51 protein-coding genes and 1 pseudogene (2 of these 52 cut by a window edge) are annotated in these 56,805 nt (G+C 71.4%); 8 read left to right on the top strand and 44 right to left on the bottom strand.

Going from position 1 to position 56,805, the window contains the following annotated elements:
• Positions 1–215 carry the 3' portion of a DUF2637 domain-containing protein gene (locus tag J2Z30_RS37715; protein WP_372453372.1) on the top strand. 448 nt of this gene lie to the left of the window's left edge, so only the last 215 of its 663 coding nucleotides appear in the window; its start codon lies off the left edge, out of view; the stop codon is at positions 213–215.
• A 197-nt stretch (positions 216–412) separates the two neighbouring features.
• Here J2Z30_RS37715 and J2Z30_RS37710 read toward each other — a convergent pair whose 3' ends face one another.
• The 7 genes from J2Z30_RS37710 to J2Z30_RS37680 form a co-directional block, all read right to left on the bottom strand.
• Complete coding sequence (locus J2Z30_RS37710) at positions 413–1,876, bottom strand: GuaB1 family IMP dehydrogenase-related protein (RefSeq protein ID WP_044568500.1); 1,464 nt, start codon at positions 1,874–1,876, stop codon at positions 413–415.
• Positions 1,877–2,004: 128 nt separating this feature from the next.
• Complete coding sequence (locus tag J2Z30_RS37705; protein ID WP_052701277.1) at positions 2,005–3,204, bottom strand: enolase C-terminal domain-like protein; 1,200 nt, start codon at positions 3,202–3,204, stop codon at positions 2,005–2,007.
• A 55-nt stretch (positions 3,205–3,259) separates the two neighbouring features.
• Positions 3,260–4,909, bottom strand: a complete 1,650-nt coding sequence (locus J2Z30_RS37700; protein WP_044568502.1) for an L-lactate permease — start codon at positions 4,907–4,909, stop codon at positions 3,260–3,262.
• Between the two features lie 306 nt (positions 4,910–5,215).
• Positions 5,216–6,148, bottom strand: a complete 933-nt coding sequence (locus J2Z30_RS37695) for a 2-hydroxyacid dehydrogenase (RefSeq protein ID WP_044568504.1) — start codon at positions 6,146–6,148, stop codon at positions 5,216–5,218.
• Positions 6,149–6,191: 43 nt separating this feature from the next.
• Positions 6,192–7,412, bottom strand: coding sequence for a fumarylacetoacetate hydrolase family protein (locus J2Z30_RS37690; RefSeq protein ID WP_063790874.1), 1,221 nt, complete (start codon positions 7,410–7,412; stop codon positions 6,192–6,194).
• A gap of 233 nt (positions 7,413–7,645) precedes the next feature.
• Positions 7,646–8,401 (bottom strand): IclR family transcriptional regulator, encoded by a 756-nt coding sequence (locus J2Z30_RS37685; RefSeq protein WP_044568506.1) that lies wholly within the window; start codon positions 8,399–8,401, stop codon positions 7,646–7,648.
• Positions 8,402–8,743: 342 nt separating this feature from the next.
• A complete protein-coding gene (locus J2Z30_RS37680) occupies positions 8,744–9,484 on the bottom strand; it encodes an SDR family NAD(P)-dependent oxidoreductase (RefSeq protein ID WP_044568507.1) in 741 nt (246 codons plus the stop codon).
• Positions 9,485–9,575: 91 nt separating this feature from the next.
• On the opposite strand from J2Z30_RS37680, the gene J2Z30_RS37675 reads away from it, so the two are divergent.
• Positions 9,576–10,193, top strand: a complete 618-nt coding sequence (locus tag J2Z30_RS37675) for a TetR/AcrR family transcriptional regulator (RefSeq protein ID WP_245388879.1) — start codon at positions 9,576–9,578, stop codon at positions 10,191–10,193.
• Positions 10,194–10,205: 12 nt separating this feature from the next.
• On the opposite strand, the gene J2Z30_RS37670 is transcribed toward J2Z30_RS37675, so the two are convergent.
• Positions 10,206–11,195 (bottom strand): sugar-binding transcriptional regulator, encoded by a 990-nt coding sequence (locus J2Z30_RS37670; protein WP_020867038.1) that lies wholly within the window; start codon positions 11,193–11,195, stop codon positions 10,206–10,208.
• Between the two features lie 135 nt (positions 11,196–11,330).
• Entirely contained in the window at positions 11,331–12,005 is a 675-nt protein-coding gene (gene rpe, locus J2Z30_RS37665) for a ribulose-phosphate 3-epimerase (protein WP_044568512.1), read from the bottom strand.
• A gap of 147 nt (positions 12,006–12,152) precedes the next feature.
• On the opposite strand from rpe, the gene J2Z30_RS37660 reads away from it, so the two are divergent.
• Positions 12,153–13,085, top strand: a complete 933-nt coding sequence (locus tag J2Z30_RS37660; RefSeq protein WP_044568515.1) for a serine hydrolase — start codon at positions 12,153–12,155, stop codon at positions 13,083–13,085.
• Between the two features lie 32 nt (positions 13,086–13,117).
• Here J2Z30_RS37660 and J2Z30_RS37655 read toward each other — a convergent pair whose 3' ends face one another.
• The 3 genes from J2Z30_RS37655 to fmt form a co-directional block, all read right to left on the bottom strand.
• On the bottom strand, positions 13,118–14,590 hold the full coding sequence (locus tag J2Z30_RS37655) for an RsmB/NOP family class I SAM-dependent RNA methyltransferase (protein ID WP_044568517.1): 1,473 nt from the start codon (positions 14,588–14,590) through the stop codon (positions 13,118–13,120).
• Between the two features lie 43 nt (positions 14,591–14,633).
• Positions 14,634–16,604, bottom strand: coding sequence for an ABC transporter ATP-binding protein (locus tag J2Z30_RS37650; protein ID WP_044568519.1), 1,971 nt, complete (start codon positions 16,602–16,604; stop codon positions 14,634–14,636).
• Between the two features lie 112 nt (positions 16,605–16,716).
• Positions 16,717–17,649 (bottom strand): methionyl-tRNA formyltransferase, encoded by a 933-nt coding sequence (gene fmt, locus J2Z30_RS37645; RefSeq protein ID WP_044568520.1) that lies wholly within the window; start codon positions 17,647–17,649, stop codon positions 16,717–16,719.
• Between the two features lie 311 nt (positions 17,650–17,960).
• On the opposite strand from fmt, the gene J2Z30_RS37640 reads away from it, so the two are divergent.
• A complete protein-coding gene (locus J2Z30_RS37640) occupies positions 17,961–18,476 on the top strand; it encodes a hypothetical protein (protein WP_044568522.1) in 516 nt (171 codons plus the stop codon).
• A 132-nt stretch (positions 18,477–18,608) separates the two neighbouring features.
• Here the strand turns inward: J2Z30_RS37640 and J2Z30_RS37635 are convergent, their stop codons facing one another.
• From J2Z30_RS37635 to pyrR, 14 genes are all read right to left on the bottom strand, one after another.
• Positions 18,609–20,774 carry a primosomal protein N' gene (locus tag J2Z30_RS37635; protein WP_044568524.1) on the bottom strand — a complete coding sequence of 722 codons (2,166 nt, stop codon included), beginning with the start codon at positions 20,772–20,774 and terminating at the stop codon, positions 18,609–18,611.
• A 103-nt stretch (positions 20,775–20,877) separates the two neighbouring features.
• On the bottom strand, positions 20,878–22,086 hold the full coding sequence (gene metK / locus J2Z30_RS37630) for a methionine adenosyltransferase (protein WP_044568526.1): 1,209 nt from the start codon (positions 22,084–22,086) through the stop codon (positions 20,878–20,880).
• 277 nt (positions 22,087–22,363) lie between these two features.
• Positions 22,364–23,572 carry a bifunctional phosphopantothenoylcysteine decarboxylase/phosphopantothenate--cysteine ligase CoaBC gene (coaBC, locus tag J2Z30_RS37625; protein ID WP_044568528.1) on the bottom strand — a complete coding sequence of 403 codons (1,209 nt, stop codon included), beginning with the start codon at positions 23,570–23,572 and terminating at the stop codon, positions 22,364–22,366.
• A gap of 141 nt (positions 23,573–23,713) precedes the next feature.
• Positions 23,714–23,974 (bottom strand): DNA-directed RNA polymerase subunit omega, encoded by a 261-nt coding sequence (rpoZ, locus tag J2Z30_RS37620; RefSeq protein WP_020867048.1) that lies wholly within the window; start codon positions 23,972–23,974, stop codon positions 23,714–23,716.
• A gap of 58 nt (positions 23,975–24,032) precedes the next feature.
• Positions 24,033–24,599 carry a guanylate kinase gene (gene gmk, locus J2Z30_RS37615; protein WP_044568530.1) on the bottom strand — a complete coding sequence of 189 codons (567 nt, stop codon included), beginning with the start codon at positions 24,597–24,599 and terminating at the stop codon, positions 24,033–24,035.
• A gap of 48 nt (positions 24,600–24,647) precedes the next feature.
• Complete coding sequence (locus tag J2Z30_RS37610) at positions 24,648–24,971, bottom strand: integration host factor (protein WP_009713618.1); 324 nt, start codon at positions 24,969–24,971, stop codon at positions 24,648–24,650.
• A gap of 203 nt (positions 24,972–25,174) precedes the next feature.
• The gene (gene pyrF / locus J2Z30_RS37605; protein WP_044568531.1) at positions 25,175–26,038 is read right to left on the bottom strand and encodes an orotidine-5'-phosphate decarboxylase; all 864 of its coding nucleotides are present in this window, start codon (positions 26,036–26,038) and stop codon (positions 25,175–25,177) included.
• 103 nt (positions 26,039–26,141) lie between these two features.
• Complete coding sequence (locus J2Z30_RS37600; RefSeq protein ID WP_044568532.1) at positions 26,142–27,257, bottom strand: quinone-dependent dihydroorotate dehydrogenase; 1,116 nt, start codon at positions 27,255–27,257, stop codon at positions 26,142–26,144.
• A gap of 80 nt (positions 27,258–27,337) precedes the next feature.
• Entirely contained in the window at positions 27,338–30,649 is a 3,312-nt protein-coding gene (carB, locus tag J2Z30_RS37595) for a carbamoyl-phosphate synthase large subunit (protein ID WP_044568533.1), read from the bottom strand.
• On the bottom strand, positions 30,642–31,781 hold the full coding sequence (carA, locus tag J2Z30_RS37590; RefSeq protein ID WP_044568534.1) for a glutamine-hydrolyzing carbamoyl-phosphate synthase small subunit: 1,140 nt from the start codon (positions 31,779–31,781) through the stop codon (positions 30,642–30,644). Before carA ends, carB begins: the two co-directional genes overlap by 8 nt.
• A complete protein-coding gene (locus J2Z30_RS37585; protein WP_044568535.1) occupies positions 31,778–32,458 on the bottom strand; it encodes a PH-like domain-containing protein in 681 nt (226 codons plus the stop codon). Before J2Z30_RS37585 ends, carA begins: the two co-directional genes overlap by 4 nt.
• Positions 32,455–33,750 carry a dihydroorotase gene (locus J2Z30_RS37580; protein ID WP_044568537.1) on the bottom strand — a complete coding sequence of 432 codons (1,296 nt, stop codon included), beginning with the start codon at positions 33,748–33,750 and terminating at the stop codon, positions 32,455–32,457. The genes J2Z30_RS37585 and J2Z30_RS37580 overlap by 4 nt, the downstream gene beginning before the upstream one ends.
• A 2-nt stretch (positions 33,751–33,752) precedes the next feature.
• A complete protein-coding gene (locus J2Z30_RS37575; RefSeq protein WP_044568538.1) occupies positions 33,753–34,733 on the bottom strand; it encodes an aspartate carbamoyltransferase catalytic subunit in 981 nt (326 codons plus the stop codon).
• A gap of 139 nt (positions 34,734–34,872) precedes the next feature.
• Positions 34,873–35,454 (bottom strand): bifunctional pyr operon transcriptional regulator/uracil phosphoribosyltransferase PyrR, encoded by a 582-nt coding sequence (gene pyrR, locus J2Z30_RS37570; protein WP_044568540.1) that lies wholly within the window; start codon positions 35,452–35,454, stop codon positions 34,873–34,875.
• A 222-nt stretch (positions 35,455–35,676) separates the two neighbouring features.
• Between pyrR and bldD the strand changes: the two genes are divergently transcribed.
• Entirely contained in the window at positions 35,677–36,177 is a 501-nt protein-coding gene (bldD, locus tag J2Z30_RS37565; RefSeq protein WP_014056259.1) for a transcriptional regulator BldD, read from the top strand.
• Positions 36,178–36,280: 103 nt separating this feature from the next.
• Here the strand turns inward: bldD and nusB are convergent, their stop codons facing one another.
• The 14 genes from nusB to rpsD all read right to left on the bottom strand — a co-directional run bounded on the left by nusB (position 36,281) and on the right by rpsD (position 50,331).
• Positions 36,281–36,733 (bottom strand): transcription antitermination factor NusB, encoded by a 453-nt coding sequence (gene nusB, locus J2Z30_RS37560; protein ID WP_044568541.1) that lies wholly within the window; start codon positions 36,731–36,733, stop codon positions 36,281–36,283.
• A gap of 2 nt (positions 36,734–36,735) precedes the next feature.
• Positions 36,736–37,302 carry an elongation factor P gene (gene efp / locus J2Z30_RS37555; RefSeq protein ID WP_020867059.1) on the bottom strand — a complete coding sequence of 189 codons (567 nt, stop codon included), beginning with the start codon at positions 37,300–37,302 and terminating at the stop codon, positions 36,736–36,738.
• Positions 37,303–37,366: 64 nt separating this feature from the next.
• Positions 37,367–38,479 (bottom strand): aminopeptidase P family protein, encoded by a 1,113-nt coding sequence (locus J2Z30_RS37550; protein ID WP_044568542.1) that lies wholly within the window; start codon positions 38,477–38,479, stop codon positions 37,367–37,369.
• 59 nt (positions 38,480–38,538) lie between these two features.
• Positions 38,539–39,420, bottom strand: coding sequence for a Pro-rich N-terminal domain-containing protein (locus J2Z30_RS37545; RefSeq protein WP_044581119.1), 882 nt, complete (start codon positions 39,418–39,420; stop codon positions 38,539–38,541).
• A gap of 280 nt (positions 39,421–39,700) precedes the next feature.
• Positions 39,701–40,804 carry a 3-dehydroquinate synthase gene (gene aroB, locus J2Z30_RS37540; RefSeq protein WP_078956521.1) on the bottom strand — a complete coding sequence of 368 codons (1,104 nt, stop codon included), beginning with the start codon at positions 40,802–40,804 and terminating at the stop codon, positions 39,701–39,703.
• Complete coding sequence (locus tag J2Z30_RS37535) at positions 40,801–41,283, bottom strand: shikimate kinase (RefSeq protein ID WP_044581121.1); 483 nt, start codon at positions 41,281–41,283, stop codon at positions 40,801–40,803. Before J2Z30_RS37535 ends, aroB begins: the two co-directional genes overlap by 4 nt.
• A gap of 44 nt (positions 41,284–41,327) precedes the next feature.
• Entirely contained in the window at positions 41,328–42,512 is a 1,185-nt protein-coding gene (gene aroC, locus J2Z30_RS37530) for a chorismate synthase (protein WP_044568544.1), read from the bottom strand.
• 236 nt (positions 42,513–42,748) lie between these two features.
• A complete protein-coding gene (locus tag J2Z30_RS37525) occupies positions 42,749–43,576 on the bottom strand; it encodes a shikimate dehydrogenase (RefSeq protein WP_044568545.1) in 828 nt (275 codons plus the stop codon).
• A 6-nt stretch (positions 43,577–43,582) separates the two neighbouring features.
• Entirely contained in the window at positions 43,583–45,391 is a 1,809-nt protein-coding gene (gene mltG, locus J2Z30_RS37520) for an endolytic transglycosylase MltG (protein ID WP_044568547.1), read from the bottom strand.
• Positions 45,392–45,482: 91 nt separating this feature from the next.
• Positions 45,483–45,947: a Holliday junction resolvase RuvX gene (gene ruvX / locus J2Z30_RS37515; protein WP_044568548.1), complete on the bottom strand. Its 465-nt coding sequence runs from the start codon at positions 45,945–45,947 to the stop codon at positions 45,483–45,485.
• 2 nt (positions 45,948–45,949) lie between these two features.
• Positions 45,950–48,637 carry an alanine--tRNA ligase gene (alaS, locus tag J2Z30_RS37510; protein WP_044568549.1) on the bottom strand — a complete coding sequence of 896 codons (2,688 nt, stop codon included), beginning with the start codon at positions 48,635–48,637 and terminating at the stop codon, positions 45,950–45,952.
• Positions 48,637–48,966, bottom strand: a complete 330-nt coding sequence (locus J2Z30_RS37505) for a DUF6167 family protein (RefSeq protein WP_020867069.1) — start codon at positions 48,964–48,966, stop codon at positions 48,637–48,639. The genes alaS and J2Z30_RS37505 overlap by 1 nt, the downstream gene beginning before the upstream one ends.
• An 8-nt stretch (positions 48,967–48,974) precedes the next feature.
• The gene (locus J2Z30_RS37500; RefSeq protein ID WP_078956522.1) at positions 48,975–49,421 is read right to left on the bottom strand and encodes a DUF948 domain-containing protein; all 447 of its coding nucleotides are present in this window, start codon (positions 49,419–49,421) and stop codon (positions 48,975–48,977) included.
• A 298-nt stretch (positions 49,422–49,719) separates the two neighbouring features.
• On the bottom strand, positions 49,720–50,331 hold the full coding sequence (gene rpsD, locus J2Z30_RS37495) for a 30S ribosomal protein S4 (protein WP_044568552.1): 612 nt from the start codon (positions 50,329–50,331) through the stop codon (positions 49,720–49,722).
• Positions 50,332–50,524: 193 nt separating this feature from the next.
• Between rpsD and J2Z30_RS37490 the strand changes: the two genes are divergently transcribed.
• Entirely contained in the window at positions 50,525–51,289 is a 765-nt protein-coding gene (locus J2Z30_RS37490; RefSeq protein ID WP_044568554.1) for a DUF2470 domain-containing protein, read from the top strand.
• A gap of 54 nt (positions 51,290–51,343) precedes the next feature.
• Here the strand turns inward: J2Z30_RS37490 and J2Z30_RS37485 are convergent, their stop codons facing one another.
• Positions 51,344–52,729 carry a replication-associated recombination protein A gene (locus J2Z30_RS37485; RefSeq protein ID WP_044568555.1) on the bottom strand — a complete coding sequence of 462 codons (1,386 nt, stop codon included), beginning with the start codon at positions 52,727–52,729 and terminating at the stop codon, positions 51,344–51,346.
• A gap of 62 nt (positions 52,730–52,791) precedes the next feature.
• Entirely contained in the window at positions 52,792–53,433 is a 642-nt protein-coding gene (locus J2Z30_RS37480) for a vitamin K epoxide reductase family protein (protein WP_044568556.1), read from the bottom strand.
• Between the two features lie 176 nt (positions 53,434–53,609).
• Here J2Z30_RS37480 and J2Z30_RS50210 point away from each other — a divergent pair.
• Positions 53,610–53,766 (top strand): annotated as a pseudogene (locus J2Z30_RS50210) (ABC transporter ATP-binding protein); the annotation flags it as partial.
• Between the two features lie 103 nt (positions 53,767–53,869).
• Here J2Z30_RS50210 and hisS read toward each other — a convergent pair.
• Together hisS and J2Z30_RS37470 are read right to left on the bottom strand one after the other, a co-directional pair.
• Positions 53,870–55,132, bottom strand: a complete 1,263-nt coding sequence (gene hisS / locus J2Z30_RS37475; protein WP_044568557.1) for a histidine--tRNA ligase — start codon at positions 55,130–55,132, stop codon at positions 53,870–53,872.
• A 13-nt stretch (positions 55,133–55,145) separates the two neighbouring features.
• A complete protein-coding gene (locus tag J2Z30_RS37470; RefSeq protein ID WP_044568558.1) occupies positions 55,146–55,862 on the bottom strand; it encodes an MBL fold metallo-hydrolase in 717 nt (238 codons plus the stop codon).
• A gap of 152 nt (positions 55,863–56,014) precedes the next feature.
• Here J2Z30_RS37470 and J2Z30_RS37465 point away from each other — a divergent pair, with 152 nt between their 5' ends.
• Positions 56,015–56,805 carry the 5' portion of a peptidylprolyl isomerase gene (locus J2Z30_RS37465; RefSeq protein WP_044568560.1) on the top strand. 76 nt of this gene lie beyond the right edge of the window, so only the first 791 of its 867 coding nucleotides appear in the window; it begins with the start codon at positions 56,015–56,017; its stop codon lies beyond the right edge, outside the window.

Below are 56,805 nucleotides of genomic sequence, written 5' to 3'. Positions count from 1 at the left end.
ACTCATGGGCCGTGGTGGTGCTCTTCTCCACCATCGCGGTGTTCCTGTGCGTGGCCCACGCCCCGAGGAACGCGCCCAGCATGGCCGTGGCCGGCCTTCCCCCGGTCGCCGCGCTGGTCTCGTTCCACCAGCTGGTGCGGCAGATCACCCTCACCAGCCCGCCACGCCACGCACTGCCCCGCACCCGGGGTGAGCAGCGTGGAATGGCGAGATGAGGCACCGTCGCACCACAACCACCACAGCCCCACTCACCCGAGCCGAGTGGGGCTGTGGCGCCCCTTTTTTGAGGGCTCGGTTCTCCCCCAGCTACCGCTGGGAGGTGCCCCCTCCGGGGCGCATAAGTCTCCCCCAGCTACCGCTGGGAGGTGCCCCCTGCCGGAAGACCCAAGCCCCCGGATCGAACCGCTGAGGGTTAGTCCCAGGAGGCGTGGAGGGGCTTGCCCTCGGCGTACCCCGCGGCGCTCTGGACGCCGACAACGGCCCGCTCGTGGAACTCCTCCAGCGACCCCGCGCCCGCGTAGGTGCAGGAGCTGCGCACGCCCGCGACGATCGAGTCGATCAGGTCCTCGACGCCCGGCCGGGCCGGGTCCAGGAACATCCGCGAGGTGGAGATGCCCTCCTCGAAGAGCCCCTTGCGGGCCCGCTCGTACGCCGACTCCTCGCTGGTGCGATTGCGCACCGCGCGCGCCGAGGCCATGCCGAAGCTCTCCTTGTACGGACGGCCGTCGGCGGTGTGCTGGAGGTCGCCGGGCGACTCGTACGTGCCCGCGAACCAGGAGCCGACCATGACGTTGGACGCCCCGGCGGCCAGCGCCATGGCGACGTCGCGGGGGTGCCGGATACCGCCGTCCGCCCAGATGTGCTTGCCGAACTTCCGCGCCTCGGCGGCGCATTCCATCACCGCGGAGAACTGCGGCCGGCCCACGCCGGTCATCATGCGGGTGGTGCACATGGCGCCCGGCCCGACGCCGACCTTGACGATGTCGGCACCGGCCCCGATGAGATCACGCACCCCCTCTGCGGCGACCACGTTGCCCGCCACCACCGGCACCCGCGGGCCCAGGCCTCGGACCGCCTTGAGCGCGCTGATCATCGACTCCTGGTGGCCGTGGGCGGTGTCCACGACGAGGGTGTCCACCCCGGCGTCGAGGAGCGCCTTCGTACGGCCCTCCACATCGCCGTTGACCCCGACGGCGGCCGCGATCCGCAGCCGGCCCGCCGCGTCCACCGCGGGCGTGTAGAGCGTCGCGCGCAGCGCTCCCTTGCGGCTCAGGATGCCGACCAGCTTTCCGTCCGCGTCCACGGCGGGGGCCAGCTTGCGGTGGGCGGCGTCGAGGCGGCTGAACGCCTCCTGGGGGTCGATGTCGGCGTCGAGCACCATCAGCTCCCGCGACATCACCTCGGACAGCTGGGTGAAGCGGTCCACCCCGGTCAGGTCGGACTCGGTCACCACGCCCACCGGACGCCCGTCCTCGACCACCACGCCCGCGCCGTGTGCCCGCTTGGGCAGCAGCGACAGCGCGTCGGCGACGGTGCCGGTCGGGGCGAGGACGATCGGGGTGTCCAGCACCAGATGGCGGCTCTTGACCCAGCGGACCACGTCGGTGACGACGTCGATCGGGATGTCCTGCGGGATGACGACGAGGCCACCGCGCCGGGCGACCGTCTCGGCCATGCGGCGGCCGGCGATCGCGGTCATGTTGGCGACGACGAGCGGGATGGTGGTGCCGGTGCCGTCGGGGGCCGACAGGTCCACTCCCTGGCGGGAGCCGACCGCGGAACGGCTCGGCACCATGAACACATCGTCGTACGTCAGGTCGTAGGGAGCCGGAGATGACTTTACGTAGCGTCCGGTACCGGGCTCAAGGAATTGCATACTTCCACATTTTCACACGAAGGGAGGCAGGTCACCCCCATGAAGACACAGCGAACGAGCCTCGTGATCATGTAATCCTACAAGGAGCGTGACGCTGCCGCAGCGCCTCGTCCACGGCAGCGGTCGGCTCAGGAAAACGCGAAGAGTTCCTTGTCCGCCTCCACTCGATCTTCGTCGATTTCGATTCCGAATCCCGGGCGGGTGGGCAGCGGGATCGCTCCGCCCTTCGGAACGGGAGCTTCGACCTCGAAATAGTGCTTCTCGGGAGTGAAGCGGTAGAGGTACTCGACAGACGGACAGAGCTGCGGCGATTGGCTTGCCACGATATGCAGCGCGGCGTGGATACCGTGCCCGTGCGGGAAGACCTGAACGCCGAACGGCTCGGCCATGGCACACATGCGCATTACTTCGGTAACCCCACCGCACCATTCCGGATCGACTTGCACCACGCTCAGCAGCCCCTTCTGCAGGAAGGGCAGGAGATCGTACCGGTCGTACAGGTGCTCACCGGCCGCCAGCGGAATGGTGGTCGAGGAACGGAGCTGCGCGAACGACGGGACCGCCGCCGCCGGGAATGGCTCCTCCAGCCAATCCGGCCGGAGGTGCTCCACCCGGGAGCACCAGGACCGGGCATAGGGAAGGTCCCAGCTCATAAACGCATCGAACATCAGGGCGGATCGAAAACCGACGGCCGCTCGGGTACGTTCGACCAGCGCGATATTGCGTTCCATTCCTTCGGGGCCTTGCGCGGGCCCGTCGCCGAAGAACCACTTCTGGGCGGTGTAGCCCTCGTCCAGCAGTTCCTCCGCCGTGCGCTCGACTTCGCCCTCGGAATGAAACGTGCCGTGTGTGCTGGCATAGGCCGGGATCTGCGTGCGACCGGCCCCTCCGAGCAGCTGCCAGACGGGAACGCCCGTCAAGCGGCCGCGCAGATCCCACAGCGCGTTGTCCACGGCGCTCATTGCGATCTTGCGGGTTCCGTGACGTGAGTGCCGGTCGGTGCGTTGCAGCACATCCCAGATGTAGCCGTTCGCCATCGGGTTCAGCCCGAGCAATCCACTCGCCATGCCCTCTGCCAATGGGGCGACCACATCCTGGTCGAGCGGCCCGTACCTGCCGGTCACACCGGCCGTGGTCGCGATCTCGAGGTACCTGGCAGTTCTGTGATGAGGATCGGACAGCAGCACCTGGCCTGCGGATCCGGTGTGGAACGACGGGTAGATGCTGAGCGGGCGGGACTGGGGCGGGGCCGCACGGTGCGGTGAACCGGCGGCGAGCACGGCGCTGACTTCCCGCATCCGTACCGATGAGATCCGCGCGTCGATCATGGGATTGCCTCCAATGCTGGTGTCCATACGGATGGGTGGGTGTATCGGGTCCCGGTCAAGGCACGAGCCACCCGAGGACCGGGGTCGACTGCAGATAGACGAGCAGACAGAGAGCGGGCACGAGCACCGCGGACGCGAGGAGGACCCGCCGGAGGATTTCGCCCTCGCGCCCTGCCAGGCCGACGGCCGCCGCTCCGATGGCCAGGTTCTGCGGGCTCATCATCTTCCCCAGGACCCCGCCGGCGGTGTTGGCGGCCGCGGCGAGGGTGGGCGACATCCCCGTCCCCTGGGCGGCGCTGACCTGCAGCGCGCCGAACAGCGAGTTCGACGACGTATCCGAGCCGGTGACGGCGGTACCGAACCAGCCGAGCAACGGTGACAGGACGACGAAGAAGCTTCCGGCAGTGGCCAGGAACAGGCCGAGTGTCGTGGTCTGCCCGGACAGGTTCATCACGTAGGCGAGCGCCAGCACCGCCATGACGGTGCCCGCGGCCTCGCGCAGCTGCGACAGCGTTTGGCCGTAGGCCCGCAGCGCCGAGCGGGCGCTGATCCGCAGCATCATCGCGATGACGACGCCCGCGATGAGCAGCACCGTCCCGGGGGTGGCGAGCCAGTCGAACTTGTAGGTCGCGAGCGCCACCGGCTCGCCCTCTGGTGTCCGTACCTCGAGTCCGGGCCATTCGAAGGTCAGCGTCGAAGCCTTCAGCGCGCCCTTGACACTCGGGATCACGGACAGGGTGAACAACACGATGATCACCAGGTAGGGCGCGAAGGCGCGGAAGACGTCGACGCGGGACGGAGCGGTGAGAACGCCGGTCGCGCCGGTGCCAGTTGGCGTCAGGGCTCCACCACCGGGCGCCTCGACGTCGGCTCGCACCGAGTCTTCCGAGCGGCGCGGTTGCCAGAACCGCGTCAACAGCAGCACGGATCCGGCCGAGGCCAGTGCGGCGACTATGTCCACGAGTTGGATCGGGCCGAAGGTCGCGACCGCGTACTGCGGGACGGCGAACGCCACCCCGGCCACCGCCGCCGCGGGCCACACCTCGCGCACACCCCGGGCGCCGTCGAGCACCACGAGCAGCAACATCGGGACGAAGAGCGCGAGCACCGGAACGAGGTGGGCGGTGGCCTCGCTCAGCGTGTCCACCGGAATCCCGGTGACCTGACCGAGCGTAATGATCGGCAGCCCGACACCGCCCCACGCCACCGGCACGGTGTTCGCGATCATCGACACCGTCACCGCCCGCATGGCCGACAACCCGAGCGCCACCAACATCACCGAACAGATCGCCACCGGCGCCCCGAAGCCGGCCAGCGCCTCCAGCAGCGCGCCGAAGGAGAACGCGATGATCAGACCCTGGATCCGGCGGTCGTCGCTGACCCGTGAGAACGCCTCGCGCAACCGGTCGAAATCCCCGCTGTCGCGGGTCATCCGGTAGACCCAGATCGCGTTGGCCACGATCCACATGACCGGGAACAGCCCGAAGACGGCCCCCTCCGCCACGCCGGACACCGCGGTCGCGAACGGCATCCCGTACACACCGATCGCCACGGCGGTCGCGACGAGCAACCCGATGACGGACGCGATCCACGCCCGGACCCGGAACACGCCCAGGAGCAGGAACAGCAGCAGCAGAGGGATGGCGGCGGTCAGGGCCGACCACCCTAGGGATCCGCCCAGAGGGGCAGTGGGCTGGTGATACATGACGGGCCTCCGGCGGCGTTGGTGGAGGAGGAAATGGAGTAATCGGTAAGGGCGTTCGGGGCCCGCGTCAGAAGGCGGACCTCTCGGTGCATGGGCCGACGACCTCGCCCGGCGAGCCGTTCGGCGCAACAAATTCCGCTTGCGACGTCTTATATTTAAGACGTTGTCTGTTATGTAAGTCGGATTGTGTACGCGGAGGCGAATCACGTCAAGGCAGTTGACGTTGTTCTTGAGAGCGCCGACGACTGCCACCTGGTGGTCCGGCCGTGGGCGTCCTCGGCGCTGCCGCGCCCAGGAGGCACCGGGTCAGTAGGTTCCGTGCACCACGTTCGGCGGTTCCTCGCCCCGTACGAAGTGGCGCAGCTGCTCCGCCACGACGTCGTAGGCCCGGGGCATCGTCAGCGGCACGCTGGCGGCCACATGCGGGGTGAGCAGCAGACCGGGCACCTTCCACAAGGGGTGTCCCTCGGGCAGCGGCTCCGGGTCGGTGACGTCGACCGCGGCCCGCAGCCGCTCGGAGTCCAGCTCGGCGACGAGCGCGTCGGTGTCACAGACCGGGCCACGCGCCCCGTTGACCAGCACCGCGCCGTCCGGCATCGCGGCCAGGAACTCCGCGTCGGCCATGCCGCGGGTCTCCTCGGTGAGCGGGACGACCAGCACCGTGGCGTCGTGCTCGGGCAGCAGGCCCGGCAGCTCGTCCATTCCGTGCACGCCGTCCCGGGCGTGCCGGCCGACCAGCGTGGTGCTCACCTCGAACCCCGCCAGCCGGCGGACCGTGTTCTCCGCCACGTCACCGGCCCCCACGATGAGGATCTTCTTGCCGGCCAGCTCTTCGGTCCGGTGGTAGTCCCAGCGCCCCTCGTCCTGGGCCCGGCCGAACCGCGGCAGATGCCGGTACACCGCGAGCAGCGCCGACACCACCCACTCCGCGGTGGCGCCGCCGTGAGCGCCCCGGCAGTCCGAGAGCGCGACCCCCTCGGGCAGCCGGCCGATCCACGCCTCGGCCCCGGCGGTGAGGAGCTGCACCAGCTCCAGGTCCGGCATTCCGTCGGTGAGCGCGGTCATTCCCGGGGCCATCTGAAACGGGGCCACCAGCACCCGCGCCGTGCGCGCCTCGGCGGGCAGCGCGGACCGCGGATCGTAGACGACCGGGCGCAGACCGGGCACTTCGGCGAGGACCGAGGCACAGTCGGCGTCGGGGACGAGGACCACGGCAGGGTCACTGATAGTCGGCACCATATGCGGGCTCTCCTGTCTCGGAAGGAAGTCAGTGTCGGAAAAGTCAGGGGTGGAGAGTCCGCGCAGGTCCGAGCCCCGCCAGATACTTGGACATGGCGAGGAGGCCGAGTTCCCAGGGCGGCAGCTCCTCCGTGGGCGCGGTCGTGTTCATGAGCGTGCCGAGGTGCGGGCTGCTGATGGTGACCCGGTCGCCGGGTCGGTGGGTGAACCCCATGCCCGCCTTCCCCCGGTCCTGGGTGGGAGCGAAGAGCGTTCCGGTGAAGAGGGCGAAACCGTCCGGATACTGGTGGTGGACGCCGTACGTCGCGCCGACGAGCTCCTCGAATGTCCGGCTGATGCGGGAGAGACTGTTGTGGCCCTCCAAGTGGAAGCCGTCCCGTCCGTCTATCTGGAGGGTGATCTCCTCGTCGCGGAGGACATCGAGGGTGAAATCGCCGTCGAGAAGACGGATGAACGGGCCGACGGCGCAAGAGGCGTTGTTGTCCTTGGCCATGCCCAGCAGGAGTGCGCTGCGGCCTTCGACATCGCGCAGGTTCACGTCATTGCCGAGCGTCGCTCCCTTGACGCGCCCGCCGGAGTCGACGACGAGTACCAACTCCGGCTCCGGGTTGTTCCATTCGGAGAAGGACGGGATGCCGATGGCGCTGCCGTGGCCAACGGACGACAGGACGGGGGCCTTGGTGAACACCTCCGGGTAGGGGCCCAGGCCTACCTCGAGATACTGGGACCACATGCCTTGTGCGGTCAGCACCTCGATCACCCTGAGCGCCTCCGGGGACCCCGGCGCCACTGCGATGCTTCCGCCGAGAGCGTCCATGACCAGGCCGCGGACGGCCGAGGCGCGGGTGAAGTCGCCGCGGCAGCGCTCCTCGATGACCCGCTCGATCAGGCTCTCGGTGAAGGTGATGCCGCATGCCTTGATCACCTGCAGATCGATGGGCGCGAGCAGCCGCGGGACGTCCGGGTCCGCACCCGCCGACGAGGCGACGACGTCCCTGAGGGACCAACGGACCGGTGCCGCGGCCCGCGCGACGGCAGGCCCGGGTGCGGCATGCTCGAGGAGCTCGGCGACGGTCGAGAACTCGTCGGTGAGGTCCAGGAGTTGGTCGTCGCGGACGGTCACGATCCGAGGGCCTCCGGTATCGGGGTCCCAGACCCGTCCGACAAGAACGGAACGCGCGGAGTCCGCGGGCAGCAACTGAGCCGTCGCGGCTTCCCCGTCGATCGCGTCGGAATTGGTGACGCTGGTGCGTATGACGTTCATTGCTGCTCCTTCGCGTGCCCGCTGCCTGCCGTCCACGGCGGTCCACTATGGAGCTGGCCAGGCACCCCGCCACGATGTGTTCCGTTCACCGGAACGGGAGGCTGGTGCGGCGTTTGCGGAGCAACGATTACGGCCCGGCCACCCCACCAGAGCGGGGTCGGCCGGGCCGTATGGAGGTTCCGGACTGTCTCAGTCCGTGGGGTGCGGGTTTCGTCGTGAGGTGCCGCCGCGCTTCACCAGCCGGGCCCGCGCCTGTCCACGTTGCGCGACAGGCCCAGCGCCGTGGCCCGCAGCGTCGGCCAGACCCGCCCTGCGTCGATCTTCGCCGGATCCCCGGCGACCGAGATCGCTCCGACCACCACGCCGCTCGAGTTCCGGACCGGGGCGGCTACGCACGCGACCCCGACAACAGCTTCCTCCCGCTCCTCCGCGAAGCCGCACGCCCGCACCCGCTCGATTTCGGCGCGGAGGGCGACCAGGTCGCGCACGGTGTGTGAGGTCTGCCCGACCAGGCCGCCCGATACCAGGGCATCGAGCCGGCCAGGGAGGCCATGGGCGAGGATGGCCTTGCCGAGCGCCGTGCAGTGCATCGGCAGCCGGCCACCCACGCGTGGGGGCTTCCGAGGCCCGTCGAGGGCATTGATCTTCTGGATGTACACCACGTCGGGCCCCTCCGGCACCGCGAGGTTCACCGTGGCACGCGTCGCCTCGGAGAGGCAGGCGAGGAACGGCGCCGCGGCATCGCAGAGCGAACGCTGGACGGAGACGAGCTGGCCCCACTCGAACATCCGCATCCCAAGGCGGTACCCCCGGCGGGTCCGCTCGAGCACCTTCCACTCGCCCAGCTCGCCGAGCAGCCGGTGCAAGGTGGTCTTGGGGATACCGGTCCTTCGGTGCAGTTCGGCGAGGCTCAGCGAATCATCACCGGGCTCGTAGGCGTTCAGGAGCGCCACGGCCTTCCCGAGGACCGAGTTCGGCACGGCTGTCATGGTCGGGTCCCCTCTCACCCAGCAGGTGGGCAGGGTGCTGACATTTCACCCAGCAGGTGGGCAGGGTGCTGACATTAACCCTGCTCACAGGCCCGCTCAAGCCCTCGGCACTACGGGGTGTCCGGCGGACCACGCGGCGGAGCCGCATATCGACGCTTCCCCCTCCCCGCCCCTTCCCGCACCCTTTCGATATGCCGCTCCGCCGCGTGGCAGGGGCTTCGCCCCTGGACCCCGGGGTCCGGGGCGAGCCCCACACGCGGCGGAGCCGCATATCGTCAGGTGCCGGGAAGGGGCGGGGAGGGGAGCAGCCCGCCGCAGGCGCGAAGATCCGCCGGACACCCCCTAGGCGGCGAAGCCGCCGTCCACCAGGATCGAGTTGCCGGTGACATGGCGGCCGCCGGGACCGGCCAGGTAGGCCACCATGCCGGCGACGTCCCGTGCGTGCCCGTAATGGCCGACGGCGATGAATCCGCGGAGGAAGTCGGCGGCGGGTCCCTCAGCCGGGTTCATATCGGTGTCCGTCGGGCCGGGATCCACCACGACCGCGGTGATTCCGCGCGGGCCCAGGTCCCGGGCCAGCCCCTTGGTGAGGCCTTGCAACGCCGACTTGCTCATCGCGTACAGCGTCATTCCCGGGCCGGGCAGCCGCTCGGTCAGGCAGCTGCCGATGTTGATGATCCGGCCGCCGTCGGTCATGTGCCGGGACGCGGTCTGTGCGGCGGTGAACACCGTTCGGACGTGGGTCGCCAGGGTGTGGTCGAGCTCCTCCGACGTCACCTCTTCCAGGGGCCCGGACGGGAACACCCCAGCGTTGTTGACCAGGATGTCGAAGCCGCCGAACTCGGCGGCGGTCGTCTCGATCGCCGCCCGCACCGCCTCGGGGTCCGCGTTGTCCGCCTGGATGGCGAGGGCGCGTCCGCCGTTGGCCTGGATCTCCTTGACGAGACCGTGCGCTTGGTCCGCCGCGCTGCGATAGGTCAGGCCGACCGCCGCTCCCCCGGCGGCCAGCGTCCGGGCGATCTCCGCCCCGATGCCACGGCTGCCACCGGTCACCAGCGCCACCTTGCCAGACAGGTCACTCACTTGTGCTCCCTCATTTCTGTGTCGATCGACACAGAAATCTAGCAGCCCGCCAGGACCTGTCAATGGGGTTTGTTTTACAATCGACACAGAAATGAGGGGAGCGCTCATGGGGCAGCGGGGCAGACCGCGCGGCTTCGACCGGGACACCGCACTGCGCACGGCGATGGAAGTCTTCTGGAAGTACGGCTACGACGGCGCCTCGATGACTCGCCTCACCACCGAGATGGGCATCGCCTCACCCAGCCTGTACGCCTGCTTCGGCAGCAAGGAGGGGCTGTTCCGGGAGGCCGTCGAGCTGTACGGATCCACCGTCGGCGCCCCGGCGCAGCGTGCCCTGGAAGAGGCGCCGACAGCCTACGAGGGCATCCGCGCGCTGCTGCGGGCCAACATCGTCACCTTCGCCGACCCCGAGCGTCCGCCCGGATGCATGGTCGTCCTCGCGGCCGCGGCCGGCAGCGCACGGAACGAAGAGGTCAGCGCCTTCGTGACCGAGCGCCGACAGGCTGTGCGCGAGCTTTTCCGGCAACGGCTCGAGCGGGGCGTCGCGGCAGGCGACGTCCCCGCCACCGCGGACCTCGGGACCCTCGCGGCCCTGTACACCACGGTGCTGCACGGGCTGGCCGTCCAGGCCCGCGACGGCGCCACCACCGAGGAACTGCAGGCGATCATCGAATCGGCGATGCTCAGCGCCCCGAGAGCCGACCGGTGACCCCCGGGGGCCTTACGGCCCGTCCGGGTCGGCGCGGTCGAGGGCGGGGTGGGCGGCGGGGGTGGTCCCGGCGAGCAGGTAGTCCGCGGCGGCGGTGTCCGTCACCAGGCTGGTGACCAGGCCGGACCTCAGCACCGCCCCGATCGCCTCGGCCTTACGGCGGCCACCGGCGATGGCCACCACCTCGGGGATCCGGCGCAGCCGGTCGGCCTCCACGGTGATGCAGCGCTCGCCCAGGTCACGGCCGATGCGGCGGCCCTCGGCGTCGAAGAGGTGGGCCGACATCTCGGCGGCGGCGCCCAGGCTCTCGTAGTGGGCCCGCTCCTCCTCCGTCAGCATGTCGTAGACCGTGGAGATCCCGGCCTCCCAGGAGCCGATGGAGACGCAGGCCACGGTGACCTTGTCGAAGTACTCGAAGGCGCGGGCGATACCGGTCTGGCCGCGCAGGGCGTCCGCGGTGGCCGTGTCCGGCAGCAGCATCGGGGCGTAGATGGGATGCGCCTCACCGCCGGAGACGGCGGCGGCGCGGCGCACCGCCTCGACCGAGCCGCGCTCGGCCGTGCCCGCGTCGTACACGCCCGTGAGCTGGACGACCGTGCACGGCGGCAGCCGGTGCAGCGCGGCCGCCATGTGGATCGTGGACCGTCCCCAGGCCAGCCCCAGCACATCCCCCTCGGTCACCAGCTCGCCCAGCAGGTCCGCGGCGACCTCGCCGAGGTTCTCCGGGTCCGGGGTGTCCGCCTCGGCGTCGGCCGGGGACTCCACGACGACCGCGTGGCGCAGCCCGTAGCGGGCGCGCAGCGCGTCGGAGCGTTCCGCGTCGAGCTCGGCGGGAACCCGGATTTCGATGCGCACCAGATCGCGCTCGAGCGCCGTCTCCAGCACCCGCGCGACCTTGAAGCGGCTGACGCCGAACTCCTCGGCGATCTGGATCTTGGACTTGCCCTCGAGGTAGAAGCGACGCGCCATGGCGGCCGCCTGCACCAGTTCGGCGGGTCCCATCCGCGTGGCTGAACGGCCCGTCGACACCGCGGTCTCCTCACTATTCACTGTCCGGACTCACCGTTCATCCTGTCAGAAACGGCGGAGTTGGTTTGGCCTTCACCCTTGAGTTCATCGACCGGTGGCTACCTCGCCTCATGAACCGGGGGTGCCGGTCGCCTTTTCGGCGAGGTGGCGCAGCTCCCGTACGGCCTTGGCCGGGTCGTCGGCGCCGTAGACGGCCGAGCCCGCGACGAACACGTCGGCGCCCGCCTCGGCGCACCGCTCGATGGTCTCGGCCGAGACCCCGCCGTCCACCTGCAACCACATCTGAAGGCCGTACTTGGCGATGAGCTGCCGGGTGCGGCGGATCTTCGGCAGCATGATGTCGAGGAACGCCTGGCCGCCGAAACCGGGCTCCACGGTCATCACCAGCAGCATGTCCAGCTCGGGCAGCAGGTCCTCGTACGGCTCGATGGGCGTGGCGGGCTTGAGCGCCATCGACGCCCGCGCGCCCTTGGCCCGGATCTCGCGCGCCAGCCGCACCGGCGCGGCCGCGGCCTCCACATGGAAGGTGACGGAGCCGGCGCCCGCCTCGATGTACTGCGGCGCCCAGCGGTCCGGGTCCTCGATCATGAGATGGCAGTCCAGCGGGGTCTGCGTGGCCCTGCTCAGCGATTCGACCACCGGCACGCCGAGGGTGAGGTTGGGGACGAAGTGGTTGTCCATGACGTCGACGTGGAGCCAGTCGGCGCCTTCGACCGCCTTCGCCTCATCCGCCAGGCGGGAGAAGTCGGCGGACAGGATGCTGGGATTGATCTGCAGGGCCATGGCTCCAAGCCTCCCACGATCGGCGCCGGTCCATGGAGCCGGGATCTGATCATCGGTCCGGCTCGGATCGACGGACGCCGATGGAGCCAGGATCATGAAGATGTCGGACAGAACCCTTGGCCATCGGGCGCAAACAGGCAACCCACCATGACGAGCGATCGAATACCCCGGCATCCGCGCACCGCGGTGTGCGCGGCGCTCACAGCGGCCGTCGTCGCGGCGCCGGTCGCCGGGGCCGGACCCGCCTCCGCGGCGGCCACGGCACCGCGGCCGGTCTGCGTCTCGCACCAGTCGGGGCTGGCCGGAAAGATGTCCAAGGACATCGCCGGCGCGCTGCGCGGCCGGTCCGGAACCGTCGCGATCAGCCTCCGCGACCACACCACCCACACCCGCTGCACCCTGCGCGCCAACCAGAGGTTCGACTCCGCGAGCGTGGTGAAGGTGACGGTCCTGGGGACGCTGCTGTGGGACGCGCAGCGGCACCACCGGGGGCTGACCAAACGCGAGAAGACCCTCACCAAGGCCATGATCACCAAGTCGGACAACGCCTCGACCAGCAAGCTGTGGAAGCAGCTCGAGCCCTCCGGGGTCAAGGCGTTCCTGCGGACGGCCGGAATGGACGCCACCGTCCCCGGCAAGGACGGCTACTGGGGCCTCACCCGGATCACCGCGAACGACCAGGAGCGGCTCCTCGACCTGATCACCCACCCCAATACGGTGCTGAGCGACGGCTCCCGCACGTACATCCTCTCGTTGATGGGCAAGGTCATCCGGGAACAGCGCTGGGGCACCCCGGCCGGCGCCCCGGGCGGTACGAAGATCCATGTGAAGAACGGCTGGCTGGAGCGGTCCTCGCACGGCTGGCGGGTGCACAGCATCGGCGCCTTCACCGGCGGCGGCCACGACTACACGCTCACCGTGCTCACCCAGGACGACCGCACCATGGAGGCGGGCGTCGCCACCATCGAGGCGGTGGCGCGCGCGGTGCACAGGGACCTCAACCCCACCGCCCGCGCCGATACGCTCTACGCCCCGACCGACCGGCCCGAGGAAGCGCTTCCGACGGTCCCGAAGGACTGACCCCGGAAAGGACCGCCCGGAACCGAGCGCGGTCAGCCGGTACGGCGCAGCAGGGCCAGATACATGGCGTCCGTGCCGTGCCGGTGCGGCCACAGCTGGATGTCGGGGCCGTCGCCCAGCTCGGGCACCCCGGGCAGCAGCGGTCGGGCGTCGATCCACTCCGCGGAGACGGCCGCGCCGCCCCGCCCCTTGAGGACGTCCTCGACCACGGCCCGGGTCTCGGCCGGATGCGGGGAGCAGGTGGCGTAGCCGACCACCCCGCCGATCCGCGCCGCGGCCAGCGCCTCCCGCAGCAGCCCGCGCTGGAGCGGCGCGAAGCCCTCGAGATCCTCGGGGCGGCGCCGCCAGCGCGCCTCGGGGCGGCGGCGCAGGGCACCCAGGCCGGTGCAGGGGACGTCCACCAGCACCCGGTCGAAGGACTCCGGCCGCCACGGCGGCCGGGTGCCGTCCGCGGCGATCACCTGGTACGGCCCCGGGTTGCCCGCCAGGGCCCCGGCCACCAGCCGGGCCCGGTGCGGCTGCTTCTCGGCGGCCAGCAGGGAGGCACCGCGCTCCGCGGCGAGCGCGGCGAGCAGCGCGGCCTTGCCGCCGGGACCCGCGCAGCCGTCCAGCCAGCGCCGGTCGTCCCCCTCCAGCGGGGCGTTCGCCAGCGCGAGGGCCACCAGCTGGCTGCCCTCGTCCTGCACTCCCGCCCGCCCGTCGCGCACGGCCTCCAGCGCACCGGGCTCGCCGCCCTCGGTGAGCCGCACCGCGTACGGCGACCAGCGGCCCGGCATCGCGGTCTGCTCGCCGACCGCGGCCAGCAGCTCCCCGGGCGTGGACCGGCCGGGCCGGGCGACGAGGGTGACCTCGGGCCGTTCGTTGTCCGCGGCCAGCAGCTCCTCCATACCGGCGCTGCCGCCGCCGAGCGCGTCCCACAGGGCGGAGACGACCCAGCGCGGATGCGAGTGGCGGACGCCCAGATACTCCTCGGGGTCCTCGTCGTACGGCGGGGCGACCCGCTCCAGCCAGCCGTCGAGGTCATGCGTGGCGATCTTGCGCAGTACGGCATTGACGAACTTGGCCCGGCCGTCGCCGAGCACCACGCGGGCCAGCTCGACGCTGGCCGAGACGGCGGCGTGGGTGGGGATACGGGTCCCGAGCAACTGGTGGGCGCCGAGGCTCAGTACATCGAGCACGGGCGGATCCACCTCGCGCAGCGGGCGGTCCACGCATTCGGCGATGACCGCGTCGTAGGTGCCCTGGTGGCGCAGGGTGCCATAGACCAGCTCGGTGGCGAGCGCCGCGTCCCGGGAGTCGAACCGCGGCCCGCTGCCGGCCTCCGCGCTCTCCCGCGCCTTGCGCAGCAGGGGCGGGAGAACGAGGTTGGCGTACGCGTCCCGTTCGTCGACCGCCCGCAGCGCCTCGAAGGCGAGGATCCGCACGGGGTCCTTCTGCGGGCGGCGGTAGGGCTTGCCAGGCCGGTTCGGGGCGTGGGGACGGCGACGACGGGGCTGGTCGGTCACGGGAAATGTGCTCCGGGGTACGGATCGGGCTGAAGGGACCAGCCTACGTCGCCGGGGCGTCGGCGGTCGTGGGACCACCGTTCAGGGCCGTTCCGTCCACGATGGTTCCGTCCACGGTCGTGCCGTTGACGGCGAATCCGTGGTCAGCACTCGCCGGCTGCTCGAACTGGGTGCGGTACAGCTCCTCGTAGCGGCCCCCGGCGGCCAGCAGCGCGGTGTGCGTACCGCGCTCCACGATCCGCCCGTCCTCCACGACGAGAATGAGATCCGCTGCCCGGACCGTGGACAGCCGGTGGGCGATCACCACCGCGGTGCGCCCGTCCAGCGCCTCGCCGAGCGCCTCCTGGACATCCGCCTCCGAGGTGGAGTCCAGATGCGCGGTGGCCTCGTCGAGGATCACCACCCGGGGCCGGGCCAGCAGCAGCCGGGCGATGGTCAGCCGCTGGCGCTCACCGCCGGAGAGCCGGTAACCGCGCTCGCCGACGACGGTGTCAAGACCGTCCGGCAGGGCCGCGATCAGCCCCTCGAGACGGGCCCGGCGCAGCACCTCCCACAGCTCCTCGTCGGTGGCCTCCGGCCGGGCCAGCAGCAGGTTGGCGCGGATCGACTCATGGAAGAGATGGCCGTCCTGCGTGACCATGCCGAGGGTGGCGCGGATCGAGTCGGCCGTCAGATCGCGGACGTCCACCCCGGCGAGCCGTACGGCGCCGTGGTCCGCGTCGTAGAGCCTCGGCAGCAGCTGCGCGATGGTCGACTTCCCGGCGCCGGAGGAGCCCACCAGCGCCACCATCTGGCCCGGTTCGGCGCGGAAGGACAGCTGGTGCAGGACCGGGACGCCACCGCGGGTGTCCAGGGTGGCGACCTCCTCCAGGGAGGCGAGGGAGACCTTGTCCGCGGCCGGGTAGCCGAAGTCGACGCGGTCGAACTCGACGGACACCGGCCCCTCCGGGACCTCCCGGGCGTCCGGCTTCTCCTTGATCAGCGGTTCCAGGTCGAGCACCTCGAAGACCCGCTCGAAGCTGACGAGCGCGCTCATCACCTCGACCCGCGCCCCGGCCAGCGCGGTCAGCGGCGCGTACAGCCGGGTGAGGAGCAGCGCGAGCGCGACGACGGCGCCGGGGTCGAGCCGCCCGTGCAGCGCGAACCAGCCGCCGAGGCCGTAGACCAGGGCGAGGGCCAGGGCGGAGACAAGGGTCAGGGCGGTCACGAAGGAGACCTGCACCATCGCGGTCCGCACCCCGATGTCCCGCACCCGCCGGGTCCGCGCGGCGAACTCGGCGGACTCGTCGGCGGGCCGCCCGAACAGCTTGACCAGGGTCGCCCCGGGCGCGGAGAAGCGCTCGGTCATCTGGGTGCTCATCGCGGCGTTGTGCGCGGCCGCCTCACGCCGCAGCTTCGCCAGCCGTCCGCCCACCCGGCGCGCGGGCAGCAGGAAGACGGGCAGGAGCACCAGCGTCAGCAGGGTGATCTGCCAGGAGATCCCGACCATGACGACGAAGGTGAGCAACAGCGTCACCATATTGCCGACCACCCCCGAGAGGGTGTCGCTGAACGCCCGCTGCGCGCCGATGACGTCGTTGTTGAGCCTGCTGACCAGCGCGCCGGTGCGGGTCCGGGTGAAGAACGCCACCGGCATCCGCTGGACGTGGTCGAAGACGGCGGTGCGCAGATCGAGGATCAGCCCCTCGCCGATGTTCGCCGACAGCCAGCGGGTCACCAGCCCGAGCGCCGCCTCCGCCACGGCGATCGCGGCGATGAGCCCGGCCAGCCAGAGCACCGTGCCCTGTCCCGAACGGTGGACGATCGCGTCCACCACCCGGCCGGCCAGCAGCGGCGTCGCCACCGCGAGCACCGCAGTGACCGTGCTCAGCACCAGGAACAGCAGCACTTGGCGGCGGTGCGGACGGGCGAAGGCGCCGATGCGGCGCAGCGTCTCGCGGGAGAAGGGCCGCCGGTCGTCCTGGGCGTTGGCCGTCTGATACAGGGAATGCCAGGCGGTCGATTGCATGTCCATCACGTACCTCCGAGGTCTCATGAGGAACGTAGGACTTCAACCTAGGTTGAAGTCAACGCCCGCCTCCTCGGCGCGTCCGTGGCCCAGCTCCGGTTTCGGCGCGGCGGTCCGCTCAGGCCCCGAGCCGCTCGCCCTCCGCGATCCGCACCCCGCGCGCCCAGTCCGCCGCGAGCATCGGCTTCTTGCCCTGCGGCCGCACCCAGGTCAGCTCGACGGCATGGCTGCCGGTGCCCACGTACACGGCCTTCTTGGTGGCGGCGAGCAGACCGGGCTCCAGATCCGTACGGTCCGCGACCGGCCGCGCCGAGACGACCTTCAGCCGCTCCCCCCGGAAGGTGGTCCAGGCGCCCGGGGCGGGGGTGCACGCGCGCACCAGCCGGTCGACGCGCAGCGCGGGCGCCGTCCAGCCGATCTCCGCGTCCTCGACGGTGATCTTCGGTGCGAGCGAGATGCCCTCGGCCGGCTGCGGCACCGGGCGCAGGGTGCCGTTCTCGATGCCGTCCATCGTCGCCTCGAGCAGCCCCGCACCGGCGAAGGCGAGCCGGGTCAGCAGATCGCCGCTGGTGTCGGCGGCCCGCACCTGCTCCGTCACCACCCCGAACACCGGCCCGGAGTCCAGCCCTTCCTCGATCTGGAAGGTCGAGGCGCCGGTCATCTCGTCACCCGCGAGCAGGGAGTGCTGCACGGGGGCCGCACCCCGCCAGGCCGGGAGCAGCGAGAAGTGCAGATTGACCCAGCCGTGCGCGGGGATCTCCAGCGCGGCCTTGGGCAGCAGCGCGCCGTAGGCCACCACCGGGCAGCAGTCCGGCGCGATCTCGGTGAGCCGGGCCAGGAACTCCGGATCGCGCGGCCTGGCGGGCTTGAGCACCTCGATACCCGCCTCCTCGGCCCGCTCGGCGACCGGGCTGGCCACCAGCCGACGGCCGCGCCCGGCGGGCGCGTCGGGACGGGTCACCACGGCCACCACCTCGTGCTTCTCGGACGCGATCAGCGCGTCCAGAGCGGGCAGGGCGACCTCGGGGGTACCGGCGAAGACGAGCCTCATGGGTGGCGAACTACCTCTCAACACGGCGGATACGGCGGGAACGTCGCAAACAGCGTCTGAAGTCTATGGTCCGCCGTCCGAGGGGGCGTACGAGCGGACTGCCGCACGCCCCGGACCGTGACCGACGGGCGGGTGCCGCGTTGGTCAAGGCAGATTGACCGCATCGGGCCGCTGTCGCGGCCCGCTCCATTTCCCGCCGTCCGTCCGACTCCCCCGATCCAGCCCCAGCCCTTCCCCCCAACTCCCCTACCCCCCCAACTCATCCCCCCATCCCCCCATCCCCCGTCAACGCCGGTTCGAGAGGCTTGTTCATGGCCGACCACGCAACTCATGACGCCCAGGCACGGGCCAGCCTGCACCTCCTGGTCCGGGACATCGAGCGGGTCCGCCGCCAGGTGGACGCGCTGCGCACGCTCACCGCCCAGCTCGGCAATGTCTACCGCCCCCGTCGCACCGGCCCGTCCGCCGGTTTCGTGGTCTACGGACGCGCCCCGGCCCCCACCGTGCGGCTCGCCCAGGAACTGCGGGACAGCGTCGAGACGCTGGTCACGGCCGCGGTCGACTTCGACCGCTCGCTCGGCTTCTCGTGGGACGCGGTGGGCTCGGCGCTCGGCGTCACCAAGCAGGCGGTGCACCGCCGTTACGGCGCCCGCCGGGCCGCCGCGCAGAACGCGGCCGAGGGCGGCGAACCGTCTACGGGCCGCCCGGCCGAGCCCGCCCCCCTGCCCTCGGTGCCCGCCGCCCGCACGGTCCCCCCGCAGTCGACCCCGTCCCTCCGCGAGGACCCCCGCCCGAGCGCTTTCCCGAGCCCCCGGCCGTCCCGCTGAAGGCTCGGTTCTCCCCCAGCTATCGGCGGGAGGTACCCCCCGCCGGGGCGCAAGAGCCTCCCCCAGCAGCTACCGCTGGGAGGTGCCCCGGGCCGGAGGGCCCAGGCCACCGGATGCCCTACGCCTCCGGGCTCACCCAATGTCCAGGGGATCCACCCGCACCGCGGGGTCCCTGTCCCCCCGGGCCAGACGGCGGGCCTTCGCTTCCTTGAGAGCCGCCGCGAGGGCGCCGCCCTGGCCGGGGCGGACCCGTAGCAGAGCGCGCTCCCAGACCTCGCCCGCGGGCGGGTCTCCGGGGCGGCGCGGGCGGCCGGGAGGCGGCGGGGGCAGCGGGACCGGGCCCAGGGTCTCGGCGCCCTCGGGGAGCCGGGTCGAGGCGATCAGCTCGGTCACCGCCTCCGCGGGGCCGGTCACGGCCGCCATCCGGGAGATCGGCGGAAAGCCCAGATCGGACCGCTCGGCCAGCTCGCGCGCCGCATAACCGGCCGGGTCCCAGCGCACCAGCGCCTGGACGGGCCGCAGCGTCGGCTCGGCCATGATCACCACCGTGCCCCCCCGGCCGTCGTCACCCTCCTCCCCATGGCCGCGGACCAGCGAGGCCGCCTCCAGCCAGTGGCGCAGCGCGTCCTCGCCCGCGCGCAGATCGGGGCGGCCGAGCAGGGCCCAGCCATCGAGCAGCAGCGCCGCTGCGTAGCCGCCCTCCGCGACCGGTTCGGCGCCGGGTGTGCTCACGACGAGCGCCGGACGGTCGGGGACGGACGTCAGCACATGGTCACGGCCGGAGGTGCGGACGGGCACGGACGGAAAGGCGCGGCCCAGCTCCTCGGCGGTGCGCCGGGCGCCGACGATGGACGCCCGCAGCCGGACTCCCCCGCATTCGCGGCAGTGCCAGGCGGGCTCGTCCCGCCCGCACCAACCACACACCAGATGGTCCGCGTCCCGCGCCTCCAGGGGGCCCGAGCAGTGCGCACAGCGCGCGGGCTCCCGGCAGCGCTCACAGGCGAGCTTCGGCACATAGCCGCGGCGCGGCACCTGCACCAGCACCGGGCCCCGGGTCAGCGCCTCCCGTACGGTCTGCCAGGCGAGCGTGGGCAGCCGGGCGGCGCGGGCCTCCGCGTCCCGGGCCACCTCGCCCTCGTCGACCGTACGGATCAGCGGGGCGGCCGCCCGGACCCGCTCGCGGTCGGCCTCGAGCGGGCGGGCCCAGCCGTTCTCCACCAGCTGGGCGGCCTCGACGGTGCGGCCGAGGTCGCCCAGCAGAAAGCCGGTCTTCTCATGGACGGCGCGCAGCAGCAGCACATCGCGGGCATGCGGCTGCGGCAGCCGGTCGTCGCTGTGGCTGCGGTCCCCGTCGTCCCAGATCCCCACCAGCCCGAGCTCCCGGACCGGTGCGAACATCGCCGCCCGGGTGCCCACCACCGCCCGCACCGAGCCCCGGCTGACCGCCAGCCAGCGGCGGTAGCGCTCCTCGGGCCCGAGGTCGGCGGTGAGCAGCACATGCCGCCCCGGGCCGCCGAGCGCCTCCGTGAGCGCCGTGTCCACCCGCTCGGCGGTCCGCCCGTCGGGCACGACGACGAGCGCCCCGCGCCCGGACGCGAGCGTGGCGGCCACTGCGGTGGCCCACTCCCGGGGCCAGTGCGGTCCGGGCAGCGCGGTCCATACGGCACGCGGCCGGTCCCCGCGCGCCAGCGCCTCCAGGAACCCCGTCCCGGCCGGATAGCGCGCCCAGCTCCCGGGCGCGGGCGGCTCCGGCGGGGGCATCGGCGGCGGTGACGGCTCGCCCTCGGCGCGGGCGTTGCGCTTGGGCAGGGCCAGCTGGAGCACATCGGCGAGCGACCCGGCGTACCGGTCGGCGACCGCCCGGCACAGCGCCAGCAGCCTGGTCCCCAGCACCCGCTCCGTGGAGACCACCTGCGCGAGGGCGGCCAGCGGGCCCCGGTAGTCGGACTCGGCGACGCGCTCGATGATGTACCCGTCGAGCAGCCCGCCCCCCTCGCGCCGCCCCTCGCGCACCTTCCCCGCCCCGGCCCCGAACCGCACCCGCACCCGCACCCCGGGCCGGGCCTCGGCGTCCATCTCGGCCGGCACCGCGTAGTCCCACAGCTTGTCGAGGTGGACCGGCCCCTTGTCGACCAGCACCCGCGCCACCGGCCGCTCCGCGGCCAGCGCCGCCCCCCGCCAGGTCCGCGGCTTGGCCTTGGGCACCTTGGCCTTGCGCACCGTCTCCCGAATGAGCGCGAGCTGCTCCCCCTCCGGCACCTCCGCCGGATCCCTCGGCCGCTCGTCGTCCCTGCTCACAGATCAAGTCTTAGCAGACCGTACGGACAGGGACGCATGCGAAGGCCCGGACGCCGCAGGGGCGTCCGGGCCTTCGTCGGGATCCGGGGATCGAGCCGGGGGCTTACAGACCCGCCGCCGCGCGGAGGGCGTCGACGCGGTCGGTGCGCTCCCAGGTGAAGTCGGAGTGCTCACGGCCGAAGTGGCCGTATGCCGCGGTCTGGGCGTAGATCGGGCGGAGCAGGTCGAGGTCGCGGATGATCGCGGCCGGGCGGAGGTCGAAGACCTGGGAGATGGCCTTCTCGATCTTCTCGGCGTCGACCGCCGCCGTGCCGAAGGTCTCGACGAAGAGGCCGACCGGCTCGGCCTTGCCGATGGCGTAGGCGACCTGTACCTCGCAGCGCTGGGCGAGGCCGGCGGCCACCACGTTCTTGGCGACCCAGCGCATGGCGTAGGCGGCGGAGCGGTCGACCTTGGACGGGTCCTTGCCGGAGAAGGCGCCGCCGCCGTGGCGGGACATGCCGCCGTAGGTGTCGATGATGATCTTGCGGCCGGTGAGGCCCGCGTCGCCCATCGGGCCGCCGATCTCGAAGCGGCCGGTGGGGTTGACCAGCAGGCGGTAGCCCTCGGTGTCGAGCTTGATGCCGTCCTCGACCAGCTCGTTCAGCACGTGCTCGACCACGAATTCCCGGATGTCGGGCGCCAGCAGCGAGTCCAGGTCGATGTCGGAGGCGTGCTGCGAGGAGACGACGACGGTGTCCAGGCGGACCGCCTTGTGGCCGTCGTACTCGATGGTGACCTGGGTCTTGCCGTCCGGGCGCAGGTAGGGGATGGTCCCGTTCTTGCGGACGTCGGACAGCCGGCGGGAGAGCCGGTGCGCCAGGTTGATCGGCAGCGGCATCAGCTCGGGCGTCTCGTCGCAGGCGTACCCGAACATCAGGCCCTGGTCGCCCGCGCCCTGCTTGTCCAGCTCGTCCTCGTCGCCCTCGACCCGGAGCTCGTAGGCGGAGTCCACACCCTGGGCGATGTCCGGGGACTGTGAGCCGATCGACACCGAGACGCCGCAGGAGGCGCCGTCGAAGCCCTTCTTCGACGAGTCGTAGCCGATGTCGAGGATCTTGTTCCGCACGAGCGTCGCGATCGGGGCGTACGCCTTGGTCGTCACCTCGCCGGCCACGTGCACCAGGCCGGTGGTGATCAAGGTCTCGACCGCGACCCGGGAGTGCGGGTCCTCCCGCAGAAGGGCGTCGAGAATGGTGTCGCTGACCTGGTCAGCGATCTTGTCGGGGTGACCCTCGGTCACAGATTCCGAGGTGAACAGGCGGCGGGACACATCGCTCCCTGGGGTTGCAGCGGCTGCTGGCTGATCATGGTCGGGACCGCCGCGGGGGCTGCGCCCGATGCGGTTCCTGGGCCAGTTTATCCGGCACGTCCACCGGTCAAGCATCCCCGTCCCACAGAACGGGCAGGCCCGTGACCGGGAACATACCTTGCCTCAAGCCGAAATACAGCCCCACCTCGCCGTGGCAGGGATGTGTCATGAGCCCGATCGGCCGCGCCCTGCCCCTGTCGAGCCTGTGAAGAGGTCCCGGCGAGCCCCGGATCCGCGCTCAGCCCAGGCGGCGGGCCACCAGGTCCCAGACGGTGTCGGCGAGCGCGCCCTTGGGGCCGTACGGCACGGGGGTCTCGGTGCCGTCGGCGCCGAGCACCACGGCCTCGTTGGTCTCGGCGCCGAAGGTCTTGTGCTCCCCGACCTCGTTCACCACCAGCAGATCGCAGCCCTTGCGGGCCAGCTTCGCGCGGCCGTTCGCGAGCACGTCGTCGGTCTCGGCGGCGAAGCCGACCACGATCTGACCGGGGCGGGCGCGCTCCGCGGAGATCTCGGCGAGGATGTCCGGATTCCGTACCAGGGCGACCGGCTCGGGCTCCTGGCCCTCGCGCTTCTTGATCTTCCCCTCGGCGTACCGCGCGGGGCGGAAATCGGCGACGGCAGCGGCCATGACCACGGCGTCGGCGTCCGCGGCGGCCTTGAGGACGGCCTCCCGCAGCTGTGCCGCGGTGCCCGCGCGCACCACGTCGGCACCGGCCGGGTCGGGCAGTTCACTGTTGGCCGAGACGAGCGTCACCCGCGCGCCCCGGGCCACGGCGGCGCGGGCCAGGGCGTACCCCTGGCGGCCGGTGGAGCGGTTGCCGAGGAAACGCACCGGGTCCAGCGGCTCGCGGGTCCCTCCGGCGCTGACCACGACATGGCGGCCGGCCAGATCGGCGGTGAGCGCCTCGGTGCCGCGGGCCAGCACCCGGCGGCAGACCTCGAAGATCTCCCCGGGGTCCGGCAGCCGCCCCTTGCCGGTGTCCACGCCGGTGAGCCGCCCCACGGCGGGTTCGATGACGATGGCGCCGCGGCGGCGCAGCGTCGCCACGTTCTCCTGGGTGGCGGGGTGCTCCCACATCTCGGTGTGCATCGCGGGCGCGAAGACGACCGGACAGCGCGCGGTGAGCAGCGTATTGGTGAGCAGGTCGTCCGCCAGGCCATGGGCGGCCTTGGCGAGCAGATCGGCGGTGGCGGGGGCGATCACGACCAGATCGGCGGACTGGCCGATGCGGACGTGGGGCACCTCGTGGACGGACTCCCAGACCTCGGTCGTCGCCGGATGCCCGGACAGCGCCGACCAGGTCGCCTCGCCGACGAAGTGCAGCGCCGAGGCGGTCGGCACGACGCGTACGTCATGGCCGGACTCGGTGAGGCGGCGCAGCAGCTCGCACGCCTTGTAGGCGGCGATCCCGCCACTGACGCCCAGGACCACCTCGGGCTTGTCCATCGCTTGGCTCTCCCCACCGGGTACGTCGTATGCCGCATCGGGCGTTACGTCCAGTCACGGTACGCCGGGTCGGCTCACGTACCCATGACACACCACGGGCCCGGCATCACTGCCGGGCCGGTGGCTCAAGCGATCCGAAACCTACTGAGCGGGGCCCTCGATGGCCTCGGAGGTCAGCAGGCCCGCGTTGATCTCACGGAGCGCGATCGAGAGGGGCTTCTCGTGGACGTGGGTGTCCACAAGGGGACCGACGTACTCGAGCAGGCCCTCACCGAGCTGGGAGTAGTACGCGTTGATCTGACGCGCGCGCTTGGCCGCGTAGATCACCAGGCTGTACTTGGAGTCGGTGGCCTCGAGCAGCTCATCAATCGGAGGGTTGATGATCCCCTCGGGCGCGGTCATGGGAGAGGACACTCTCTAGCCTTCCTTATTTCGCCTGACGGCAAGAGTGAATCGAAGATCAAGCCACTCGCATCAAGGCTAGCAGCTCATTGGCCACGTCCTCGACGGAGGTATTGACCAAGGTCGTATCGAACTCTGACTCGGCGGCCAGCTCGGTCCGCGCGGCCTCCAGCCGCCGCTCGATCACCTCGGGCGCCTCAGTGCCCCGGCCGGTGAGCCGGCGCACCAGTTCCTCCCAGCTCGGCGGAGCGAGGAAGACCAGCTGCGCCTCCGGCATGGACTCACGGATCTGCCGGGCGCCCTGCAGATCGATCTCCAGCAGCACCGGCTCGCCCACCCCGAGGCGGTCCATGACCGCCTCGCGCGGAGTGCCGTAGCGATTGCCCGCGAATTCGGCCCACTCCAGCAGCTCACCATTTGCTATGAGCTTGTCGAACTCCCCGTCGTCCACGAAGAAGTAATGGACGCCGTCCCGCTCCCCGGGGCGCGGTCGCCGGGTCGTGGCGGAGACCGAGAGCCAGACCTCGGGGTGTTCCTTGCGCATATGGGCGACGACCGTGCTCTTGCCGACCCCGGAGGGGCCGGAGAGCACGGTCAGTCGCGGTCGTGCGGAGTGTGCTGCCATGGAGCGATTATCCAGGTTCCCGGGAGTGCCTGGAAACGCCGGGCCGGGTCAGCCGGCGGCGCCGCCGAACTCACGCTCGAGCGACGCGATCTGGTTGGAGCCCAGACCCCGCACACGACGGCTCTCGGAGATGCCGAGCCGCTCCATGATCTGCTTGGCGCGGACCTTGCCGACGCCGGGCAGGGACTCGAGGAGAGCGGACACCTTCATCTTGCCGATGACATCGTTCTCCTGGCCCTGCTTGATGACCTCGTGCAGGGAGGCGCCGGAGTGCTTGAGTCGATTCTTGACCTCGGCGCGCTCCCGGCGAGCCGCGGCGGCCTTTTCTAGCGCGGCTGCGCGCTGTTCAGGGGTAAGGGGCGGAAGAGCCACGCCTACGTCACCTCGGATGTCGAACTGTCGGATATGGACCGGTGAGGAACCTAGTCGGCCCTCACCTGGGGAGCAACGCGCAACGCAGCGCGCGTTCGCTCTCGTCGGAGACTAGCGGCCGATCCCGCTCCAGTCAGCGAGAACAGACGAAAAGTCCTGGTCAGACTCGCTCGACTCGGACATTTACGGACAAAGTAGCCGGGTTATTCGGCCACGGCCCGCACTTCATCAGCCATTCGGGAGGCCGCCGCGACCAGCGACGCGGCGTCCGGACCGTGCCGGAGCACCCCCCGGCTGACGCTCGGCACGACATTTCGCACCGCCGCGCCGAAGACCGCCGGAAGATCGGCGGGGGTCGCCCCCTGGGCCCCGATGCCGGGGGCCAGCAGCGGCCCGTCGATCGCCAGATCGGCGCCCAGCCGGTGCGCGGTGCCGCCGAGCGTGGCCCCGACGACGGCCCCGTACGAGCCGAGGCGGCCCTCGGCGGCCTCGGCGGCGTTCTCGGCCTTGAGCGCGGTCAGCACGGAGGCCGCCACGGTCGTCCCGTCGGGCCGTACCGCATGCTGCACCTCGGCGCCCTCCGGGTTGGACGTCAGCGCCAGCGCGAAGACGCCCGCCCCCGCCGCCCGCGCCGCGTCCAGCGCCGGGCGCAGCGAGCCGAAGCCGAGGTAGGGGCTGACGGTGACCGCGTCCGAGAAGAGCGGACCGGCCGGATCCAGATAGGCGGAGGCGTACGCGGCCATGGTCGAGCCGATGTCGCCGCGCTTGGCGTCCATCAGCACCAGCGCCCCGGCGGCGCGGGCGTCGGCCACGGCCCGCTCCAGCACCGCGATGCCGCGGGAGCCGAACCGCTCGAAGAAGGCCGACTGCGGCTTGAGGACGGCGACCCGCCCGGCGAGGGCGTCCACGACGGTCCGGGTGAACCGCTCCAGACCGGCCACATCGTCCCCCAGGCCCCAGTCGGCGAGCAGGGAGGGGTGCGGGTCGATGCCGACGCAGAGCGGGCCGCGGGCGTCCATGGCGGCCCGCAGCCGGGTGCCGAAGGGGGCGGGTGCGGGTGTCGTCATCGGTCTCTCCTTCGGAATGCGTACGGGGTGTCCTGCCGATTGCCCAACCGTGGGGGCTCCCGCCCCCACTCCCCCGCCGGGGCTCCGCCCCGGGCCCCGCTCCTCAATCGCCGGAGGGGCTGGGCGGGACGGCCGCGCCGACGGCCTCGGCGAGGGTGGCGTACGGGCTCGCGGCCAGGCGGGCCGCCAGGCCGTGGTGGATCTCGCGGGTCCAGAACGGCCCGCGGTAGATGAACGCGCTGTAGCCCTGTACCAGGGTCGCCCCCGCGAGGATGCGCTCCCAGACGTCGTCCGCGGTCTCGACCCCGCCGACCCCGACCAGGGTCAGCCGGTCCCCCACCCGGGCGTACAGACGGCGCAGCACCTCCAGGGAGCGCGCCTTGAGGGGCGCGCCGGACAGGCCGCCGGTCTCGGCGGTGAGCCGGGCGGGGGAGGTGAGGCCGAGGCCGTCGCGCGCGATGGTGGTGTTCGTCGCGATGATGCCGTCCAGGCCGAGCTCGACCGCCAGATCGGCGACCGCGTCCACGTCCTCGTCGGCGAGATCCGGCGCGATTTTGACCAGAAGTGGCACCTTGCGACGGGTGACCGTACGGTCCGCGGCCTCTCGGACCGCGGTCAGCAGCGGCCGCAGATGGTCCACGGCCTGGAGATTCCGCAGTCCGGGGGTGTTGGGCGAGGAGACGTTGACGACGAGGTAGTCGGCGTGGGCGGCGAGCCGCTCGGTGGACGTCACATAGTCGGCGACGGCCTCCGCCTCCGGGACGACCTTCGTCTTGCCGATGTTGACGCCGACCGTCGTGCGGAAGGCCGGGCGCCGGGCCGCGAGGCGGGCCGCGACCGCCGCCGAGCCCTCGTTGTTGAAGCCCATCCGGTTGATCAGGGCGCGGTCGGCGACCAGCCGGAAGAGCCGCCGCTTGGGGTTGCCGGGCTGCGGCTGGGCGGTGACCGTGCCGATCTCGACATGGTCGAAGCCCAGCATGGCCATGCCGTCGATCCCGGCGGCGTTCTTGTCGAATCCGGCGGCGAGCCCGAAGGGCCCGTGCATCCGCAGGCCCAGCGCCTCGGTGCGCAGCGCCTTGTGGCGGGGGGCGAGGACAGCGGCGGCGAAGGTCCGCAGGACGGGGACGCGGGCGGCCAGCCGGATCCAGCCGAAGGCCAGGTGGTGGGCCTTCTCCGGGTCCATGCGCCGGAAGAGCAGGTTGAAGAGCAGCGAGTACATGAGGGGCTTTCTGCGCACGGCGGGAAGGGAGGCTCGCGAAGCGGGGAGGGGGACACCGGCCGGTGTCCCCCTCCCTCGCCTCACTCCTCGCGGGCGGCGGTCAGATGTTCCGCGTGTTCCTGGAGCGACCGGACGCCGACCGCGCCCCGGCCCAGCGCCTCGATGCCCTGCACGGCGGCCGCGAGCGCCTGGACGGTGGTCAGGCACGGGACGCCGCGGGCGACGGACGCCGTACGGATGTCATAGCCGTCGAGCCGGCCGCCGGTGCCGTACGGGGTGTTGACGATCAGGTCGACCTCGCCCTCGTGGATGAGCTGGACGATGGTCTTCTCGCCGTTCGGGCCCTCGCCCTCGCTGTGCTTGCGCACCACGGTCGCGTTGATCCCGTTGCGCTTGAGCACCTCCGCGGTGCCCGAGGTGGCCAGCAGCTCGAAGCCGAGGCCGACCAGCTCCCGGGCCGGGAAGATCATCGAGCGCTTGTCGCGGTTGGCGACGGAGACGAACGCGCGCCCCTTGGTCGGCAGCGCGCCGTACGCCCCGGCCTGTGACTTGGCGTAGGCCGCGCCGAAGACCGAGTCGATGCCCATGACCTCGCCGGTGGAGCGCATCTCCGGGCCGAGGATGGTGTCCACCCCGCGCCCGGAGGCGTCCCGGAACCGGCTCCAGGGCATCACGGCCTCCTTGACGGAGATCGGCGCGTCCATCGGCAGCGTGCCGCCGTCGCCGCCGGAGGGCAGCAGCCCCTCGGCGCGCAGCTCGGCGATGGTGGCGCCCAGCGAGATCCGGGCCGCGGCCTTGGCCAGGGGGACGGCGGTGGCCTTGGAGGTGAAGGGGACGGTACGGGAGGCACGCGGGTTGGCCTCCAGCACATAGAGGATGTCCCCGGCCATCGCGAACTGGATGTTGATCAGCCCGCGGACGCCGACCCCGCGCGCGATGGCCTCGGTCGAGGCGCGCAGCCGCTTGATGTCGAAGCCGCCGAGGGTGATCGGGGGCAGGGCGCAGGCCGAGTCGCCGGAGTGGATCCCGGCCTCCTCGATGTGCTCCATGACGCCGCCGAGGTAGAGCTCCTCGCCGTCGTAGAGCGCGTCCACGTCGATTTCTATGGCGTCGTCGAGGAAGCGGTCGATCAGCACGGGGTGCTCGGAGATCAGCCCGGCGTGCCGCTCCAGGTACGCGGCGAGCGAGGGCTCGTCGTAGACGATCTCCATGCCGCGGCCGCCGAGCACGTAGGAGGGCCGGACCATGACCGGGTAGCCGATCTCGGCGGCGATGCCCTTGGCCTGCTCGAAGGAGAAGGCGGTGCCGTACTTGGGCGCGGGCAGCCCGGCCTCGGTGAGCACCCGGCCGAAGGCGCCGCGCTCCTCGGCGAGGTTGATCGCCTCGGGCGAGGTGCCGACGATCGGCACGCCGTTGTCCTTGAGCGCCTGGGCCAGGCCCAGCGGGGTCTGGCCGCCGAGCTGGACGATCACCCCGGCCACCGGGCCCGCCTGCGTTTCCGCGTGGACGATCTCCAGTACGTCCTCCAGGGTGAGCGGCTCGAAGTAGAGCCGGTCGGAGGTGTCGTAGTCGGTGGAGACGGTCTCCGGGTTGCAGTTGACCATGACGGTCTCATAGCCCGCGTCATGCAGCGCGAAGGAGGCGTGGACGCAGGAGTAGTCGAACTCGATGCCCTGGCCGATGCGGTTGGGGCCCGAGCCGAGGATGATCACCGCGGGGGTCTCGCGCGGGGCGACCTCGGACTCCTCGTCGTAGGAGGAGTAGAAGTACGGGGTCCGGGCGGCGAACTCGGCGGCGCAGGTGTCGACCGTCTTGTAGACGGGCCGGATGCCCAGCGCGTGCCGCACCTCGCGGACCACGTCCTCGCGCAGCGAGCGGATCCCGGCGATCTGGGCGTCGGAGAAGCCGTGCCGCTTGGCCTCGGCGAGCAGCTCTGGGCCGAGCTTGTCGGCGGCGGCGATCTCGTCCGCGACCTCCTTGATCAGGAAGAGCTGGTCCACGAACCACGGGTCGATCTTCGTGGCGTCGAAGACCTCCTCGGGGGTGGCTCCGGCGCGGATGGCCCGCATCACGGTGTTGATCCGGCCATCGGTGGGCACGACCGCCGCCTGGAGCAGCTCGGACTTCGTCCCGGGCTCGCCGGTGAAGTCGAACTGGCTGCCCTTCTTCTCCAGCGAGCGCAGCGCCTTCTGCAGCGCCTCGGTGAAGTTGCGGCCGATGGCCATGGCCTCGCCGACCGACTTCATGGTGGTGGTGAGCCGGGCGTCGGCGGCCGGGAACTTCTCGAAGGCGAAGCGCGGCACCTTGACCACGACGTAGTCGAGCGTGGGCTCGAAGGACGCCGGGGTCTCCTGGGTGATGTCGTTGGGGATCTCGTCCAGGGTGTAGCCGACGGCCAGCTTCGCGGCGATCTTGGCGATGGGGAAGCCGGTGGCCTTGGAGGCGAGTGCCGAGGAGCGGGAGACGCGCGGGTTCATCTCGATGACGATGACCCGGCCGTCCTCGGGGTTGACCGCGAACTGGATGTTGCAGCCGCCGGTGTCGACGCCGACCTCGCGGATGACGGCGATGCCGATGTCCCGCAGGATCTGGTACTCGCGGTCGGTGAGCGTCATCGCCGGGGCGACGGTGATCGAGTCACCGGTGTGCACGCCCATGGGGTCGAAGTTCTCGATGGAGCAGACGACCACGACATTGTCGTTGCGGTCGCGCATCAGCTCCAGCTCGTACTCCTTCCAGCCGAGGATGGACTCCTCCAGGAGCACCTCGGTGGTCGGCGAGAGGGCCAGACCCTGTCCGGCGATACGGCGCAGCTCGTCCTCGTCGTGGGCAAAGCCGGAGCCCGCGCCGCCCATGGTGAAGGAGGGGCGGACCACGACCGGGTAGCCGCCGAGCTGGTCGACGCCCGCGAGGACGTCGTCCATGGAGTGGCAGATGACCGAGCGGGCGGACTCACCGTGGCCGATCTTGGCGTGGACGGCCTCGACGACGTCCTTGAAGAGGTCGCGGTCCTCGCCCTTGTTGATCGCCTCGACATTGGCGCCGATCAGCTCGACGGCGTACTCCTCGAGGGTGCCCGCCTCATGGAGGGAGATCGCGGTGTTGAGCGCGGTCTGACCGCCGAGGGTGGGCAGCAGCGCGTCGGGGCGCTCCTTGGCGATGATCTTCTCGACGTACTCCGGGGTGATCGGCTCGACATAGGTGGCGTCGGCGATCTCCGGGTCGGTCATGATCGTGGCCGGGTTGGAGTTGACCAGGATGACCCGCAGGCCCTCGGCCTTCAGCACCCGGCACGCCTGGGTGCCGGAGTAGTCGAACTCGGCGGCCTGGCCGATGACGATCGGGCCGGAGCCGATGACCAGAACGGACTGGATGTCGGTGCGCTTAGGCACGCTGGCCCTCCATCAGGGACACGAAGCGGTCGAAAAGGTACGCGGCGTCATGCGGACCGGCGGCGGCTTCGGGGTGGTACTGGACGCTGAACGCGGGGCGGTCGAGCAGCCGCAGCCCCTCGACCACGTTGTCGTTGAGGCAGACATGGGAGACCTCGGCGCGGCCGAAGGGGGTGTCGGACGGCGCGTCGAGCGGGGCGTCCACGGCGAAGCCGTGGTTGTGGGCGGTGACCTCCACCTTCCCGGTGGTGCGGTCCTGCACCGGCTGGTTGATCCCGCGGTGGCCGTACTTCAGCTTGAAGGTGCCGAAGCCGAGCGCGCGGCCGAGGATCTGGTTGCCGAAGCAGATGCCGAACAGCGGCGTGGCGCGCTCGAGGACGGCCCGCATCAGGGATACGGGGTGCTCGGCGGTGGCCGGGTCGCCGGGGCCGTTGGAGAAGAAGACCCCGTCCGGGTTCACCGCGTAGACGTCCTCGGCGGTGGCGGTCGCGGGCAGCACGTGCACCTCGATGCCGCGCTCGGCCATCCGCTGCGGGGTCATGCCCTTGATGCCCAGGTCGATGGCGGCGACGGTGAACTTCTTGGTGCCGATGGCCGGGACGACGTAGGCCTCCTCGGTGGCCACCTCGCCGCTGAGGTCGGCGCCCTTCATCTGGGGGGCTTCCCGCACCTTCGCCAGCAGCGCGGCCTCGTCGGCGAGTGCCCCGCCGGAGAAGATGCCCACGCGCATGGCGCCGCGCTCGCGCAGATGGCGGGTGAGGGCACGGGTGTCGATCCCGCTGATGCCGACGACGCCCTGGGCGCCGAGCTCCTCGTCGAGCGAGCGGCGGGAGCGCCAGTTGGAGGGCGTACGGGCCGGGTCGCGCACGACGTAGCCGGAGACCCAGATCCGCTTCGACTCCGGGTCCTCGTCGTTGACGCCGGTGTTCCCGATGTGGGGGGCGGTCATCACGACGACCTGGCGGTGGTAGGAGGGGTCGGTCAGGGTCTCCTGGTAGCCGGTCATCCCGGTGGAGAACACGGCCTCGCCGAAGGTCTCCCCCACGGCCCCGTAGGCCCGGCCGCGGAAGGTGCGGCCGTCCTCCAGGACGAGGACTGCGGGGCTCGTGGCCCCCCTGTTGGAGGTGGTCATCGTGAACCTTCCGTGTCGTGCGAGGTGGCGGCCGCTTCGCTGGGGCCGCCGGAGAGTTCGGTGAGGGCGTCCACCCACGCGGTGTGCTCGGCCGCGTGGTCGGAGCGGAAGCCGGAGTCGATCAGCCGGTCACCGTGGCTCCAGGTGATCACCAGCAGCCCGCCCTCGGCGAGGACCTTGCCCGCGATGCCCTTGTCCAGCCGGGCGCCGCGCAGCTCGGCGGCGGGGATGAAGAAGTCCTGCGCGCCCGGCCGTACGACGCTCACGCCCTGGTCGGTGAGGGTGAGCTCGGCCCGGCTGCGGGTGCCGAGGCCATGGGCGACGATCCGGTCCAGCCACTGCCCGGCGGTGGTGGAGCCGTGGTAGCGGCCGCTGAGTGCAAGGGGCTTTCCGTTGAGGGTGGCGGTGGGCGACGGGTGGGCGGTGGGCGACGGGTGGGCGAGCGCAGGCTCGCCGGGCTCGGCCGGGGCCTGGGGCAGCTCGGGGAGGTCGCCCTGGAGGGTGCCGCGCCACTTCCAGCCCTCGCGCATCAGCCAGTAGACCAGCGCGATGACCAGCAGCAGCCCGACGACCCAGCCGAGGCGGGCGGCCCAGTCCGTCACGTCCTGCGATTTCTGCTCGGCCGCGAGGCCCGCGAATCCCGCGAGGCCCGCCACCGGATGACTCGGAGTCGTCACGCCAGCTTCCCGTCCACAACCGTCGCCCGGCCCCGCAGGAAGGTGTGCGTCACGCGGCCCGGCAGTTCGCGGCCCTCGTAGGGGGTGTTGCGGCTGCGGGAGGCGAAGCCCGCGGGGTTCACCACACCACGGTAAGCCGAGTCGAGCAGGGTGAGGTTGGCGGGCTCCCCGGCGGCGACGGGACGGCCGTGGCCGGTCAGGCGGCCGATGGCCGAGGGCCGCGCCGACATCCGGTCGGCGACGCCCGTCCAGTCCAGCAGCCCGGTGTCCACCATGGTGTGCTGGACCACGGACAGCGCCGTCTCCAGACCCACCATGCCCATGGCCGCCGCACCCCACTCGCAGTCCTTGTCCTCGTGCGGATGCGGGGCGTGGTCGGTGGCCACACAGTCGATGGTGCCGTCGGCGAGCGCCTCGCGCAGCGCCATCACATCGGCCTCGGTGCGCAGCGGCGGGTTCACCTTGAAGACGGGGTCGTAGGAGCGTACGAGCTCGTCGGTCAGGAGCAGGTGGTGCGGGGTGACCTCGGCGGTGACGTTCCAGCCCTTGGACTTGGCCCAGCGGACGATCTCGACCGAGCCCGCGGTGGACAGATGGCAGATGTGCACCCGGGAGCCGACGTGGGCGGCGAGCAGCACATCGCGGGCGATGATCGACTCCTCGGCGACGGCCGGCCAGCCGCCCAGGCCCAGCTCGGCGGAGACGACGCCCTCGTTCATCTGGGCGCCCTCGGTGAGGCGGGGCTCCTGGGCGTGCTGGGCGATGACGCCGTCGAACGCCTTCACATACTCCAGCGCGCGGCGCATGATCACCGCGTCGTCCACGCACTTGCCGTCGTCGGAGAAGACCCGCACCCCGGCGGCGGAGTCGTGCATCGCGCCCAGCTCGGCGAGCTTCTTGCCCTCCAGGCCCACGGTCACCGCCCCGATGGGCTGGACGTCGCAGTAGCCGGACTCCCTGCCCAGCCGCCACACCTGCTCGACGACGCCCGCGGTGTCGGCCACGGGGAAGGTGTTGGCCATGGCGTGGACCGCGGTGAAACCGCCGATGGCGGCGGCCCGGGTGCCGGTGAGGACCGTCTCGGAGTCCTCTCGGCCGGGCTCGCGCAGATGGGTGTGGAGGTCGACCAGACCCGGCAGCAGGATCTGTCCGGTGGCGTCGATCACGGTGGCGCCGTCCGCGTCAAGGCCAGTGCCGACCGCGGCGATGCGCTCGCCCTCGATCAGCACGTCGCGCGGCTCACCACCGAGCAGCTTCGCCCCGCGCAGCAGCGTCTTGTGGGTGTCGCTCATGGTCACTTGCTCTCCTCGGTGCGGGCGGCGGCGACGGCGGACTCGTTCCCGCCGAGCAGCAGATACAGGACGGCCATGCGGATCGAGACGCCGTTGGCGACCTGCTCGACGGCGGTGCAGCGGTCGGAGTCCGCGACATCCGCGGTGATCTCCATGCCGCGGTTCATGGGGCCGGGGTGCATCACGATGGCGTGCTCCGGCATCCGCGCCATCCGGTCGCCGTCCAGGCCGTAGCGGCGGGCGTACTCGCGCTCGGTGGGGAAGAACGCGGCGTTCATGCGCTCGCGCTGGACGCGCAGCATCATCACGGCGTCGGTCTTGCCGACCACCGCGTCCAGGTCGTAGGAGACCTCGCAGGGCCAGCTCTCCACGCCGAAGGGGACCAGCGTCGGCGGGGCGACCAGGGTGACCTCGGCGCCCAGGGTGGACAGCAGATGGACGTTGGAGCGGGCCACCCGGCTGTGCAGGACGTCGCCGACGATGGTGATCCGGCGCCCGGACAGATCCTGGCCCACCCCGGACGCCCCGGAGGCCAGCCGGCGGCGCATGGTGAAGGCGTCGAGCAGCGCCTGCGTGGGGTGCTCATGGGTGCCGTCGCCCGCGTTCACCACGGCGCCGTTGATCCAGCCGGAGGTGGCCAGCCGGTGCGGGGCGCCGGAGGCGTGGTGGCGGATCACCACGGCGTCGGCGCCCATCGCCTCCAGGGTGAGCGCGGTGTCCTTCAGGGACTCGCCCTTGGAGACCGAGGATCCCTTGGCGGAAAAGTTGATCACGTCGGCGGACAGCCGCTTGGCGGCCGCCTCGAAGGAGATGCGGGTGCGGGTGGAGTCCTCGAAGAACAGGTTGACGACGGTACGGCCGCGCAGGGTCGGCAGTTTCTTGATCGGCCGGTCGGCGAGCCGGGCCAGTTCCTCGGCGGTGTCGAGGATCAGGACGGCGTCGTCGCGCGAGAGATCGGCGGCCGAGATGAGGTGGCGCTTCATCCGGTTGCTCCGTGGGTGAAGGAGGTGTGCGGGCGTGCGGGCGGGCAGGCGCGGGGACCGGTGTCCTGGCGGAACCGGTGGTCCGTCGGGCGGGTTCCCCCGGGGTCGCCGGGGCGGCACTCGCCGTCGGTGAGAGGCGCTACTTCCCGTCCGCTGGGGTGGTCTCGCGCAGCCCGAGGAGCACGCTGTCGCGGCCGTCCTCCTCGGTGAGCTGGACCTTGACCGTCTCCCGCAGCGACGTGGGGAGGTTCTTGCCGACGTAGTCGGCGCGGATCGGCAGTTCCCGGTGGCCGCGGTCGACGAGGACCGCGAGCTGGACCGCGCGCGGCCGCCCGATGTCGCCGAGGGCGTCGAGGGCGGCGCGGATGGTGCGGCCGGAGAAGAGCACATCGTCCACGAGGACCACGAGGCGGCCGTCGATGCCGTCGTCGGGGATCTCGGTGCGGGCGAGTGCGCGGGCCGGGCGCAGCCTCAGGTCGTCGCGGTACATCGTGATGTCGAGCGAGCCCACCGGGATCCGGCCGGGCTTGCCGGTGATCTCTTCGAGCCGGGCGGCCAGCCGCCGGGCGAGAAAGACACCACGGGTGGGAATGCCGAGCAGCACCACGTCATCGGCGCCTTTGGCGCGCTCGACGATCTCGTGGGCGATGCGGGTGAGAACGCGCGCGATATCCGGTGCTTCCAGCACCGAGCGCGCGGTGTCCGAGGTGTGTGCGTCCATACGAAACGGACCTCCTTCTCCGCCTCACGGGACGGACCTTAAAGGACGGTCGGATTTGCGCCATTCACACTAGCAGGGGTACCGACCGCCCCCGTCAACGCCCCTGGCCGGAGCCCCTCCGCTCCGTTCGGCTTGACGAATGGAAATTACGCTGCGTAACCTCACAGTGAGTGACCAGCCGCGCGGCACAGCCGCACGTCGATACAGCGTCCGGGGAGCTTTATGTCCAGCGAATACGCCAAACAGCTCGGGGCCAAGCTCCGCGCCATCCGCACCCAGCAGGGCCTCTCCCTCCACGGTGTCGAGGAGAAGTCCCAGGGCCGCTGGAAGGCCGTGGTGGTGGGATCGTACGAGCGCGGCGACCGCGCCGTGACCGTGCAGCGTCTCGCCGAGCTGGCCGACTTCTACGGCGTCCCGGTGCAGGAGTTGCTTCCGGGCACAAGCCCGGCCGGGGCCGCCGAGCCGCCGCCGAAGCTGGTACTGGACCTGGAGCGACTGGCCCATGTGCCGGTCGAGAAGGCGGGCCCGCTACAGCGGTACGCCGCGACCATCCAGAGCCAGCGTGGTGACTACAACGGCAAGGTGCTCTCGATCCGTCAGGACGATCTGCGCACCCTCGCCGTCATCTATGACCAGTCGCCGTCCGTGCTGACCGAACAGCTGATCAGCTGGGGCGTGCTGGGCGCCGACGCCCGTCGCGCGGTCCAGCACGAAGACGTCTGAGTCCCCCTTTCCCTGTTCACCAGCAGAAACGTGCCGCCGGGGGCAGTGGAGCCCTTCTGGGTCCTCCACCGCCCCCGGCGGCTTTGTCGTGTGATGAGCGCGGCTATGCCTGGTGCTCCCGGGGCTCCTGCTCGCGACGCAGACTCGGCTTCAGCTCCTTGATGCGGCCCAGCAGGCCGTTGACGAAGGCCGGCGAGTCATCGGTGGAGAACTCCTTGGCGAGCTGCACCGCCTCGTCGATCACCACCGCGTCCGGGGTCGCGTCCTCCCACACCAGCTCATACGCGCCCAGCCGCAGGATGTTCCGGTCGACGACCGGCATCCGGTCCAGCGTCCAGCCCACCGCGTAGGTGGCGATCAGCTCGTCGATCCGCTCGATGTGCTGGGCGTATCCCTCGACGAGCTGCATCGTGTATTCGCTGACCGGCGGCTGCCGGTCGTCGGTCCGGGCGAGCCGGATCCAGTCCGCGAGCACGGTCCGCACGGTGCTGCCGCGCTGATCGGCCTCGAAGAGGATCTGGAAGGCGCGCTTACGGGCCTTGTTGCGGGCAGCCACGGTTAGTTGTTCACCCGACCGAGGTACTCACCGGAGCGGGTGTCGACCTTGATCTTCTCACCGGTGGTGATGAACAGCGGCACACCGATCTCGTAGCCGGTTTCCAGCTTGGCGGGCTTGGTGCCACCGGTGGAGCGGTCGCCCTGGACGCCCGGCTCGGTGTACTCGATCACCAGCTCGACGGCGGCGGGCAGCTCGACGTACAGCGGGTTGCCCTCGTACATCGCCACGACGGCCTCGAAGCCCTCGAGCAGGTAGCGGGCGTTGTCGCCGACGACCTCGGGGGTGATGTAGATCTGGTCGAAGGTGTCCATGTCCATGAACACAAAGCTCTCGCCGTCCTTGTACGAGAACTGCATGCCGCGCTTGTCGACATTGGCCGTCTCGACCTTCACGCCGGCGTTGAAGGTCTTGTCGACCACCTTGCCGGACAGCACGTTCTTGAGCTTGGTGCGCACGAAGGCAGGGCCCTTGCCGGGCTTGACGTGCTGGAACTCGACGACGGACCAGAGCTGGCCGCCGTCGAGCTTGAGCACAAGGCCGTTCTTGAGGTCGTTCGTGGATGCCACGGTTGCGGGATCTCCTGGACTACAGCTGGTGGAGACCAGAGAGCCGCGGGCGCGCCCGGTTCCGCTAGAGCGCGAGCAGCTCTTTGGTCGTGATGGTGAGTAGCTCGGGTCCGCCGTCCGCCTCGGGGCGGACGACGAGCGTGTCATCGATCCGGACACCGCCCCGGCCCGGGAGGTGGACCCCCGGCTCGACGGTGACCGGCACACAAGCGTCCAGTTTACCCATGGCGGACGGTGTGAGCCGAGGGTCCTCGTCGATTTCCAGGCCCACACCGTGTCCGGTGCACGGTTCCAGCCCGTCTCCGAAGCCCGCGGCGGTCAGCACCTGACGGGTCACCCGGTCCACGTCCCGGTACGCCCGGCCCGGCAACAGCGCCTCCCGCCCGGCCCGCTGAGCGGCGAAGACGGCATCGTACAGCTCGACCTGCCAGTCCGCGGGCGAGGGGCCGATGACGAAGGTACGGCCCACCTGGCAGCGGTAGCCGCGGTAGTCGGCGCCCAGAGAGATGGTGAGGAAATCGCCCTCCTCCACCCTCCGGTCGGTGGGCAGATGGCCGGGGCGCCCCGCGTTGGGCCCCGCCGCGACCACGGTGGGGAAGGCCGGGCCGTCCGCGCCGTGGTCCACCAGGCGGCGCTCCAGCTCCAGCGCCAGATGCCGCTCGGTGCGGCCCACCAGGATCGACTCCAGCAGCTCGCCGAGCGCCTGGTCGGCGAGCTCCCCGGCGATCCGCATACAGGAGATCTCCTCGTCGTCCTTGATGAGCCGCAACTGCTCGACGGCACGGCCCAGATCGGCGAGGCGGACGCGGCGGGCGGCGGCACCGAGCGCCCGATGGCGGGCGACGGTCAGATCGTGCTCCTCGACGGCCAGCGACTCGGCGCCGTCCGCCGCGGCCAGATCGGCGGCGGCCACGGCCGGATCGCCGTCCGCGCCGGGCGTCACCAGCAACCGCGGCTCGTCGGAACGCGGCGGGCCCGAGGAGAGCGGGGGCGCGGACGGGACCTCGGTGGCCACCAGCACATCCTGGACGGGGCCGAGCAGCAGCACGGCCCCGGGCGGCACGGCGCCGCACAGATAGCGCACATTGGCGGGCCGGGACACCAGCGCCGCCGCGCTCCCGGCCGCGGTGCACTGATCGTGCAGACGGGCACGTCGGGCCGCGTACACCTCGGACATGTCCCCGAGCGTACGCAGCCCGGTCGGGTCCGGCCGGTCGAGCGGGTCCGGACGGGGGTCTACCAGCTGGGTGGGCTTGCGATGGAGCGGGTGACGACCTCGTCGAGCATGCGGGCCGTGGTCTCCACGTCGTACGTGGAGTTGTCGATGATGGGCAGGCCGGAGCCGTACCACCCCGCCATCCGGCCGTGGATCCGCGCCACCTCCTCGTCGCTGAGGCGGCGGTTCCCGCTGCGGGCCGCGTTCCGCTCCAGGACGATCTCCAGGCCCGGCAGGACCACCACCGGCAGCAGCCCGGGGCCCACATGGCGCTTCCAGCCGCCGAGGCCGACGACCGGGCGGTCGGGGAAGACGGCGTCGTCGAGGATGCAGGAGATCCCGTTGGCCAGGAAGTTACGGGCGGCGAAGCCGCAGGTGCGGCGGGCGAGACGATACTGCGCCTCGGAGTGCTCGTTCCACCCCGACTGGGGGTTGGCGAAGCCGGACCGCACCCACTCCCGCACATCGTCCAGGCTGATGTGCGCGGTCGGCACCCGGCGGCGGTCGGCCCAGTAGCGCGCGACCGTGGTCTTGCCCGCCCCGGCCGGTCCGATCAGCAGCACCGCCACCGCCGCCTGCGAGACATCGGCGAGCGACGGGTCCGACGGGGGGTGCGGCAGCGGCACCGGGCCGCCGGGCGGCAGTTGGACATGGCCGGTGGTGTTCACCGTCTCCAGCGGCGCCCCGGGGGGCGCGGGCGGGGCCGGCGGAGGGGACACCGGATGCTGCGCGGGCGGTACCGGATGCCCGGCCGCGGGAGGCGCGGGCGGGGCGGGGGGATTGGGGTGAGGTCCCGGGTGATGGCTCGCACTCGCGCCCTGGGCCCAGCCCGCGCCCTGCGGCCCGGGAACCGGCCCCGGCTGATGGGGCGGTGGCAGCGGAGCTCCCACTGCATGCTGCATCCGGTGGCACTCCGTCTCGTACAGGCAGTTCTCGTCCGACAACTGTCAGGTGCTGATACGGCGGTGAGGCCGCTCCTACCGAACGGTACCTGCCCAAGGCTCCGCTGTGTGAACGGACCGCAAACCCGCTGTGTCCGCGCCGCCCCTCGCCAGCCAGGCATTTCGTCCCTCAAGGGCCGCAGCCGCGAGGGCTTGGGGCTGTTCGAAAGCCCGCGGCGGGGCCGCGGGCTTTCGAAGGCGATGGCAGAGTGGTGACGCGGGAGGACGGTTACGGCCCGGGTCAGCCGGAGACCTCGGCGTACGCCGCGAGCAGCACCGCCGGGTCCGGGCCCTCGAGCACGGTGGGCTTGGCGATACCGTCCAGGACGATGAAGCGCAGCAGGTCACCGCGGGACTTCTTGTCGACCTTCATGGTCTCCAGCAGCTTGGGCCACTGGTCGCCGCGGTAGGTGAGCGGCAGGCCCACGGCCTCCAGGACGGTGCGGTGCCGGTCGGCCGTGGCGTCGTCCAGACGGCCCGCCAGCCGGCCCAGCTCGGCGGCGAAGACCATGCCCACGGAGACGGCCGCGCCATGGCGCCAGTTGTAGCGCTCGTTCTTCTCGATGGCGTGGGCGAGCGTATGCCCGTAGTTGAGGATCTCCCGCAGCCCGGACTCCTTGAGGTCACTGGAGACGACCTCGGCCTTGACCCGGACGGAGCGCTCGATGAGCTCGGCGGTGTGCGGCCCGGCGGGCGTACGGGCGGCGACCGGGTCCCGCTCGATCAGCTCCAGGATCTCCGGGTCGGCGATGAAGCCCGCCTTGATGACCTCGGCGAGCCCGCTGACGTAGTCGTTGACCGGCAGCGAGTCCAGCGCGGCCAGATCGCACAGCACCCCGGCCGGGGGGTGGAAGGCGCCGACGAGGTTCTTGCCCTCGGCCGTGTTGATCCCGGTCTTGCCGCCGACGGCGGCGTCGACCATGCCGAGCACGGTCGTGGGGACGGCGATCCAGCGCACTCCGCGCAGCCAGGTGGCGGCGACGAACCCGGCGAGGTCGGTGGTCGCGCCGCCGCCGACGCCGACGATCACATCGGTGCGGGTGAAGCCGGTCTGGCCGAGCGCCTTCCAGCAGTACGCGGCGACCTCGGCGGTCTTGGCCTCCTCCGCGTTGGGCAGCTGGATCGCGATGGCGTCGTACCCCTGCTCGGCGAGGTCCTGGCGGATCGCCTCACCGGTCTCGGCCAGCGCCTCGGGGTGCAGGACGGCGACGCGCTTGGCAAGCGCGCCGATCAGCCCGGGAAGCTCGCCGAGCAGCTGCCGGCCGATCAGCACCTCATACGGCGCGGTGCCCGCGGTGCCTCCGACCTGGATGCGCGTAGGGGTATCGGCCACAGGGGGTGTCATGCGTTCTTCAGCTCCAGTACGTCCAGGACGGCCTCGGCGACGGCCTCGGGGGTGCGGTCCTCGGTCGACACCACGGCGCGGGCGACCTCGGTGTACAGCGGGCGGCGCTGCTCCATCAGCTCGCGCCAGCGCTGGCGCGGATTGACCGCGAGCAGCGGGCGCGGGGCGTCGAGGCCGGTGCGCTTGACGGCCTCGGCGACACCCATCTCCAGGAAGACGACGGGAAGGCCGGTGAGCAGCGCCCGGGTGCCCTCGTCGAGGACGGCGCCGCCGCCCAGCGCGAGCACGCCCCGGTGCTCGGCGACGGCGGTCCGCACCGCCTGCCGCTCCAGCTCGCGGAAGTGCGGCTCGCCCTCGTCGATGAAGATCTCCGAGATCTCCTTGCCCGCCGTGTCGACGATGTCGGTGTCGGTGTCGCGGAAGGTGGTGCCGAGCCGCTCCGCGAGCGCCTGCCCGACGGTGGTCTTCCCGACCCCCATGGGCCCGACCAGCACAACAGCCGGACCCTCGCTGACCTGCCCCGTCACCGGATGGCCAGGTTCTCGAGGAAGCCCCGCACATTGCGGTGGGTCTCGGTGACCGAGTCGCCGCCGAACTTCTCCGCGACCGCGTCCGCGAGGACCAGCGCGACCATCGCCTCGGCGACGATCCCGGCCGCCGGGACGGCGCAGACGTCGGAGCGCTGGTGGTGGGCCCTGGTGGCCTCGCCGGTGCTGACATCGACCGTGGCCAGCGCCCGCGGCACGGTCGCGATCGGCTTCATCGCGGCCCGGACGCGCAGCAGCTCGCCGGTGCTCAGCCCGCCCTCGGTACCGCCGGAGCGACCCGAGGAGCGCCGGATGCCCTCGTCCGTGGAGAGGATCTCGTCATGGGCCTTGGAGCCGGGCACCCGCGCGAGGTCGAAACCGTCGCCGACCTCGACGCCCTTGATGGCCTGGATGCCCATCAGCGCACCGGCCAGCCGCGCGTCGAGCCGGCGGTCCCAGTGCACATGCGAGCCGAGGCCCACCGGCACGCCGTACGCGAGCACCTCGACGACGCCGCCGAGCGTGTCGCCGTCCTTGTGGGCCTGGTCGATCTCGGCCACCATCGCCTTGCTCGCGTCGGCGTCCAGGCAGCGCACCGGATCGGCGTCCAGCCTCTCCACGTCGGCGGGCTTGGGGTAGACGCCGTAGGGCGCCTTCGCGGCGGCCAGCTCCACGACATGCGAGACGATCTCGATCCCGGCCGTCTCCTTGAGGTAGGAGCGGGCGACGGTGCCCAGCGCCACCCGGGCGGCGGTCTCGCGGGCGCTGGCGCGCTCCAGGATCGGCCGGGCCTCGTCGAAGCCGTACTTCTGCATCCCGGCCAGGTCGGCGTGGCCGGGGCGGGGGCGGGTGAGCGGGGCGTTACGGGCGACCCCGTCGAGGATCTCGGGGTCCACCGGGTCGGCGGCCATGACCTGCTCCCACTTGGGCCACTCCGTGTTGCCGACCATGATCGCGACCGGGGAACCGAGGGTCAGCCCGTGTCGTACGCCACCGAGGAAGGTGACCTCGTCACGCTCGAACTTCATCCGGGCACCGCGGCCGTAGCCGAGCCGCCGTCGGGCCAGGGCGTCGGCCACCATGTCGGTGGTGATCGGCACCCCGGCGGGCAGCCCCTCCAGCGTCGCCACGAGTGCGGGGCCGTGCGACTCCCCCGCGGTCAGCCAGCGCAACCTGCTCAACGGTGCTCCCTCATGCGCGTGCCTCGACGTCCTGCGGCGCGGCCCGGTCCGCGCGACTCCGGCCCGCATCTCCGATCCTCCCACGACCGGGGCGTCCACTCGGTTCGTGGTCCATGGGCTGGACGCCCGCGGCACCCCGGGGAGGGGCCGGGGACGGGCCGGACGGGGCCGAACGGGGCCGACGAGGGGCCGGGGACGGGCCGGACGGGGGCCGACAAAGGGCCCCGTGGGACGGCTCAGCGGGCCGCCAGCGCCTCGCGCATCGCCGCCAGGGGCGCGGGGGCGCGGCCCGTCATCTGCTCGACCTGGAGCACCGCCTGGTGCACCAGGAGGTCCAGGCCGCCGACCACCGAGCCGCCGCGCGCCGCCCAGGCGGCGGCCAGCGGAGTGGGCCAGGGCTCGTAGAGGACGTCGAAGAGCGCGCCGGGGCGGTCCGGTACGGCCGCGGCGAGCGCGTCGGCGGTGCCCGCGGGGGTGGTGGCGATCACCAGCGGCGCGCCGAGCGCCTCGGCCGCGTCGCCCCAGTCCGCCGTGCGCACCACGACGCCCAGCCGCTCGCCCCACTGCCGCATCTCGGCGGCGCGGGCCTCGCTGCGGACGTACGCGGTGACCTCGCCGTCGCAGATACGGGAGAGGGCGGCCAGCGCGGAGGAGGCCGTGGCGCCGGCGCCCAGCACGGCGGCGCGCGCCACGCGCCCGACGCCGCGCTCCCGCAGCGCCGCCAGCATGCCGGGGATGTCGGTGTTGTCCCCGCGCCTGCGGCCGTCGTCGCCGAAGACCACCGTGTTGACGGCCTCCACCGAGGCCGCGGTGTCGCTGATCTCGTCCAGCAGCGGGATGACGGCCCGCTTGAGCGGCATGGTCAGGGACAGCCCGGCCCAGGCCGGTCCCGCGTCCTCGCCGAGGTGTTTGAAGAAGTCCGGCAGCCCGGCCTCGTCCACCTCGAAGCGGTCGTATGTCCAGCCGGTCAGGCCCAGTTCGCGGTAGGCGGCGCGGTGCAGCACCGGTGACAGGGAGTGGGCGATCGGCGAACCGAGCACCGCTGCCCTGCGGTTTTCCGACATCTTTCCTCAGCCGTTGTTCGTGCGCTGCTTATTGAACTTGTTGACCCACTTCTGGTGATCCGCGTAGGTCTTGGAGAACTGGCTCGTCTTGCCGTCGAGCGAGATGAAGTAATACCAGCCGTCGCTGGTCGGGTTCATCGCCGCCTTCAGCGCGTCGTGGCCCGGATTTCCGATCGGACCGGGCGGAAGTCCCTTGTAGAAGTACGTGTTGTACGGGTTGTCGTACTGCTTGATCTCACTGATCGGAATATCAATCTTGCTCTGGTTCTTGATGTAGTTGTAGGTGGAGTCGAATTCCACCTTGCCGTAGGTCTCGGGGTTCGCGGGTTTGAGCCGGTTGTAGACGACCTCGGCCATCTTCCGGAAGTCGTCGTGGGTGACGCCCTCCGCCTGGACCAGGCTGGCCACGCTGATCAGCTGGAGCGGGGACTTCAGGCCCAATTCCTCGGCCTTGCCCTCGAGATCCAGACCGGAGTAGTTCCGATTGGCCTCGGCGACCATCTTCCGCAGCACGTCCGCGGGTTTGGCGCCCTCGCCCACGCTGTAGCGGGACGGGTACAGGAATCCTTCCAGCGGATCCTTGATCTTGCTGTTGTCGTCGGCCCAGGAGGGCAGCCCGAGTTTCTTGGCCTCCTTCTTGGCGACGCCCGCGGTGGTCCCCGCCTTGAGGCCGATCTTCTTGTCGATCGCCGCGTAGATCGTGGCGTCGCGCATGCCCTCGGTGACGATCAGGGCGTTGCTGCTGGTGGGGTCGAGCATCAGCTTGACCGCCGCCGCGCCGGACATCTCCTTGCGCAGGGTGTAGGTGCCCGGCTGGACGAACTTGCCGCTGTCCTCCACGGCGTCGACGAAGGCGCCGCTGCTCTTGACCACGCCCTTGTCGGCGAGTATCGAGCCGATCTCGGCGTTGCCGGAGCCGGAGGGAACCTCCACCTCGATCCGGCCGGTGCCCTGGCCGGAGTAGTCGGGTGCGGGGCCGAAGCGGGTCTGCCAGAAGTCGTAGGCGTAGTAGCCGCCTCCGCCGACCACGCCCACCAGGACGACGGTCACGAAGAGGCAGGCCACGCCGCTGCGGCGCTTCTTGGGCCTGCCCTTCTTGCCGGAGCGCTCACCGTCCTCGCCGTCGTCGTCCGTGTCATCCGCGCCGCCCCGGCCGCCGCCGTCGGTGAAGAACGGATGGTCGTCCTCGTCGTCCGCCTGGAGGGGCGGCTCGTCGGGGGCCTCGCGCTGGCGCGGCACCTGGTGCTCCGCGGGCACCGTGGGCATCTGCTGTGTGCCCTGTTGTCCCTGGTAGGGGTCCTGGCCCGGGTAGGAAACGCCCCGGCCGCCCCGGCCGCCCTGCCCGCCATAAGGATCCTGCGGGTCCATACCGCCGTACGAGCCGCCCTGGGCCGGGTAGGGGCTGCCCTGGCCGGGGTACTCCTGCGGGTGCCGCTGATGCGGGTAGCCGACGTCCTGGCCGTCCCACTGGGGCTGCTGATGCTGCTGCTGGGGGTCCTGCGGATAGCCGTGCGGATACTGCTGGTGCCCGTAAGGGTCCTGGCCGTAAGGGTCCTGGCCGTACGGGCCCTGGCCGTAGGTGCCCTGACCGTACGGATCCTGGCCGTAGGCGTCCTGTGCGTACGGATCCTGTACGTAGAGGTCCTGCTGTGCGTAGAGGTCCTGCTGTGTGTACGGATCCTGCTGTGCGTAGGGGTCCTGTGCGTAGGGATCCTGACCGGCCGCCGCGCCGTGGCCGCTCCACTCTCGGTCCCCGTACAGCGGATCCTCGGGGTGCCACGGTTGGGAGCCGGGTCCCCGGCCGTACTCAGTCATCGGTCCCCTAGCGACGGAGGTGGTCACCGCTCGGCGTGTGCGTGGCACGGGCGGCGGCGGCCATGCCGCGCGGAACGTTACCGTATCGCGATCAGATGACCACTTCGACGGCTTCCCCGGGGGCCCTCTCCGAGACCCGCTCGGTCTCCAGCGCGCTCTGCAGGATCACCACGGCCGCCGCCTGGTCAACGACGGCACGGCCCTTCTTGGATGTCATCCCGGAGGCGCGCAGCCCCTGGGACGCTGTGACAGTGGTCATACGCTCGTCGACGAGCCGTACCGGCACCGGGTTGACCCGCCGCGCCAACTCGCGCGCGAAGGTGCGCACTTTGGCCGCGGCCGGCCCCTCGCGCCCGTTGAGCGAGCGCGGCAGGCCGACCACCACCTCGATCGGTTCGTACTCCTCGACGATCGCCACGAGCCGCTTGTGGGCGGCCGGGATGTCGCGTCCCGGCACGGTCTCCACGGGGGTGGCGAGGATCCCGTCGGGGTCGCACGAGGCGACCCCGATCCGGGCGTCCCCGACGTCGATGGCGATCCGCCTGCCGCGTCGCACGCCTACCGGTCCGATTCCGCGACGAGCCGCTCGACGGCCTCGATGGCCTCGCCGACGGCCCCCGGGTTCTGCCCGCCGCCCTGGGCCACGTCCGGCTTGCCGCCGCCTCCGCCGCCGAGCGTCTTGGCGGCGGTGCGGACCAGGTCACCGGCCTTGAGCCCGCGCTCACGGGCGGCCTCGTTGGTGGCGATGACGGTCAGCGGACGGCTGTTCGCCACGGTGAAGAGGGCGACGACGGCCGGGCGGTCGACGGCCCCCGACAGTTGATCCAGCCGGCCGCGCACGTCCAGGACCAGCTTGCGCAGATCGTCGGCGGAGGTGCCGTCCGGCACCTTGGCGGCGACCAGGGCCACGCCCCGGACGTCCTTGGCGCCCTGGACGAGACCGGCGGCGGCCTGCAGCACCTTCTCGGCGCGGAACCGCTCGATCTCCTTCTCGGCCTCCTTGAGCTTGCTCAGCATGCCGGAGATCTTCTCCGGGAGCTCCTCGGGTCGGCCCTTGACCAGGTCGGTGAGCTGGGAGACGACCGTGTGCTCCCGGGCGAGGAAGTTGTAGGCGTCCACGCCCACCAGGGCCTCGACCCGGCGCACCCCGGAGCCGATGGAAGACTCTCCGAGCAGCTTCACCAGACCCAGCTGAGCGGTGTTGTGCACATGCGTGCCACCGCACAGCTCCTTGGAGAAGTCGCCGATGGTCACCACGCGCACCCGGTCGCCGTACTTCTCGCCGAACTCGGCGATGGCGCCCTGCTTCTTGGCGTCGTCCATGCTCATCACCTCGGCGGTGACGTCGAGCTCGCGCGAGAGCACCTCGTTGATCTTCTGCTCGACGTCCGTGAGGACCGCGCCGGGCACGGCGGTCGGCGAGCCGAAGTCGAAGCGGAAGCGGCCGGGCGAGTTCTCCGAACCGGCCTGGGCGGCGGTCGGGCCCAGGGCGTCGCGCAGCGCCTGGTGGGTGAGGTGGGTGGCGCTGTGGGCGCGGGCGATGGCACGGCGGCGCTTGATGTCGATCCGGGCGTGGGCCCCGGCGCCGACCGTGACCTCGCCGACCTGGACGACACCCTTGTGCACGCTGACGCCGGGCACCGGCTGCTGGACGTCCCGGACCTCCACCACGGCGCCGGTGTCCAGCTTGATCCGGCCGGTGTCGGCGAGCTGGCCGCCGCCCTCGGCGTAGAACGGGGTGCGGTCCAGGACGACCTCGACCTCGTCGCCCTCGGTGGCGGCGGGCGAGGACACCCCGTCGACCAGCAGACCGACGACGGTGGACTCGCCCTCGGTGTGCAGGTAGCCGGTGAATTCGGTCAGGCCTGAGCTGTCGGCCACCTCGCGGTAGGCGGACAGGTCGGCATGGCCGGTCTTCTTGGCCCTGGCGTCGGCCTTGGCGCGCTCCCGCTGCTCCTTCATCAGGCGGCGGAAGCCCTCCTCGTCCACCGAGAGGCCCTGTTCGGCGGCCATCTCGAGGGTGAGGTCCACGGGGAAGCCCCAGGTGTCGTGGAGCAGGAACACCTTGTCGCCGGGGAGCACGCTGCCACCGGCGGCCTTGGTGTCGGTGACGGCGGTGTCGAGGATGTTGGTGCCGGCCTTGAGCGTCTTGAGGAAGGCCGACTCCTCGGCGAGGGCGACGGTCTCGATGCGCTTGCGGTCGGTGAGCAGCTCCGGGTACTGCTGGCCCATCGTCTTGAGGACGACGTCGACGAGCTCGCCGACGACCGGCTCGGTGGCGCCGAGGATGCGCATGTTGCGGATGGCGCGGCGCATGATGCGGCGCAGCACATAGCCGCGGCCCTCGTTGCCGGGGGTGACGCCGTCGCCGATGAGCATGACGGAGGTGCGCATGTGGTCGGCGACCACGCGCAGCGAAACGTCGGAAGTCTGGGCGGCGCCGTAGGCGACCCCGGTCAGCTCGGTGGCCTTGTCCATGACGACGCGCAGGGTGTCGGTCTCGTACATGTTCCGCACGCCCTGCAGGATCATCGCCAGGCGCTCGAGGCCGAGACCGGTGTCGATGTTCTTGCTGGGGAGCTCGCCGAGGATCGGGAAGTTCTCCTTGCCCTCGCCCGGACCGCGCTCGTACTGCATGAAGACCAGGTTCCAGATCTCCACGTAGCGCTCGTCGTTGACGGCCGGGCCGCCCTCCTCGCCGAACTCCGGACCACGGTCGTAGTTGATCTCGGAGCAGGGGCCGCAGGGACCGGGGACGCCCATGGACCAGTAGTTCGGGCCCATGCCCAGCCGCTGGATACGTGTCGAGGGGACGCCGATCACCTCGCGCCAGATGCGCTCGGCCTCGTCGTCCTGCTCGTAGACGGTGATCCACAGCCGCTCGGGGTCGAGGCCGTAGCCACCCTCCTCCTGGGAGCCGGTCAGCAGCTCCCAGGCGTACTTGATGGCGCCTTCCTTGAAGTAGTCACCGAACGAGAAGTTCCCGCACATCTGGAAGAAGGTGCCGTGGCGGGTGGTCTTGCCGACCTCTTCGATGTCCGGGGTGCGTACGCACTTCTGCACGCTGACGGCGCGGTCGAAGGGCGGCTTGACCTCACCGAGGAAGTACGGCTTGAAGGGCACCATGCCCGCGGGGACCAGCAGCAGCGTCGGGTCGTCCGCGATGAGCGACGCCGACGGCACGACGGTGTGCCCGCGCTCCTCGAAGAAGCGCAGCCAGCGGCGGCGGATTTCAGCCGACTCCATCAGTGGTCCTCATTTCCGGCTTTGTGGAGCTTGTAGGGGGTGGTGCGGGTCAGCTCGGACCGGCCCCGCTGGGCCGGGAGCCGCTTACGGTCGTCCGGCGGTGGCGCGGAGAGTCCGAGCGCGTCCTTGAGCGCGGCCTCGCGGTCGGCCATGCCGTCCCGTACGTCGAGGGCGAAGACCTTGATCCGCCGGCCCGCCAGCACTGCGCGGTCGGCGGCCTGCGCCGCCAGGCTCTCCGGGGTGAGCTGGTTGAGCTTGCGGTTGACCTTGGTGGTGGCCCACACCCCGGCGGCGACGCCGGTGGTGAACCAGAATGTGCGGCGGAACATCCGGTCTGTCAGCCCTTCGATCCACGGTTGCGGCGGCCGCCCCAGCGGGCGGACGGCAGGGTCTTGCCGATGACGACGTTGCGCGCGGGCGCGGGTCCCTCCTCCGCCCGCCCCTTGCGGCCGATCGCCCGCCGGACGCCGTAGCCGAACGCGGCCACCTTGACCAGCGGTCCGCCGAAGGCGGTGGAGACGGTCGAGGAGAGCGCGGAGGCGTTGGAGGTGACCTCCTGGACGTCGGAGGCGATCGAGTCCACCCGGGCGAGCTGGGTGTTGGCCTCGCGCACGGTCGCGGACGCCTCGCTCAGCAGCGGCACCGCCTGCTCGGTGACCTCCGCCACCAGCCTGGTGGCCGCCTTGAGCGTCTGGGCCAGCCTCACCAGCGCCAGCGCCAGGAAGGACACCAGGATCGCCCAGAAGACGGCCACGAGGATCCCGGCCACCTCTCCACCGGACACGTCGCACCGCTCCCTGTCGCCGCTCGTCGTCGTTGTCTCGTTTTGGTCGTGCTCTCGGCGCGCCGACGTGTCGTGATGACGCGTCGTTCGGCGTCGTCCGCCGCCCGCCGCTCTCGGGCGGTATCCGGGTGCGGGCGGCAGGTATCGACCTTATCGCGCCGCGGACGCGCACCCGAAACGCATAACGGCCGCCGGGCGCCCGGTCCGGACCCGCCATCGGACAAGCCCGCGGGTTCCCCGTCGACCGGTGTCGAGGGGGAACCCGCGGGCTTGGGTGCGTACGGTCCGCTCCGCCGGATCAGCGGGCGTAGTACTCGACGACGAGCTGCTCGTCGCAGATCACCGGGATCTCCTTGCGGTTGGGGTCCCGGTCCAGGCGGAAGGCGAGCGCCTTCAGGTTGACCTGGAGGTAGCGCGGGGTCTCGCCGTCGGGGGCGTAGCCACCCTCGCGCGCCACCTGGAAGGGGACCTTCTCGCGGCTGCGCTCGCGGACCATCACCACGTCGTCCGGGCGGACCCGGAAGGACGGCTTGTCGACCTTGCGGCCGTTGACCTCGATGTGGCCGTGGGTGACCATCTGGCGGGACTGGTAGATGGTGCGGGCGATGCCCGACCGCAGAACGAGCGCGTCCAGACGGCGCTCGAGCTCGATGACCAGCGACTCGCCCGTCTTGCCTCCGGCCTTACGGGCGCGGTCGTAGGCGCGGACCATCTGGCGCTCGCTGATGTCGTACTGGGCGCGCAGCCGCTGCTTCTCCAGCAACCGGACCTTGTAGTCACTGGTCTGCTTGCGGCCACGGCCGTGCTCACCCGGCGGGTAGGGGCGTGCCTCGAAGTACTTGACGGCCTTCGGGGTCAGAGCGATGCCGAGCGCCCGCGACTTCTTGACCTTGGGACGCGACTGGTTCACGGGGAACGAACCTCCATGTAAGTTAGGTGAGCCTTACCTTAGCCGAGGAGAACGCATGTTTCGACCTGGGATCCCCCTGCCCAGCACTGGTCAGAGCCCCGAGGAGGGTCAGCCGCGTCCCATGGAAAGCACCCTGCGGCCCACACCGGCAGAGCGCGTACGTACTCTCGTTGAATCCAAGGCTACGGCTTCGTTGACGATTCCCGGAATCGAGGCCCTGGACGACCTGGGGGTGGACGGTCCCGCCGCCCGTACGGTCGCCCCGGACGGGGACGTGCTGTTGCTGATGCCCAGCGCCTCCCCCGCCGCCCGCGCCGCCGCCCACGCCCAGGACGACGAGCTGACCTGCGTGATGGAGATCACCGACGTCGCCCCCGTCGCGATGCCCCACCGGATCCGCGGCCGCGCCTGGGTGGCCGGCTGGCTCACCCCCGTCCCCTGCGGCGAGCGCACCCGCACCGCGGCGGCGCTGCTGGCCGAGCGGCATCCGGTGGGCGAGCTGCTCGGCCTCGATCAGGCGCCGCGGCCGCCGCGGCGCGGTGGGCCGGCCACCGGGGTGGGGCCCGCCGGGAGAGCCGCCTGGGCGCTGCTGCGGCTGGAGGTCGGCGAGGCGTGCGTGGACGACCTGTGGGGCGCGGACGGCGTCGAGCCGGACGACTTCGCCTCGGCCGACCCCGATCCGCTGGTCCGGCACGAGGCCGATCTGCTCCAGCATCTGCACGCCGCCCACAGTGAGCAGGTGCGCGGGCTGTGCGCGCTGCTCGGCGACCGCTCCGGCCTGGTCTGCACCCGGGGCCCGGCCACCCCGGTGGCGCTGGACCGCTTCGGTCTGCGGGTGCGCTTCACGGACGAGGCGGACCGGCCGTTCGACGCGCGCTTCGACTTTCCCGAGCCGGTGCGGAACGTGTCCGAGCTGCGATACGCGATGCACTCCCTGTTCGACGCGGCGACGGGCTGAGGACGTCCGCCATGACGACGCGGGGGCCCGTACGACGAGGGCGGGGCCCGGCCGCTACGTGGCCGGGGCCTGGCCGTCGGCGGACGGCGGCGGGTCGCCGCGCAGCCGTGCCCGCACCCGCTCCACCACATCCGCGTACCGCGCCTCGGCCCCGTACCGCGTGGGCTCGTAGTACCGCTTGCCGTGGATCTCGTCCGGTGCGTACTGCTGCGCCGCGATGCCGCCCGGCAGATCGTGCGGATAGAGATAGCCCTGCGCGTGGCCCAGCTTCTTGGCTCCCTGGTAGTGGCCGTCGCGCAGATGCGGCGGCACCGGCCCGGCCAGGCCCGCCCGCACATCGGCCAGCGCGGCTCCGATCGCGGTGGTGGCGGCGTTGGACTTGGGCGCGAGCGCCAGGGCGATGGTGGCGTGGCTCAGGGTGAGCGCGGCCTCCGGGAAGCCGATCAGGGCGACCGCCTGCGCCGCGGCCACGGCGGTGGGCAGGGCGGTGGGATCGGCCAGGCCGATGTCCTCGCTCGCCGAGATCATCAGCCGGCGGGCGATGAACCGCGGGTCCTCCCCCGCCTCGATCATCCGCGCCAGATAGTGCAGCGCCGCGTCCACGTCCGAGCCGCGGATGGACTTGATGAGGGCGCTGGCCACGTCGTAGTGCTGGTCCCCGGCGCGGTCGTACTTCACCGCGGCCCGGTCGACCGCCTCCTCCAGCGAGGTGAGCGTGACCTCGGACTCGCCCTTGTCGAGGGCCGCCCCGGCGCCCGCCTCCAGCGCGGTGAGCGCCCGCCGGGCGTCGCCGCCCGCTATCCGCAGCAGATGCGCCTCGGCGTCCTCGGGGAGGGTGACCGCCCCGCCGAGCCCGCGCTCGTCGGTGAGCGCGCGCCGCAGCAGCCCGCGCAGATCGTCGTCGGTCAGCGGCTCGAGGGTGAGCAGCAGCGAGCGGGAGAGCAGCGGGGAGATCACGGAGAAGTACGGATTCTCGGTGGTGGCCGCGATCAGCGTCACCCAGCGGTTCTCCACGGCGGGCAGCAGCGAGTCCTGCTGGGCCTTGCTGAAGCGGTGGATCTCGTCCAGGAAGAGCACGGTGTCCCGCCCGTACGCCCCGGAGGAGCGGCGCGCGCCGTCGATGACGGCCCGGACCTCCTTGACCCCCGCAGTGATTGCCGACAGCTCGACGAAGCGCTTCTGGGTGGCCTGGCTGACCACATACGCCAGCGTCGTCTTGCCGATGCCCGGCGGGCCCCAGAGGATCACCGACGACGGCCCGGCCGGACCCCCACCGCCCTCGCCCACGAGCCGCCGCAGCGGGGATCCCGGGCGCAGCAGATGCTGCTGGCCCACGACCTCGTCGAGGGTGCGCGGACGCATCCGCACGGCCAGCGGACTGCTGGCCGGATCCTTCTCCTGGCGGTCCTCTGCGGCGGCGGTGAACAGGTCTGGCTCCACCCGGGAAGCCTATGCCAAGCCACCGACAACGCCGCCGCGCGCAGGGTCCGGAGGATGCGGGCTCAGCCCTGGGCGCCCGTCCAGAAATCCCACCAGCGGGTCAGGATCAGCATGCCGATGACGCCGATCCACACCACCGGGACCACCCAGTGGAACTCCATGAGCCCGCGCCGCAGCCCGTCCGGCGCGGGGAGGTAGCCGTGCTTGAGGTTGTGGCCGGTGACGTAGCAGAACATCACGATGGTGGCGACCCAGGCGAGGCAGCACCACAGGCACAGCGAGCCGATGACGTACAGCGACTCGTACTGGAGCCAGGTCACGAAGCCGACGCCGAAGAGGGTGCCCGCGTTGAAGGTCAGCCAGTACCAGCGCGGGAAGCGCGCCCCGGTCAGCAGCGACATGCCCACGCAGATCACGATGGCGTAGGCGACGAGGCCGAGCATCGGGTTCGGGAAGCCGAACGCCTGCGCCTGGTCGCTCTCCATGATGTTGCCGCAGGAGACGACGGGGTTGAGGCTGCAACCGGGCGTGAAGACCTTACCGTCGGCCTTGTACTCGAGGATCTTGTTCTTGTCGATCGTGATGACCCAGGCGGCCAGCAGTCCCAGCGCCCCGGTGATCACGAGCAGAAGGGCGAAGGCACGACTGCCTCCCGTCCCGGCCCGCGCGCCCTCCCGCGCCTCGCCGGACTCCACGTCGTCCATCACTGTCGTCGCCATACTCGCCGTCCGTCGCTCTCCGCCGTCTCCAGCCCCGTCGGGCACGGCCATTGTGCCGCACCCGCTGTCGCCGTAAGGCGCGCTTATCACGGTCATGCCATGGTGCCCTGTCCCCCGTTCGGCGGACATAAGACGGGCTTCCCGGCCGTCCCCGGGACCGTCGGAACCGGGACCCGGACGAGGTCACGGTCCTGGGCCGGGATCCCGCCTCCGGGGGCGCGAATGGCGGTCCCGGATCGGCGTCGTTTGGCAGGATGAATCCGCCCCGCCGAGTTGACGGCGCGTGAGGCCGTACGTCATTTCGCCCGCCACTACCCCGGCAGGAAGCGGCGGAAGGGGGCCCAGGGCGTTCCCCGGGCCCCCTTTTAAGGCTCGCTCAGAGCAAGTTTCGAGACTCGCTCAGCCGGGCTTTGATGCTCGCTCAGGCGAGACGCGAGCGGATCGCCTCGACCACCTCGGTCAGCGGGACCGGGGCCTGGTCGCCGGACTCCATGTCCTTCAGCTGGACCACGTTCTCGGCGAGGTCGCGCTCGCCCGCCACGATCGCGTAGCGGGCGCCGCTGCGGTTGGCGGCCTTCATGGCGGCCTTCAGGCCCTTGCCGCCGTACGCGAAGTCCGTGGCGACGCCCGCCGTACGGAGCTCGCAGACCAGGCCGAAGAGGACCTTGCGGGCCTCCTCCCCCAGCGGCACCGCGAAGACGCTGACGGCGGCGGGGAGGTTCAGCTCGACGCCCTCGGCCTCCAGGGCCAGCACCGTACGGTCCACGCCGAGCGCCCAGCCCACCGAGGGCAGGGCCGGGCCGCCGATCATCTCGGACAGGCCGTCGTAGCGGCCGCCGCCGCCGACCGCGGACTGGGAGCCCAGGCCATCGTGGACGAACTCGAAGGTGGTGCGGGTGTAGTAGTCGAGGCCGCGGACCAGCCTCGCGTCGTCCTCGAAGTCCACGCCCCGCGCGGTGATCAGCTCGCGGACCTCCGCGTGGTACGCCTTGCACTCCTCGCACAGGTAGTCACGCAGCAGCGGGGCGTCGGCCAGCTGCGCGCGCACCGCCTCGCGCTTGTCGTCCAGCACCCGCAGCGGGTTGATCTCCACGCGCCGCCGGGTGTCCTCGTCCAGGTCCAGGGCGCGCAGGAAGTCCTGGAGGGCGGCCCGGTAGACGGGGCGGCAGGTGGCGTCGCCCAGCGAGTTCAGCAGGATGCGGAAGTTCCGCAGTCCGAGCGAGCGGTAGGCGTCGTGGGCCAGGACGATCAGCTCGGCGTCCAGGGCCGGGTCCTCGGCGCCGATCGCCTCCGCGCCGACCTGCGAGAAGTGGCGGTAGCGGCCCTTCTGCGGGCGCTCGTAGCGGTAGTACGAGCCCGAGTACCAGAGCTTGACCGGCAGCGATCCGGCCTTGTGGAGATTGGCCTCCAGGGCGGCGCGCAGCACCGAGGCGGTGCCCTCGGGGCGCAGCGCGAGCTCGTCGCCGCCCTTGGTGGTGAGGGTGTACATCTCCTTGGTCACGATGTCGGTGGACTCGCCGACGCCGCGCGCGAAGAGCTCCACGTTCTCGAAACCGGGGGTCTCGATGTAGCCGTAGCCGGAGCGCCTGAGCGGTGCGGCGATCGCCTCGCGCACCGCGAGATAGGTCGCGGAGGCCGGCGGGATCAGGTCGTACGTGCCCCGGGGGGCTTTGAAGGTGCTCAACGGAAGTCTCTCGTCACATTCCTCGTCGCGGAGCCGGGCGCCGGGCGCCGTCTCCCAGGCCGGTGGCCACCTCGCGCAGATACGGGTTGGTGGCGCGCTCACGGCCGATGCTGGTCTGGGGGCCATGGCCGGACAGCACCACGGTCGAGTCGTCGAGCGGCAGGACCACACGGGCCAGCGACTCGAGGATCTCGGCGTGATCGCCGCCGGGCAGATCGGTGCGTCCGATGGAGCCGGCGAAGAGCAGATCGCCCGCGAAGAAGACGGACGGGATGTCCGCCTGCTCGGGCATCTGGAAGGTCACCGACCCCTTGGTATGGCCCGGGGTGTGCGCGACGGTGAGATCCAGGCCGGCCAGCCTCAGCTCGGCGCCGTCGGCCAGCTCCCTGAGGTCGTCCGGCTCGCCCACGGTGAGTTCACCCATCAGCGGCATGCCGATGGAGCGCCCGAACGCCTTCTCGGGGTCGCTCATCATGTAGCGGTCGGCCGGGTGGATCCACGCCGGTACGTCATGCGCGCCGCAGACCGGGACGACCGAGGCGACATGGTCGATGTGGCCGTGGGTGAGGACGACGGCGACGGGCTTGAGCCGGTGCTTGGCGACCGCCTCCGCGACGCCTTGGGCCGCCTGGTGGCCCGGGTCGATGATCACGCACTCCTCACCGGCGGCGGGGGCGACCAGATAGCAGTTGGTCCCCCAGGCCCCGGCGGGGAACCCGGCAATGAGCACGATCGTCCTTAGAAGTCGTCCGGTGAAAGATTGTCGGCGGCTTCAGAGCCTACCGGCGACGCACCGGCCACAGCGAACCCGTATACGGTACGGCCGAGCCCTCGTACACAACAGCAGCACACCGACGGCACACGCCATGAGGAGACGACCCGGTGGTCAGTAACGAGCAGCGGCGGCGGCAACTCGCCCGGGAGAAGTACCTTCGGCAGCAGCAGCGGCGCGAAACCGCCCGGCACAAGTCGCGGCAGCGCAATGTGGTGATCGCCGCCGTGCTGGCCGTGGTCCTGGCCGGTGGCGGTGCCGTCGCGGCCACGGGCGCGCTGTCCGGGAACGACAAGGACAAGAAGAAGGACGACGCCGCCGCCTCCGCCACCCCCTCGGCCGCCCCCACCAGCAAGGCGCCGGACCCCTGCGCCAAGGAGGCGAAGGCGGTCGCGGGCAAGAAGCCCAAGAAGCTGTCGTGGAAGAAGGAGCCGGCGGTCACGATCGACAAGTCGGCCTCCTACACGATGAAGCTGGAGACGACCTGCGGGGACATCTCCGTGGCCATGGACGCGGGCAAGGCGCCGCACACGGTCAACTCCTTCGGCTTCCTGGCGAGCAAGGGCTACTTCGACCACACCAAGTGCCACCGGCTGGTGAACCAGGGGATCTACGTGCTCCAGTGCGGTGACCCGCAGGGCACCGGCGCGGGCGGCCCTGGCTACACCCTCCCGGACGAGAACCTCAAGGACGCCTCGATCAAGGGCGGCAAGTACCCGGCCGGGACCGTCGCCATGGCCAACCAGTACAACCCGCAGACCAAGCAGGGCCGGAACACCGGCGGCAGCCAGTTCTTCCTCGTCTACAAGAAGAGCGACCTCCCGCCGGACTACACGCCCTTCGGCACCGTGGACAAGGCCGGGATGAAGGTCCTGCAGAAGATCGCCAACGCCGGGGCGGC

Source organism: Streptomyces iranensis (assembly GCF_017874715.1).
Taxonomy (GTDB): domain Bacteria; phylum Actinomycetota; class Actinomycetes; order Streptomycetales; family Streptomycetaceae; genus Streptomyces; species Streptomyces iranensis.
The sequence above is the reverse complement of the archived record's forward strand: the minus strand, read 5'-3'. Positions and strand labels throughout refer to the sequence as shown.

What these genes read in the sequence shown, in the direction of transcription:
- J2Z30_RS37710 (WP_044568500.1), bottom strand. Translation starts at nt 1,876, where the DNA reads ATGCAATTCCTTGAGCCCGGTACCGGACGCTACGTAAAGTCATCTCCG.
- J2Z30_RS37705 (WP_052701277.1), bottom strand. Translation starts at nt 3,204, where the DNA reads ATGATCGACGCGCGGATCTCATCGGTACGGATGCGGGAAGTCAGCGCC.
- J2Z30_RS37700 (WP_044568502.1), bottom strand. Translation starts at nt 4,909, where the DNA reads ATGTATCACCAGCCCACTGCCCCTCTGGGCGGATCCCTAGGGTGGTCG.
- J2Z30_RS37695 (WP_044568504.1), bottom strand. Translation starts at nt 6,148, where the DNA reads ATGGTGCCGACTATCAGTGACCCTGCCGTGGTCCTCGTCCCCGACGCC.
- J2Z30_RS37690 (WP_063790874.1), bottom strand. Translation starts at nt 7,412, where the DNA reads ATGAACGTCATACGCACCAGCGTCACCAATTCCGACGCGATCGACGGG.
- J2Z30_RS37685 (WP_044568506.1), bottom strand. Translation starts at nt 8,401, where the DNA reads ATGACAGCCGTGCCGAACTCGGTCCTCGGGAAGGCCGTGGCGCTCCTG.
- J2Z30_RS37675 (WP_245388879.1), top strand. Translation starts at nt 9,576, where the DNA reads ATGAGGGGAGCGCTCATGGGGCAGCGGGGCAGACCGCGCGGCTTCGAC.
- J2Z30_RS37670 (WP_020867038.1), bottom strand. Translation starts at nt 11,195, where the DNA reads ATGGGACCCGCCGAACTGGTGCAGGCGGCCGCCATGGCGCGTCGCTTC.
- rpe (WP_044568512.1), bottom strand. Translation starts at nt 12,005, where the DNA reads ATGGCCCTGCAGATCAATCCCAGCATCCTGTCCGCCGACTTCTCCCGC.
- J2Z30_RS37660 (WP_044568515.1), top strand. Translation starts at nt 12,153, where the DNA reads ATGACGAGCGATCGAATACCCCGGCATCCGCGCACCGCGGTGTGCGCG.
- J2Z30_RS37650 (WP_044568519.1), bottom strand. Translation starts at nt 16,604, where the DNA reads ATGGACATGCAATCGACCGCCTGGCATTCCCTGTATCAGACGGCCAAC.
- fmt (WP_044568520.1), bottom strand. Translation starts at nt 17,649, where the DNA reads ATGAGGCTCGTCTTCGCCGGTACCCCCGAGGTCGCCCTGCCCGCTCTG.
- J2Z30_RS37640 (WP_044568522.1), top strand. Translation starts at nt 17,961, where the DNA reads ATGGCCGACCACGCAACTCATGACGCCCAGGCACGGGCCAGCCTGCAC.
- coaBC (WP_044568528.1), bottom strand. Translation starts at nt 23,572, where the DNA reads ATGGACAAGCCCGAGGTGGTCCTGGGCGTCAGTGGCGGGATCGCCGCC.
- rpoZ (WP_020867048.1), bottom strand. Translation starts at nt 23,974, where the DNA reads ATGACCGCGCCCGAGGGGATCATCAACCCTCCGATTGATGAGCTGCTC.
- gmk (WP_044568530.1), bottom strand. Translation starts at nt 24,599, where the DNA reads ATGGCAGCACACTCCGCACGACCGCGACTGACCGTGCTCTCCGGCCCC.
- pyrF (WP_044568531.1), bottom strand. Translation starts at nt 26,038, where the DNA reads ATGACGACACCCGCACCCGCCCCCTTCGGCACCCGGCTGCGGGCCGCC.
- J2Z30_RS37600 (WP_044568532.1), bottom strand. Translation starts at nt 27,257, where the DNA reads ATGTACTCGCTGCTCTTCAACCTGCTCTTCCGGCGCATGGACCCGGAG.
- carA (WP_044568534.1), bottom strand. Translation starts at nt 31,781, where the DNA reads ATGACCACCTCCAACAGGGGGGCCACGAGCCCCGCAGTCCTCGTCCTG.
- J2Z30_RS37580 (WP_044568537.1), bottom strand. Translation starts at nt 33,750, where the DNA reads ATGAGCGACACCCACAAGACGCTGCTGCGCGGGGCGAAGCTGCTCGGT.
- J2Z30_RS37575 (WP_044568538.1), bottom strand. Translation starts at nt 34,733, where the DNA reads ATGAAGCGCCACCTCATCTCGGCCGCCGATCTCTCGCGCGACGACGCC.
- pyrR (WP_044568540.1), bottom strand. Translation starts at nt 35,454, where the DNA reads ATGGACGCACACACCTCGGACACCGCGCGCTCGGTGCTGGAAGCACCG.
- bldD (WP_014056259.1), top strand. Translation starts at nt 35,677, where the DNA reads ATGTCCAGCGAATACGCCAAACAGCTCGGGGCCAAGCTCCGCGCCATC.
- J2Z30_RS37550 (WP_044568542.1), bottom strand. Translation starts at nt 38,479, where the DNA reads ATGTCCGAGGTGTACGCGGCCCGACGTGCCCGTCTGCACGATCAGTGC.
- J2Z30_RS37545 (WP_044581119.1), bottom strand. Translation starts at nt 39,420, where the DNA reads ATGCAGCATGCAGTGGGAGCTCCGCTGCCACCGCCCCATCAGCCGGGG.
- aroB (WP_078956521.1), bottom strand. Translation starts at nt 40,804, where the DNA reads ATGACACCCCCTGTGGCCGATACCCCTACGCGCATCCAGGTCGGAGGC.
- J2Z30_RS37535 (WP_044581121.1), bottom strand. Translation starts at nt 41,283, where the DNA reads ATGGGGGTCGGGAAGACCACCGTCGGGCAGGCGCTCGCGGAGCGGCTC.
- J2Z30_RS37525 (WP_044568545.1), bottom strand. Translation starts at nt 43,576, where the DNA reads ATGTCGGAAAACCGCAGGGCAGCGGTGCTCGGTTCGCCGATCGCCCAC.
- mltG (WP_044568547.1), bottom strand. Translation starts at nt 45,391, where the DNA reads ATGACTGAGTACGGCCGGGGACCCGGCTCCCAACCGTGGCACCCCGAG.
- alaS (WP_044568549.1), bottom strand. Translation starts at nt 48,637, where the DNA reads ATGGAGTCGGCTGAAATCCGCCGCCGCTGGCTGCGCTTCTTCGAGGAG.
- J2Z30_RS37505 (WP_020867069.1), bottom strand. Translation starts at nt 48,966, where the DNA reads ATGTTCCGCCGCACATTCTGGTTCACCACCGGCGTCGCCGCCGGGGTG.
- J2Z30_RS37480 (WP_044568556.1), bottom strand. Translation starts at nt 53,433, where the DNA reads ATGGACGACGTGGAGTCCGGCGAGGCGCGGGAGGGCGCGCGGGCCGGG.